This window comes from Pseudomonas sp. URIL14HWK12:I5 (assembly GCF_900176445.1).
Taxonomy (GTDB): domain Bacteria; phylum Pseudomonadota; class Gammaproteobacteria; order Pseudomonadales; family Pseudomonadaceae; genus Aquipseudomonas; species Aquipseudomonas monteilii.
Genome location: NZ_FWXQ01000007.1, coordinates 1 through 56,518 on the forward strand (window position 1 = coordinate 1; position 56,518 = coordinate 56,518).

At 63.6% G+C, this 56,518-nt stretch carries 51 protein-coding genes (1 of these 51 cut by a window edge); 18 read left to right on the forward strand and 33 right to left on the reverse strand.

The genetic code is table 11. The annotated features are described in order from the left end of the window. From B9A31_RS16720 to rpsB, 9 genes are all read right to left on the reverse strand, one after another. Window positions 1–404: POTRA domain-containing protein (locus B9A31_RS16720; protein WP_027615521.1), on the reverse strand; the 404-nt coding region annotated here is incomplete at its 3' end. Between the two features lie 73 nt (window positions 405–477). Further along, window positions 478–1,830, reverse strand: a complete 1,353-nt coding sequence (rseP, locus tag B9A31_RS16725; RefSeq protein WP_019097525.1) for an RIP metalloprotease RseP — start codon at window positions 1,828–1,830, stop codon at window positions 478–480. A 33-nt stretch (window positions 1,831–1,863) separates the two neighbouring features. Further along, complete coding sequence (gene ispC, locus B9A31_RS16730) at window positions 1,864–3,054, reverse strand: 1-deoxy-D-xylulose-5-phosphate reductoisomerase (RefSeq protein ID WP_019097526.1); 1,191 nt, start codon at window positions 3,052–3,054, stop codon at window positions 1,864–1,866. Then, window positions 3,051–3,866, reverse strand: a complete 816-nt coding sequence (locus B9A31_RS16735) for a phosphatidate cytidylyltransferase (protein ID WP_016712932.1) — start codon at window positions 3,864–3,866, stop codon at window positions 3,051–3,053. Before B9A31_RS16735 ends, ispC begins: the two co-directional genes overlap by 4 nt. Then, window positions 3,866–4,621, reverse strand: coding sequence for a polyprenyl diphosphate synthase (gene uppS, locus B9A31_RS16740; RefSeq protein ID WP_016712933.1), 756 nt, complete (start codon window positions 4,619–4,621; stop codon window positions 3,866–3,868). Before uppS ends, B9A31_RS16735 begins: the two co-directional genes overlap by 1 nt. Window positions 4,622–4,636: 15 nt before the next feature. Continuing rightward, on the reverse strand, window positions 4,637–5,194 hold the full coding sequence (frr, locus tag B9A31_RS16745; protein ID WP_016712934.1) for a ribosome recycling factor: 558 nt from the start codon (window positions 5,192–5,194) through the stop codon (window positions 4,637–4,639). Next, entirely contained in the window at window positions 5,191–5,934 is a 744-nt protein-coding gene (pyrH, locus tag B9A31_RS16750) for a UMP kinase (RefSeq protein ID WP_003252294.1), read from the reverse strand. The genes frr and pyrH overlap by 4 nt, the downstream gene beginning before the upstream one ends. Before the next feature lie 180 nt (window positions 5,935–6,114). Continuing rightward, window positions 6,115–6,978, reverse strand: a complete 864-nt coding sequence (gene tsf / locus B9A31_RS16755; RefSeq protein WP_016712935.1) for a translation elongation factor Ts — start codon at window positions 6,976–6,978, stop codon at window positions 6,115–6,117. A gap of 185 nt (window positions 6,979–7,163) precedes the next feature. Then, window positions 7,164–7,901, reverse strand: coding sequence for a 30S ribosomal protein S2 (rpsB, locus tag B9A31_RS16760; protein ID WP_003252287.1), 738 nt, complete (start codon window positions 7,899–7,901; stop codon window positions 7,164–7,166). A 347-nt stretch (window positions 7,902–8,248) separates the two neighbouring features. Here rpsB and map point away from each other — a divergent pair, with 347 nt between their 5' ends. The 4 genes from map (at window position 8,249) to B9A31_RS16780 (ending at window position 13,822) form a co-directional block, all read left to right on the forward strand. After that, the gene (gene map / locus B9A31_RS16765; RefSeq protein WP_016712936.1) at window positions 8,249–9,031 is read left to right on the forward strand and encodes a type I methionyl aminopeptidase; all 783 of its coding nucleotides are present in this window, start codon (window positions 8,249–8,251) and stop codon (window positions 9,029–9,031) included. A gap of 41 nt (window positions 9,032–9,072) precedes the next feature. Further along, a complete protein-coding gene (locus tag B9A31_RS16770; protein ID WP_084297159.1) occupies window positions 9,073–11,775 on the forward strand; it encodes a [protein-PII] uridylyltransferase in 2,703 nt (900 codons plus the stop codon). A gap of 30 nt (window positions 11,776–11,805) precedes the next feature. After that, a complete protein-coding gene (gene dapC, locus B9A31_RS16775; protein ID WP_019097528.1) occupies window positions 11,806–12,999 on the forward strand; it encodes a succinyldiaminopimelate transaminase in 1,194 nt (397 codons plus the stop codon). 76 nt (window positions 13,000–13,075) lie between these two features. Then, the gene (locus B9A31_RS16780) at window positions 13,076–13,822 is read left to right on the forward strand and encodes a M12 family metallopeptidase (RefSeq protein ID WP_019097529.1); all 747 of its coding nucleotides are present in this window, start codon (window positions 13,076–13,078) and stop codon (window positions 13,820–13,822) included. A gap of 54 nt (window positions 13,823–13,876) precedes the next feature. On the opposite strand, the gene B9A31_RS16785 is transcribed toward B9A31_RS16780, so the two are convergent. Further along, window positions 13,877–15,523 (reverse strand): Na+/H+ antiporter, encoded by a 1,647-nt coding sequence (locus tag B9A31_RS16785; protein WP_025753716.1) that lies wholly within the window; start codon window positions 15,521–15,523, stop codon window positions 13,877–13,879. 276 nt (window positions 15,524–15,799) lie between these two features. Between B9A31_RS16785 and B9A31_RS16790 the strand changes: the two genes are divergently transcribed. The 4 genes from B9A31_RS16790 to B9A31_RS16805 all read left to right on the forward strand — a co-directional run bounded on the left by B9A31_RS16790 (window position 15,800) and on the right by B9A31_RS16805 (window position 18,908). Then, window positions 15,800–16,147 carry an ArsC family reductase gene (locus B9A31_RS16790; protein WP_003252272.1) on the forward strand — a complete coding sequence of 116 codons (348 nt, stop codon included), beginning with the start codon at window positions 15,800–15,802 and terminating at the stop codon, window positions 16,145–16,147. Window positions 16,148–16,179: 32 nt separating this feature from the next. Further along, window positions 16,180–17,214 (forward strand): 2,3,4,5-tetrahydropyridine-2,6-dicarboxylate N-succinyltransferase, encoded by a 1,035-nt coding sequence (gene dapD / locus B9A31_RS16795; protein ID WP_019097531.1) that lies wholly within the window; start codon window positions 16,180–16,182, stop codon window positions 17,212–17,214. Between the two features lie 81 nt (window positions 17,215–17,295). Then, complete coding sequence (locus B9A31_RS16800; RefSeq protein WP_025753717.1) at window positions 17,296–18,501, forward strand: cysteine desulfurase; 1,206 nt, start codon at window positions 17,296–17,298, stop codon at window positions 18,499–18,501. Continuing rightward, the gene (locus B9A31_RS16805) at window positions 18,498–18,908 is read left to right on the forward strand and encodes a SufE family protein (RefSeq protein WP_019098052.1); all 411 of its coding nucleotides are present in this window, start codon (window positions 18,498–18,500) and stop codon (window positions 18,906–18,908) included. The genes B9A31_RS16800 and B9A31_RS16805 overlap by 4 nt, the downstream gene beginning before the upstream one ends. A 49-nt stretch (window positions 18,909–18,957) precedes the next feature. Here B9A31_RS16805 and tcdA read toward each other — a convergent pair whose 3' ends face one another. Next, a complete protein-coding gene (gene tcdA, locus B9A31_RS16810) occupies window positions 18,958–19,767 on the reverse strand; it encodes a tRNA cyclic N6-threonylcarbamoyladenosine(37) synthase TcdA (protein ID WP_161751460.1) in 810 nt (269 codons plus the stop codon). 119 nt (window positions 19,768–19,886) lie between these two features. Here tcdA and B9A31_RS16815 point away from each other — a divergent pair, with 119 nt between their 5' ends. The 4 genes from B9A31_RS16815 to B9A31_RS16830 all read left to right on the forward strand — a co-directional run bounded on the left by B9A31_RS16815 (window position 19,887) and on the right by B9A31_RS16830 (window position 24,932). Next, on the forward strand, window positions 19,887–22,478 hold the full coding sequence (locus B9A31_RS16815; protein WP_019098054.1) for a glycosyltransferase: 2,592 nt from the start codon (window positions 19,887–19,889) through the stop codon (window positions 22,476–22,478). Window positions 22,479–22,573: 95 nt separating this feature from the next. Beyond that, window positions 22,574–23,725, forward strand: a complete 1,152-nt coding sequence (gene dapE, locus B9A31_RS16820) for a succinyl-diaminopimelate desuccinylase (protein ID WP_019098055.1) — start codon at window positions 22,574–22,576, stop codon at window positions 23,723–23,725. Continuing rightward, window positions 23,725–24,537: a putative RNA methyltransferase gene (locus B9A31_RS16825; RefSeq protein WP_016712947.1), complete on the forward strand. Its 813-nt coding sequence runs from the start codon at window positions 23,725–23,727 to the stop codon at window positions 24,535–24,537. Before dapE ends, B9A31_RS16825 begins: the two co-directional genes overlap by 1 nt. Window positions 24,538–24,554: 17 nt before the next feature. Beyond that, window positions 24,555–24,932, forward strand: coding sequence for a hypothetical protein (locus B9A31_RS16830; RefSeq protein WP_016712948.1), 378 nt, complete (start codon window positions 24,555–24,557; stop codon window positions 24,930–24,932). Window positions 24,933–24,996: 64 nt separating this feature from the next. Here B9A31_RS16830 and B9A31_RS16835 read toward each other — a convergent pair whose 3' ends face one another. After that, window positions 24,997–25,206, reverse strand: coding sequence for a cold-shock protein (locus B9A31_RS16835; RefSeq protein ID WP_003252255.1), 210 nt, complete (start codon window positions 25,204–25,206; stop codon window positions 24,997–24,999). Between the two features lie 233 nt (window positions 25,207–25,439). On the opposite strand from B9A31_RS16835, the gene plsB reads away from it, so the two are divergent. The 3 genes from plsB to B9A31_RS16850 all read left to right on the forward strand — a co-directional run bounded on the left by plsB (window position 25,440) and on the right by B9A31_RS16850 (window position 29,124). Then, the gene (gene plsB, locus B9A31_RS16840) at window positions 25,440–27,926 is read left to right on the forward strand and encodes a glycerol-3-phosphate 1-O-acyltransferase PlsB (RefSeq protein ID WP_025753719.1); all 2,487 of its coding nucleotides are present in this window, start codon (window positions 25,440–25,442) and stop codon (window positions 27,924–27,926) included. A gap of 76 nt (window positions 27,927–28,002) precedes the next feature. Beyond that, the gene (locus tag B9A31_RS16845; RefSeq protein WP_019098057.1) at window positions 28,003–28,401 is read left to right on the forward strand and encodes a YbaY family lipoprotein; all 399 of its coding nucleotides are present in this window, start codon (window positions 28,003–28,005) and stop codon (window positions 28,399–28,401) included. Between the two features lie 33 nt (window positions 28,402–28,434). Next, on the forward strand, window positions 28,435–29,124 hold the full coding sequence (locus tag B9A31_RS16850; protein ID WP_019098058.1) for a DUF4197 domain-containing protein: 690 nt from the start codon (window positions 28,435–28,437) through the stop codon (window positions 29,122–29,124). Window positions 29,125–29,161: 37 nt separating this feature from the next. Here the strand turns inward: B9A31_RS16850 and B9A31_RS16855 are convergent, their stop codons facing one another. Together B9A31_RS16855 and B9A31_RS16860 are read right to left on the reverse strand one after the other, a co-directional pair. Then, window positions 29,162–32,227, reverse strand: coding sequence for an efflux RND transporter permease subunit (locus B9A31_RS16855; protein WP_084297160.1), 3,066 nt, complete (start codon window positions 32,225–32,227; stop codon window positions 29,162–29,164). Between the two features lie 6 nt (window positions 32,228–32,233). After that, entirely contained in the window at window positions 32,234–33,334 is a 1,101-nt protein-coding gene (locus B9A31_RS16860) for an efflux RND transporter periplasmic adaptor subunit (RefSeq protein ID WP_016712952.1), read from the reverse strand. A gap of 282 nt (window positions 33,335–33,616) precedes the next feature. On the opposite strand from B9A31_RS16860, the gene B9A31_RS16865 reads away from it, so the two are divergent. After that, on the forward strand, window positions 33,617–34,858 hold the full coding sequence (locus B9A31_RS16865) for an acyl-CoA dehydrogenase family protein (protein ID WP_025753721.1): 1,242 nt from the start codon (window positions 33,617–33,619) through the stop codon (window positions 34,856–34,858). A 143-nt stretch (window positions 34,859–35,001) separates the two neighbouring features. On the opposite strand, the gene B9A31_RS16870 is transcribed toward B9A31_RS16865, so the two are convergent. The 11 genes from B9A31_RS16870 to B9A31_RS16920 form a co-directional block, all read right to left on the reverse strand. Continuing rightward, a complete protein-coding gene (locus B9A31_RS16870; RefSeq protein WP_019098061.1) occupies window positions 35,002–35,379 on the reverse strand; it encodes a hypothetical protein in 378 nt (125 codons plus the stop codon). Window positions 35,380–35,389: 10 nt separating this feature from the next. Next, complete coding sequence (locus B9A31_RS16875; RefSeq protein WP_025753723.1) at window positions 35,390–36,625, reverse strand: SfnB family sulfur acquisition oxidoreductase; 1,236 nt, start codon at window positions 36,623–36,625, stop codon at window positions 35,390–35,392. Between the two features lie 168 nt (window positions 36,626–36,793). After that, complete coding sequence (locus tag B9A31_RS16880) at window positions 36,794–38,137, reverse strand: OprD family porin (protein ID WP_084297161.1); 1,344 nt, start codon at window positions 38,135–38,137, stop codon at window positions 36,794–36,796. Between the two features lie 265 nt (window positions 38,138–38,402). Continuing rightward, window positions 38,403–39,179 (reverse strand): ABC transporter ATP-binding protein, encoded by a 777-nt coding sequence (locus B9A31_RS16885; protein ID WP_084297162.1) that lies wholly within the window; start codon window positions 39,177–39,179, stop codon window positions 38,403–38,405. After that, window positions 39,176–40,525, reverse strand: a complete 1,350-nt coding sequence (locus tag B9A31_RS16890) for an ABC transporter substrate-binding protein (protein WP_084297163.1) — start codon at window positions 40,523–40,525, stop codon at window positions 39,176–39,178. Before B9A31_RS16890 ends, B9A31_RS16885 begins: the two co-directional genes overlap by 4 nt. A 29-nt stretch (window positions 40,526–40,554) precedes the next feature. After that, entirely contained in the window at window positions 40,555–41,895 is a 1,341-nt protein-coding gene (locus tag B9A31_RS16895) for an ABC transporter substrate-binding protein (protein WP_084297164.1), read from the reverse strand. Between the two features lie 79 nt (window positions 41,896–41,974). Further along, a complete protein-coding gene (locus tag B9A31_RS16900; RefSeq protein ID WP_019098067.1) occupies window positions 41,975–43,039 on the reverse strand; it encodes a branched-chain amino acid ABC transporter permease in 1,065 nt (354 codons plus the stop codon). A gap of 4 nt (window positions 43,040–43,043) precedes the next feature. Then, window positions 43,044–43,925, reverse strand: a complete 882-nt coding sequence (locus tag B9A31_RS16905) for a branched-chain amino acid ABC transporter permease (protein ID WP_025753728.1) — start codon at window positions 43,923–43,925, stop codon at window positions 43,044–43,046. Further along, window positions 43,925–44,692, reverse strand: a complete 768-nt coding sequence (locus tag B9A31_RS16910; protein ID WP_019098069.1) for an ABC transporter ATP-binding protein — start codon at window positions 44,690–44,692, stop codon at window positions 43,925–43,927. Before B9A31_RS16910 ends, B9A31_RS16905 begins: the two co-directional genes overlap by 1 nt. After that, a complete protein-coding gene (locus B9A31_RS16915) occupies window positions 44,689–45,651 on the reverse strand; it encodes an AMP-binding protein (RefSeq protein WP_027609573.1) in 963 nt (320 codons plus the stop codon). The genes B9A31_RS16910 and B9A31_RS16915 overlap by 4 nt, the downstream gene beginning before the upstream one ends. 19 nt (window positions 45,652–45,670) lie before the next feature. Continuing rightward, a complete protein-coding gene (locus tag B9A31_RS16920; RefSeq protein ID WP_019098925.1) occupies window positions 45,671–47,074 on the reverse strand; it encodes an LLM class flavin-dependent oxidoreductase in 1,404 nt (467 codons plus the stop codon). 238 nt (window positions 47,075–47,312) lie between these two features. Here B9A31_RS16920 and B9A31_RS16925 point away from each other — a divergent pair, with 238 nt between their 5' ends. Further along, a complete protein-coding gene (locus tag B9A31_RS16925) occupies window positions 47,313–47,954 on the forward strand; it encodes a TetR/AcrR family transcriptional regulator (RefSeq protein ID WP_025753730.1) in 642 nt (213 codons plus the stop codon). 68 nt (window positions 47,955–48,022) lie between these two features. Here B9A31_RS16925 and B9A31_RS16930 read toward each other — a convergent pair whose 3' ends face one another. Further along, window positions 48,023–48,799 (reverse strand): class I SAM-dependent methyltransferase, encoded by a 777-nt coding sequence (locus B9A31_RS16930; protein WP_084297165.1) that lies wholly within the window; start codon window positions 48,797–48,799, stop codon window positions 48,023–48,025. A gap of 103 nt (window positions 48,800–48,902) precedes the next feature. Here B9A31_RS16930 and B9A31_RS16935 point away from each other — a divergent pair, with 103 nt between their 5' ends. Beyond that, entirely contained in the window at window positions 48,903–49,523 is a 621-nt protein-coding gene (locus B9A31_RS16935) for a hypothetical protein (protein ID WP_027615515.1), read from the forward strand. 2 nt (window positions 49,524–49,525) lie between these two features. Here the strand turns inward: B9A31_RS16935 and B9A31_RS16940 are convergent, their stop codons facing one another. The 7 genes from B9A31_RS16940 to ppc form a co-directional block, all read right to left on the reverse strand. Beyond that, window positions 49,526–50,215, reverse strand: coding sequence for an extensin-like domain-containing protein (locus tag B9A31_RS16940; protein ID WP_084297166.1), 690 nt, complete (start codon window positions 50,213–50,215; stop codon window positions 49,526–49,528). Next, window positions 50,215–51,045, reverse strand: coding sequence for an isocitrate lyase/PEP mutase family protein (locus B9A31_RS16945; RefSeq protein WP_025753732.1), 831 nt, complete (start codon window positions 51,043–51,045; stop codon window positions 50,215–50,217). The genes B9A31_RS16940 and B9A31_RS16945 overlap by 1 nt, the downstream gene beginning before the upstream one ends. Window positions 51,046–51,073: 28 nt before the next feature. Next, window positions 51,074–51,943: a DUF72 domain-containing protein gene (locus tag B9A31_RS16950; protein WP_025753733.1), complete on the reverse strand. Its 870-nt coding sequence runs from the start codon at window positions 51,941–51,943 to the stop codon at window positions 51,074–51,076. Between the two features lie 3 nt (window positions 51,944–51,946). Beyond that, on the reverse strand, window positions 51,947–52,237 hold the full coding sequence (locus B9A31_RS16955; protein WP_019097633.1) for a hypothetical protein: 291 nt from the start codon (window positions 52,235–52,237) through the stop codon (window positions 51,947–51,949). A gap of 131 nt (window positions 52,238–52,368) precedes the next feature. Further along, window positions 52,369–53,043, reverse strand: a complete 675-nt coding sequence (gene tsaB / locus B9A31_RS16960) for a tRNA (adenosine(37)-N6)-threonylcarbamoyltransferase complex dimerization subunit type 1 TsaB (protein ID WP_016712962.1) — start codon at window positions 53,041–53,043, stop codon at window positions 52,369–52,371. 91 nt (window positions 53,044–53,134) lie between these two features. Beyond that, on the reverse strand, window positions 53,135–53,785 hold the full coding sequence (gene adk, locus B9A31_RS16965) for an adenylate kinase (RefSeq protein ID WP_016712963.1): 651 nt from the start codon (window positions 53,783–53,785) through the stop codon (window positions 53,135–53,137). A gap of 257 nt (window positions 53,786–54,042) precedes the next feature. Continuing rightward, window positions 54,043–56,518, reverse strand: partial view of a phosphoenolpyruvate carboxylase gene (ppc, locus tag B9A31_RS16970; protein WP_025753734.1) — the 3' portion only. The gene runs 152 nt beyond the window's last position; only the last 2,476 of its 2,628 coding nucleotides appear in the window; the start codon falls outside the window, past its right edge; its stop codon occupies window positions 54,043–54,045.

Here is a 56,518-nt window from a genome sequence, read left to right on the forward strand (position 1 = left end):
TCGTTACGCACGCCTTCGAGGGTGGCACGCTGGAAGATCTCGCCCTCGGCCAGGCCCGATTGCTTCAGGCCCTTCATCAGGTCTTCGGTGCTGATTGCCTTGTTGCCTTCGATCTCGATGCTCGACACCGACGGGCGCTCGACCACGTTGATGATCAGCACATTGCCATCGCGGTTCAGCTGAATGTCCTGGAAGAACCCAGTCTTGAACAGGGAACGGGTCGAGTCCACCAGGCGGCGGTCATCCGCCTGGTCGCCGACGTTCAGCGGCAGGGCACCGAACACACTGCCGGCGGAAACCCGCTGCAGGCCGTTGACGCGAATATCGGAGATGGTGAAGGACTCGGCGTGAACTTCAGCGATCATCAGTGCGGACATGACCGCAGTTAGCAGCAGACGTTTCATGAAGTCCTTTTATTCCAACTGGCAATAAACAACCCGCCGCGACAACACGGCAGGTTCGCAATTGAGCGAAGCTTTATAGTCGACCCAGATCGTTGATCAGGGCGAGCAACATCACCCCTATGACCAAACTGATACCGATCTGGACCCCCCAACCTTGCACCCGATCCGACAGCGGACGACCGCGCGCCCACTCGACCAGGTAAAACAGCAAATGCCCCCCATCCAGTACCGGGATGGGCAGCAGGTTAAGAACCCCCAGGCTTATGCTCAGGTAGGCCAGGAAATTCAGGAAATCCCCCACGCCGGACTGGGCCGAAGCGCCCGCCACTTTAGCAATGGTTATCGGTCCACTCAAGTTTTTTACCGAGAGCTCTCCGAACAGCATTTTCTTCAGCGACTCAAGGGTCAGGACGCTCATGCTCCAGGTGCGCGACAAGCCCTCACCCACCGCGTCCAGCGGGCCGTAGCTGACTTCGCGGAGCATGCTGGCAGGCCACTCGCCACCTTTTACCCCGGCACCCAGATAGCCACCAACTGCTTTGCCCTCGCCTTTGCGAGCCAGGGTCACCGGAACGTCCAGGGCCGCGCCATCACGCTCCACGCGCACCACGACTTTGGCATCCGGGCGCGCACGCACGCTGTCGACAACCTGTTGCCATTCGGTCACGGCCACGCCATCGACCGCCAGCAGTTTGTCACCGGTTTTCAGGCCAGCAGCGGCAGCTGGCCCCTTCGGATCGATCTCGGCCAGTACGGGCACGATCGCCGGGCGCCAAGGGTGCAGACCAAGCGACTGGATCGGGTCCGGCTCGTCGGCGCCCTTGAGCCAGCTGTCCAGTTTGACCTGCAATTGGCGCTCGGCAGTGGCGCCTTCGTCGAGCACGCCAACCTGCAAAGTGCCGCTCTCGCCCAGGCGGCGAACCAGCTGGAGATTGACCGCTGACCAACCGTTGGTCGGCTTGCCGTCAATGGAGACGATTTCCTGACCTGCGGTCAGGCCAGCCGACGCAGCCAGGCTGCCACTGTCGACCGCACCGATCACCGGACGGACCTGCTGGGTACCCAGCATTGCCAACACCCAGAAGAACAGGATGGCCAGCAGGAAGTTGGCAATCGGGCCTGCCGCGACAATCGCGATACGCTGGCGAACCGACTTGCGGTTGAACGACTGCCCGGCCAACGCAGGCGGCACATCACCCTCGCGCTCGTCGAGCATCTTGACGTAGCCACCCAGCGGAATCGCCGCGACCACGAACTCGGTACCGTGGCGGTCATGCCAGCGCAGCAGCGGCGTGCCGAAGCCCACCGAGAAGCGCAGCACCTTGACACCGCAGCGGCGCGCCACCCAGAAGTGGCCGAATTCGTGGAAGGTGACCAACACACCCAAGGCCACGAGGGTGCCGATAATCATGTAGAGCGCTGTCATGTCCATCTCCGAATGATGTTCAGCAGGCCGGCTTCAGCGACCGTGACGCCTCAGCCACTCACGGGAAAGCTCCCGGGCACGCTGGTCGGCGGCAAACACCGCATCCAGCGATGGCAGCGGCACGACGGGCTCTTGGTCGAGCACCTGTTCGATCATACCCGCGATCTCCGGGAAGCGGATACGCCGCCCAAGAAATGCCTCGACCGCCACCTCGTTGGCTGCGTTGAGCACAGCGGGTGCACTGTTGCCGGCCTCGGCAGCCTGCCGCGCCAGGCGCAGACAAGGGAAGCGCTGTTCGTCGGGCGCCTGAAAATCCAGACGGGCGATGGCGAACAGGTCCAGCGGTGCCACCCCAGAGTCAATCCGCTCTGGCCACGCCAGGGCATTGGCGATCGGCGTGCGCATGTCAGGGTTGCCCAGCTGTGCCAGCACCGAACCGTCCACATAGTCGACCAGGGAGTGGATCACGCTCTGCGGGTGCACCACCACCTCGACCTTGGCCGGCGCGGCATCGAACAGCCAGCAGGCTTCGATCAGCTCAAGCCCCTTGTTCATCATGCTGGCCGAGTCGACGGAAATCTTGCGCCCCATCGACCAGTTAGGGTGCGCGCAGGCTTGTTCAGGGGTCACGTCCAGCAGTGCCTCGACCGGCGTTTCACGGAACGGGCCGCCGGAAGCCGTGAGCAGGATCCGGCGTACGCCGACCGCGCTCAGGCCACGCGCATAATCGCCGGGCATGCACTGGAAAATCGCGTTGTGCTCGCTGTCGATTGGCAACAGCACGGCACCACTGCGCCGTACCGCCTCCATGAACAGCGCGCCAGACATCACCAGGGCTTCCTTGTTAGCCAGCAACACCTTCTTGCCCGCCTCGACTGCCGCCAAGGTAGGACGCAGGCCGGCCGCACCGACAATGGCTGCCATCACGGCGTCCACTTCCGCTGCCGAGGCCACCTGGCAAAGCCCGGCCTCACCCTCCAGCACTTCGGTAGCGCAACCGACCGCAGCCAGGCTTTCGCGCAGCCGCTGGGCCGCCTCGGCGCTTGGCACCACGGCAAACGCCGGACGATGGCGCACGCACAGGGCCAGCAATTCATCGATACGCGAATAGCCGCTGAGGGCAAACACCTGGTAGCGGTCGGGGTGCCGCGCAATCACATCCAGCGTGCTCAGGCCGATGGAGCCAGTGGCCCCGAGCACGGTAATACGCTGCGGGCGACTCACATCACACCCCATTCGGCAGCCCACAGCAGCACGGCGAAGATCGGGATCGCTGCGGTCAGGCTGTCGATGCGGTCCAGCACACCACCATGGCCAGGCAGCAGGTTGCTGCTGTCCTTGATGCCGGAACGGCGCTTGAACATGCTCTCGGTCAGGTCACCGACCACCGAGGACATCACCAGCAACGCGGCGCCCAGAAGGCCCAGCAAGAGCTGGCCAAAGCCCCAGTCGCGGCTGATGCCGACACCCAGGGTAATCAACAGGCTGACGGCAAGGCCGCCATACACACCTTCCCAGCTCTTGCCAGGGCTGACCTGCGGGGCGAGCTTGCGCTTGCCAAACGCCCGGCCAGAGAAGTACGCGCCGATGTCGGCAGCCCAGACCAGCACCATGACCGAAAGGATCAGCCAGTTGCCAAGCGGCCAGTGCTTGAGCAGTACCAACCCCTGCCAGGCTGGCAGCAACACCAGCAGGCCAATCAGCAACCGGCAGGCGGCACTGGCCCACAGCTCACTGCTGCGCGGATAGGTAAGCACCAGCCAGGTTGCCAGCCCCCACCATATCACCGCAGCGCCCAACACCCAGGGTGCCAGCTCCGGGAGGATGTACAGCAGCATCAGCGCCCCGGCGACCACCAAGGCATAGGCAATGCGCAGCGGCTGAGCCATGAGCCCGGCCAGGCGCGCCCACTCCCAGGCGCCAAGGGTCACCACGAAGCCGATGAACAGGGCAAAGTCCCCACCGTTGAGCAGGAAGAAACCGCCCAGCGCGATCGGCAGCAGGATCAGCGCGGTAATGATGCGTTGTTTAAGCATTAAGCACGAGCTCCAGCCTCGACCTGCTCGCTGGTCTTACCGAAGCGGCGCTGGCGCGAAGCGAAATCGGCCAGGGCATTGCGCATGGCCTCGTGTTTGAAGTCCGGCCAGTACAGGTCGGAGAAGTACAACTCGGCGTAGGCCAGTTGCCACAACAGGAAATTGCTGATGCGGTGCTCGCCACCGGTGCGGATGCACAGGTCCGGCAGCGGCAGCTCGCCGGTTGCCAGGCACGTCTGCAGCAGACCCGGGGTGATATCTTCCGGGCGCAGGTGACCGGCTTGCACTTCCCGCGCCAGCCGCTGGGCGGCCTGGGCGATATCCCACTGGCCACCGTAGTTGGCTGCGATCTGCAGGATGAAGCGATTGTTGCCGGCGGTCAGCGCCTCGGCTTCGCGCATGGCGGCCTGCAATTCAGGGTGGAAACGCGAACGGTCACCGATGATGCGCAGGCTGATGTTGTTCTCGTTGAGGCGCTTGGCCTCCCGGCGCAGGGCCGAGAAGAACAGCTCCATCAACGCACCAACCTCTTCGGCCGGGCGCTGCCAGTTTTCACTGGAGAAGGCGAACAGGGTCAGTACCTCGACCCCGGACTTGGCACAGACTTCGATGACCGCGCGAACGGCGTCGACACCCGCCTTGTGCCCGGCAACGCCGGGCAGCAGGCGCTTTTTCGCCCAGCGGTTGTTGCCATCCATGATGATCGCGACATGACGCGGCACCGAGGACGGTGCCGCCAACTTGGACTTTTCCATTAAAAAACCCCGGCCTTAGACGGCCATCAGGTCCTTTTCCTTGGCTTTGTACGCAGCATCGACTTCAGCAATGAACTTGTCGGTCAGCTTCTGGATCTCGTCCGCCGCGCGACGTTCTTCGTCTTCGCTGATTTCCTTGTCCTTGGTCAGCTTCTTCAGGTCGCCCAGGGCATCGCGGCGCACATTGCGCACAGCGACCTTGGCATCCTCGGCCACACCGCTGGCCTGCTTGGTGTAACCCTTGCGGGTTTCCTCGGTCAGCGCCGGCATCGGCACGCGAATGGTGGTACCGGCGCTGGACGGGTTCAGGCCCAGGTCGGAGGTGAGGATGGCCTTTTCGATGGCAGCACTGAGGTTCTTGTCGTGCGCGACAATCTTCAGGGTGCGGGCGTCTTCGACGGTGATCGCGGCCACCTGGTTCAGCGGCATCTCGCTACCCCAGGCAGTGACCTTGACGCTGTCCAGGATGCTTGGGTGCGCGCGACCGGTGCGGATTGCCGCGAGGTTGCGAGCCAGGGCTTCGATGGACTTGCCCATGCGCTCCTGCGCGTCTTTCTTGATGTCGTTGATCATGCTTGGCCTTCCTCGATCAGAGTACCTTCAGCGCCACCCACCACGATGTTCAGCAGGGCGCCAGGCTTGTTCATGTTGAATACCCGCAATGGCATCTTGTGGTCACGGCACAGGCAGATTGCGGTCAGGTCCATCACACCCAGCTTGCGATCCAGGACCTCATCGTAGGTCAGGTGATCGAACTTTTCGGCGTGTGGGTCCTTGAATGGATCGGCAGTGTACACACCATCGACCTTGGTCGCCTTCAGCACCACGTCGGCATCGATTTCGATGGCGCGCAGGCAGGCCGCGGAGTCGGTGGTGAAGAACGGGTTGCCGGTACCGGCGGAGAAAATTACCACATCCCCGGAGTTGAGGTGGCGAATAGCTTTGCGACGATCGTAATGATCGGTGACACCGACCATGGAAATGGCCGACATGACCAGAGCCGGGATGTTCGAGCGCTCCAGCGCATCGCGCATGGCCAGGCCGTTCATCACGGTGGCCAGCATGCCCATGTGGTCACCGGTGACGCGGTCCATGCCGGCTGCGCTGAGCGCGGCGCCGCGGAACAGGTTGCCACCACCGATCACCAGACCGACCTGGACACCGATCCCTACCAGCTGGCCAACTTCAAGGGCCATGCGATCCAGCACTTTCGGGTCGATCCCGAAGTCTTCCGAGCCCATCAGGGCCTCGCCGCTAAGTTTGAGCAAAATGCGTTTATAGCGAGGTTGGCGACCACTCACCTGCTGAGCCATTGCGAGTCTCTCCTGCGGCGTACTTTTAGAAAATTCGTGCGGGCTGTTTGCAGCCTGCTAACTGTAGCGTGGCACCGTTTTGGTGCCAGCGGCGGCGAGTTTTATAAACCCTTCGCCGTTTTGACAAAGAGGCTGCGCGCGTGAGCGGGCAGCCTCTTTTGGGCGACAGACGGGGCTGTCTTACTGCTTGGCAGCAGCTACCTGAGCGGCAACTTCAGCAGCGAAGTCGTCGACTGGCTTCTCGATGCCTTCGCCTACTTTGAAGTAGGTGAAGGAAACGATTTCAGCGCCGGCTTTCTTGGCCAGTTCGCCAACTTTGACTTCCGGGTTCATAACGAAAGCTTGCTCTTTCAGCGAGGCTTCGGCTTTGAACTTGGTGATACGGCCGTTGATCATGTTCTCAACGATGTTTTCCGGCTTGCCGGCGATCTTGTCGGCGTTCAGTTGCAGGAAGACACCCTTCTCGCGCTCGATGGCCTCGGCGGAGATTTCCGACGAATCCAGGAACTCTGGGTTCGAAGCTGCAACGTGCATGGCGATGTTCTTGGCCAGCTCGACGTCACCGCCTTTCAGGACAACGGCAGCGCCGATCTTGTTGCCGTGCAGGTAGGCACCGACAACGTCACCCTCAACGCGCACCAGGCGACGGATGTTGACGTTCTCGCCGCACTTGGCAACCAGGGCTTCACGAGCCGCTTCACGCGAAGCGATCAGCGGAGCAGCGTCGGTAAGCTTCTCGGCGAAGGCTTGCTCGAGGCTTTCGGCTACGAAGTTCTTGAAGTCGTCTTGCAGGGCCAGGAAGTCGGTCTGCGAGTTCACTTCCAGCAGGACGGCGGATTTACCGTCGGTCTTGACGGCGATAGCGCCTTCAGCAGCGACGTTGCCAGCCTTTTTGGCGGCCTTGATGGCGCCCGAGGCACGCATGTCGTCAATGGCTTTCTCGATGTCGCCGCCGGCCTTTTCCAGGGCCTTTTTGCAATCCATCATGCCTTCGCCGGTACGCTCGCGCAGTTCTTTTACCAGCGCTGCAGTAATTGCTGCCATTTCAAAATCCTCTTGGAAAGTTTTTCAACCATTCCACCCGTTCGTCACGGGCGTTCAATTCTGCTAATCCGCTGTTTTCATTTCAGCGAGCCCATGATGCGGGGCCGATGCTGACAGCAGGATTTCAAGGTGGCAAAAAGGGGGCAGAGCCCCCTTTTTGCGTGCCAAGTAGACGCTAGCGCCTATTACTCAGCAGCAGGTGCAGCCGCTTCTTCAGCGTAAACTTCGGTGCCGCCGGCAACGTTGTTGCGGCCGCGGATGACTGCGTCAGCCATCGAAGTCATGTACAGCTCGATAGCGCGGATGGCGTCATCGTTACCCGGGATGATGTAGTCAACACCTTCAGGGCTGCTGTTGGTATCGACAACGCCGATAACCGGGATGCCCAGCTTGTTGGCTTCGGTGATCGCGATGCGCTCGTGATCAACGTCGATAACGAACAGAGCGTCTGGCAGACCGCCCATATCCTTGATGCCGCCCAGGCTGCGATCCAGTTTTTCCAGGTCGCGGGAGCGCATCAGGGCTTCTTTCTTGGTCAGCTTGGCGAAAGTGCCGTCTTCGGCCTGGGTTTCCAGGTCGCGCAGACGCTTGATCGAAGCGCGGATGGTCTTGTAGTTGGTCAGCATGCCGCCCAACCAACGGTGGTCAACGTACGGCGAACCGCAACGAGCAGCTTGCTCGGCGACGATCTTGCCGGCGGAACGCTTGGTGCCGACGAACAGGATCTTGTTCTTGCCCTGGGCCAGGCGCTCAACGAACGACAGAGCGTCGTTGAACATTGGCAGGGTTTTTTCCAGGTTGACGATGTGGATCTTGTTGCGCGCGCCGAAAATGTACTTGCCCATTTTCGGGTTCCAGTAACGGGTCTGGTGGCCGAAGTGCACACCGGCCTTCAGCATATCGCGCATGTTGACTTGGGACATGATAGTTCCTTGATAAGTCGGGTTGGGCCTCCACGTATCCCAATGACCAACCCGCGAATTTCGCAACTCGGGGCACCCAGGTCATCGTGTCGACACGTGTGTGGGTTTAAGTGCTGACGGGGTCGTCCCCGAAAGCGGCGCATTTTATACCACACACCGCGGCCGAACGGAACCCGGATACTGTTGCGTCCGTCAGCGGCTTTTGCAGCACCTGCGCTTTCGCGCCAGAATGCCAGCTATAGACAGCAGCCTGGCCGCCTTTATCCCGACCGATCGGCGCCTTGCTCTGCTAGAATCCGGCCTTTCCCGTTTGTTCGCGCCGTATACGGCGCCGTAGAGAGCCTGTAATGACCGTCACCATCAAGACCGCAGAAGACATCGAAAAGATGCGCATCGCTGGCCGCCTGGCCGCCGAGGTGCTGGAAATGATCGAAGAACACGTCAAGCCTGGTGTCACCACCGAAGCGCTCGACCGCCTGTGCCACGACTATATCGTCAACGTCCAGCAGGCCATCCCGGCACCGCTCAACTACAAGGGCTACCCGAAGTCGATCTGCACCTCGATCAACCATGTGGTCTGCCACGGCATCCCCAACGACAAGCCGCTCAAGGACGGTGACACGCTCAACATCGACGTCACCGTGATCAAGGACGGCTACCACGGCGACACCAGCCGCATGTTCCACGTCGGTACCGTGCCGGTATGGGCCGAACGCCTGTCCAAGGTGACCCAGGAGTGCATGTACAAGGCCATCGAGCTGGTCAAGCCAGGCTGCCGCCTGGGCGACATCGGTGAAGTGATCCAGAAGCACGCGGAAAAGAACGGCTTCTCGGTGGTGCGCGAGTTTTGCGGCCACGGCATCGGCAAGGTGTTCCACGAAGAGCCGCAGATCCTGCACTACGGCCGTGCCGGCACCGGCATGGAACTGAAAGAAGGCATGACCTTCACCATCGAGCCGATGATCAACCAGGGCAAGGCCGACACCAAGGTACTGGGCGATGGCTGGACCGCCATCACCAAGGACCGCAAGCTCTCGGCCCAATGGGAACACACACTGGTGGTGACCGCGACGGGCTACGAGATCTTCACCCTGCGCAAGGACGACACCATCCCGCGCACCTCGGCCTGACCGTACTCCGACAGGCCACCCCACGACAGGAACGTGACGCGATGCCCCAGGTGGATCCCGAGCTGTTCGACCGCGGTCAGTTCCAGGCGGAACTGGCCCTCAAGGCGAGCCCTATCGCCGCCTTCAAGAAAGCCATCCGCCTGGCCGGCGAGGTGCTCGACAAGCGTTTTCGCGCGGGCGGCGAAATCCGCCCACTGATCGAAGCCCGCGCCTGGCTCGTGGACAATATCCTGCAACAGGCGTGGAACCAGTTCGACTGGGGCGACCACAGCGGCATCGCCCTGGTTGCGGTGGGCGGCTACGGGCGCGGTGAACTGCACCCGCATTCGGACATCGACCTGCTGATCTTGCTGGGCGCCGCCGAGCACGAGCAGTACCGCGATGCCATCGAACGTTTTCTCACCTTGCTGTGGGACATCGGCCTGGAAGTGGGCCAGAGCGTGCGCACCGTCGACGAGTGTGCCGAGCAGGCCCGCGCCGACCTGACGGTCATCACCAACCTGATGGAAAGCCGCACCATTGCCGGCCCCGAGGCCCTGCGCCAACGCATGCTGGACGTAACCAGCACCGCACACATGTGGCCGAGCAAGGAATTTTTCCTGGCCAAGCGCGCCGAACTCAAGGCCCGCCACCACAAGTACAACGACACCGAGTACAACCTCGAACCCAACGTCAAGGGCTCACCAGGCGGCCTGCGCGATATCCAGACGGTACTGTGGGTGGCGCGCCGCCAGTACGGCACCCTGAACCTGCATGCACTGGCTGGCGAAGGCTTTTTGCTGGAAAGCGAGAACGAGCTGCTGGCCTCCTCCCAGGACTTTCTGTGGAAGGTGCGCTACGCCCTGCACATGCTGGCCGGGCGCGCCGAGGACCGGCTGCTGTTCGATCATCAGCGCAGCCTGGCCGCACTGCTGGGATACAGCGACGAAAACCCCAAGCGGGCAATCGAGCAGTTCATGCAGCAGTACTACCGGGTGGTGATGAGCATCAGCCAGCTGTGCGACCTGATCATCCAGCATTTCGAGGAAGTGATCCTCGCCGACGAGGACAGCGGCACCACCCAGCCGCTGAATGCGCGTTTCCGCCTGCATGATGGCTATATCGAGGCCACCAACGCGAACGTGTTCAAGCGCACGCCGTTCGCCATGCTGGAAATCTTCGTGCTGATGGCCCAGCACCCGGAAATCAAAGGCGTGCGTGCCGATACCGTGCGCCTGCTGCGCGAGCACCGGCACCTGATCGATGACACGTTCCGCACCGACATCCGCAACACCAGCCTGTTCATCGAGCTGTTCAAGTGCGAAATCGGCATCCACCGCAACCTGCGGCGGATGAACCGCTACGGCATCCTTGGCCGCTACCTGCCGGAGTTCGGGCTGATTGTCGGGCAGATGCAGCATGACCTGTTCCATATCTATACGGTCGATGCGCACACCCTCAACCTCATCAAGCACCTGCGCAAGCTGCAATACACGCCGGTGTCCGAGAAATTCCCGCTGGCCAGCAAGCTCATGGGCCGCCTGCCCAAACCCGAGCTGATCTACCTGGCTGGCCTGTACCACGACATCGGCAAAGGCCGCCAGGGCGACCACTCCGACCTCGGCGCAGTGGATGCGAAGAAGTTCTGCGAGCGCCACCAGTTGCCGGCCTGGGACAGCCGCCTGATCGTCTGGCTGGTGCAGAACCACCTGGTGATGTCGACCACCGCCCAGCGCAAGGACCTGTCCGACCCGCAGGTGATCAACGACTTTGCCCTGCACGTGGGTGACGAGACACGCCTTGACTACCTCTACGTGCTGACCGTGGCCGACATCAACGCCACCAACCCCAGCCTGTGGAACTCCTGGCGAGCCAGCCTGCTGCGTCAGCTGTATACCGAGACCAAGCGTGCCCTGCGCCGGGGCCTGGAAAACCCGCTGGACCGCGAAGAGCAAATTCGCCAGACACAATCCGCAGCGCTGGATATCCTGGTGCGCGAAGGCACCGACCCGGACGACGTCGAGCAGCTGTGGTCGCAACTGGGCGATGACTACTTCCTCAAGCACAACGCCGCCGACGTGGCCTGGCACAGTGACGCGATTCTGCAGCAACCCGCCGATGGCGGGCCGCTGGTGCTGATCAAGGAAACCACCCAGCGCGAGTTCGAAGGCGGCACGCAGATCTTCATCTATGCCCCCGACCAGCATGATTTCTTCGCCGTGACGGTGGCCGCCATGTCGCAGCTGAACCTGAACATTCATGACGCGCGGATCATCACGTCGAGCAGCCAGTTCACCCTCGACACCTACATCGTGCTGGATAACGACGGCGGCTCGATCGGCGACAACCCGCAGCGGGTCAAACAGATTCGCGACGGCCTGACCGAAGCGCTGCGCAACCCCGAGGACTACCCGACCATCATCCAGCGCCGGGTACCGCGCCAGCTCAAGCACTTCGACTTCCCGCCACAGGTAACCATCCTCAACGATGCCCAGCGCCCGGTGACCATCCTCGAAATCACTGCGCCCGATCGCCCAGGGCTACTGGCCCGGCTTGGGCGGATTTTCCTGGAGTTCGACCTGTCGCTGCAAAACGCCAAGATCGCCACCCTCGGCGAACGGGTGGAAGACGTGTTCTTCATCACCGATGCCGACAACCAGCCGCTGTCCGACCCGCAGCTGTGCAGCCGCCTGCAGGAAGCCATCGTGCAGCAACTGCAGGCCGGCCAAGGTAGCGACGCCAGCCCGACCCGCGTGACCTTTTAACGATAAGACGATTGACGAGACCTTGCGCCGATGAACCATGCCTTGACCCAGCTTCAGCCCTACCCCTTCGAAAAGCTCCGCGCCCTGCTGGGTAGCGTGAAGCCTGCGGCGGACAAACGCGCCATCGCCCTGTCGATCGGTGAGCCGAAGCACGAATCGCCGGCGTTCGTCGCCCAGGCCATGGCCGACAACCTCGACAAGCTGGCGGTATACCCCAGCACCATCGGCCTGCCGGCACTGCGCCAGGCGATTGGTCAATGGTGCGAACGGCGCTTTGGCGTGCCCGCCGGCTGGCTGGACGCCGACCGCCACATCCTGCCGGTCAACGGTACCCGCGAAGCGCTGTTCGCCTTCACCCAGGCCGTGGTCAACCGCGCCGATGATGGCCTGGTGGTCAGCCCCAACCCGTTCTACCAGATCTACGAAGGCGCAGCGCTGTTGGCCGGGGCCACCCCGCACTACCTGCCGTGCCTGGAAAGCAATGGTTTCAACCCCGACTTTGACGCGGTGCCGGCCGAAGTGTGGAAACGTTGCCAGATCCTGTTCCTGTGCTCGCCAGGCAACCCCACTGGCGCGCTGGTGCCGATGGATACCCTGAAGAAGCTGATCGCCCTGGCTGACGAGCACGACTTCGTGATCGCTGCCGACGAATGCTACAGCGAGCTGTACTTCGACGAAGACGCGCCGCCTCCAGGCCTGCTGACCGCCTGTGCCGAACTGGGCCGCAGCGACTTCAAACGTTGCGTGGTGTTCCACAGCCTGTCCAAGCGTTCCAACCTTCCGGGCCTGCGTTCGGGCTTCGTCGCGGGCGATGCCGAGATCATCAAGCCGTTCCTGCTGTACCGCACCTACCACGGCTGCGCCATGCCGGTGCAAACCCAGCTGGCCAGCATTGCCGCCTGGCAGGACGAGGCGCATGTGCGCGAGAACCGCGACCAGTACCGCGCCAAGTACGATGCCGTGCTGGACATCCTGCAACCGGTGCTGGACGTGCAGCGCCCGGACGGCAGCTTCTACCTGTGGGCCAAGGTGCCGGGTGGCGATGCCGAGTTCACCCGCGACCTGTTCGAAGCCCAGCATGTGACCGTGGTGCCGGGGTCGTACCTGTCGCGTGAGGTGGACGGCGTGAACCCGGGTGCCGGGCGTGTGCGAATGGCGCTGGTTGCACCGCTGGCCGAGTGCATCGAGGCGGCAGAGCGGATTCGGGACTTTCTTCGCGCCTGACATTGCAGCAAATAATTAAGGCACGCGCGAGTCGCTGCCAGTTGAGACTGAAGCACCTCAACCAGGAGACTCGCGCATGCACTCACTTCCTTTCTGCCGCTGCCGGAGCGACAAAGACCCGCAGTTGTCATACGAAAACGCCATTGCGGTCAACCCGCTCAATGCGCCCAACAGTGCCTCGTCAGGCTCACGCAAGAAACGCTCGGTAGCTCAACATGGCAAGCTGTGGCCAACCGGCAGCACGCTGAAGGTATCGTTCCTGGGCAGCCCGAGCGCCGACTTGAAAGAAGCCATCACCGACGTCGCCGCCAAATGGCTTGCCTACGGCAACATCCGCTTCCGCTTCATGAAAAACAACACGACGGATGCCGATATCACCATCTTGACCAGCAACGAAAGAGGGCCGATCAATGAATGTGCAATCGGCACTGACTGCCTGCTGGACCGCCCATGGGAGTCGATGGTGCTCACGGTAAGGCCGGAGCAAGGCGATTACTTTACCCATACAGTCCTGCACGAATTCGGCCACGCACTAGGCGCACAACATGAGCACCAGCATCCTGATGCAGAGATCCCCTGGAACAAGGCGCTCATACACTCGCTACACATAGGTATCCCTGGTTGGAGTGCACAAGATGTCGAACAACAGTACTTCACCCCACTCCCAGCTTCAGGGTTGCTGACCACCCCCTATGACCCTCTATCGGTCATGCACTATCAGGTCCAACCGGAGTTAACCGACGGTAGTTTCGAGATAAAACTCAACACTGAACTGAGTGAAAAAGACAAAACGTTCATGAGCCGCGCCTACCCCTACTATTAATTCAAACATCAGGGCCGCCGCGCCAAGGTTCAGGCGGCAAAGCGGCCCCCACACTTACCTGACCTGCCCCAGGTTCGCCTCACTCATGTCCAACTCCCCCAGCACCTGCCGCACCACTTCATCACCCACCAGGTGCTGGCGGTGCAGGTTGTAAAGTTCCAGCCGCTGCGCCCGCAGGGCACGCAGGCGCAAGCGGCGCTCCAGCAAGTCCATCTGCTCGGCCAGGGCCTTGGCTTCGGCACTGTCGTTGTAGCTGTCCAGTTCATCCCGGTATTCAGCCATCAGGCGTGCCTTGAGTTCGGTCGCCAGGGTTGCTTGCGCGGCGTCCTGCGGCGCGTTGCTGTCAATCACTTCCTCTGCCTCCAGCGCATGGATCGCAGCCTCGGCCGTGCGCCGCCAGGCATCCTGCACTTCTTGGTGCAGCCGCTCGTCCGGGCTCTTGGTCACCCCCCGCAGCAACAGCGGCAGCGCAATACAGGCACTGATCAACGACAACAGGATCACCCCGGCGGCGATGAAGATCAGCAGGTCACGCTCCGGGAACGCCTTGCCTGCCCCCATCAGCAGCGGCACCGACATCACACCGGCCAGGGTGACCGCACCGCGTACACCGCCCAGGGTCAGCAGCCAGCAGGAGCGCGCCGTGGGCATCAGCACCAGCGCCGGCTTGCCGCGCCAGCGACGCACCACACCGATCGAGCGCCAGATGCTCTGCACCCAGATGAACCGCAGTAAAATCAGCGCTGCAAAGATCGCCACCACGTCCAGGCAGCGCCAGGCCAGGGTTGGCCACAACGTGGTTTCATGGCTTACCACGGCCTTGATGATGTCTGGCAGTTGCAGGCCCAGCAGCAGGAAGATCAGGCCATTGAAGGCGAACTCCAGCAGCGACCAGACACTGCGGTTGAGCAGGCGGGTGCTGGTTTGCCGTGGCAGCAGGTCGAGCCAGCTCTGCATCATGCCCGCCGCGACTGCCGAAAGGATGCCCGACACGCCCAGGCGCTCGGCCAGCACGTAGGCGGCGAACGGCAGCAGCAACATGAACACCACATGGGTGGCCGGGTCGTCCCAGCCACGGGCGATCATCCAGGCGCGCAGGCGGCCCACCAGCCAGCTCAGGCCCACACCCACCGCGAGGCCGCCAAGCGCCACCAGGACGAAACTGAAGCTTGCATCCGTCAGCGAGAACACCCCGGTGATCGCCGCCGCCAGGGCGAACTTGAAGGTCACCAGGCCTGATGCGTCGTTCATCAGGGCCTCTCCCTGCAGCATGTGCATCAGGGGCGTGGGCAAGCGGTCCTGGGCGATGGCCGAAACCGCCACGGCGTCAGTCGGCGACAGCACCGCCGCCAGGGCAAAGGCCACTGGCAGCGGGATGCTCGGCAGCAACCAGTGAATGAAGTAGCCAGCTCCGACCACGGTGAACAGCACCAGACCAACGGCCAGCGCCACCACTGGCCCGCGGATGCGCCACAGCTCACGCTTGGGGATGCGCCAGCCGTCGGCAAACAGCAGCGGCGGCAAGAACAGGAACAGGAACAATTCGGGGTCCAGGGCTACATGCAGGCCCAGTGTCGGCAAGGCCAGCAAGGCACCGGCAGCGATCTGCACCAGCGGCAGGGGCAGCGGAATCATGCGGCCGACCAGCTTCGACAGGCTGACCAGCGTCAGCAGGATGAGGACGGTGTAGGCGGACTGCATCCGGGAAAGCTTCCTTTATGAACCAGAAACGATAGCAGGGCGAAACATCGCCATTGAAACAATATGTTAGCGGCGAGCAGCGGTTTGGGGCCGCTGCACGATAGTCGCAGGTGGCCAGGGAATATGTAACATGATGATACCTCGCTCGATCTCCGACACACTGCACGGTTCAAGACAAGCACACCCGTGGCGCTCACAGGATCGTTCCCGCATAATCCCGCGACTGACATTTGGAAAACGGAGAGATTGGGGCAACCTGTGACCCCAATGCACACAATGACCTACACGCTCTACGGCATCAAAGCTTGTGACACCATGAAAAAGGCGCGTACCTGGCTCGAAGACAAGGCCATCGCCTACGAATTCCACGACTACAAGACCCAAGGCATCGACCGTGACAGCCTGAACCGCTGGTGCGACGAACACGGCTGGGAAGTCATCCTCAACCGTGCCGGCACCACTTTCCGCAAGCTGGACGACGCCAGCAAGGCCGACCTCGACCAGGCCAAGGCCGTCGAGCTGATGCTGGCCCAGCCGTCGATGATCAAACGCCCGGTGCTGGACCTTGGCGCGCGTACCCTGGTCGGCTTCAAGCCCGACCTGTACGCCGCTGCCCTGGCCTGAGCCCCCTCCCCTATTTCGCACGAGGTAATCACATGTCCAATACCCTGTTCAGCCTGGCCTTCGGTGTCGGCTCCCAGAACCGCCAGGGCGCCTGGCTTGAAGTGTTCTACGCACAACCCCTGCTCAACCCGAGCGCCGAACTGGTCGCTGCTGTAGCCCCAGTGCTGGGCTATGAAAGTGGCAACCAGGCCATCGCCTTCAGCAACGCCCAGGCCGCGCAACTGGCCGAAGCCCTGAAAGGCGTTGACGCGGCCCAGGCCGCCCTGCTGACCCGCCTGGCCGAGAGCCACAAGCCGCTGGTCGCCACCCTGCTGGCCGAAGACGCTGCCCTGACCTCCACCCCAGAGGCCTACCTGAAGCTGCACCTGCTGTCGCACCGCCTGGTCAAGCCGCACGGTGTTAGCCTGGCCGGTATCTTCCCGCTGCTGCCGAACGTGGCCTGGACCAACCAGGGCGCGGTCGATCTGGCCGAACTGGCCGAGCTGCAACTGGAAGCGCGCCTGAAGGGCGAGCTGCTGGAAGTGTTCTCGGTGGACAAGTTCCCGAAAATGACCGACTACGTGGTCCCTGCCGGCGTGCGTATCGCCGACACCGCCCGTGTGCGCCTGGGTGCCTACATCGGCGAAGGCACCACCATCATGCACGAAGGCTTCGTCAACTTTAACGCTGGCACCGAAGGCCCAGGCATGATCGAAGGCCGCGTGTCCGCTGGCGTATTCGTTGGCAAGGGCTCGGACCTGGGCGGCGGCTGCTCGACCATGGGTACCCTGTCCGGTGGCGGCAACATCGTCATCAAGGTGGGTGAAGGCTGCCTGATCGGCGCCAACGCCGGTATCGGCATTCCGCTGGGCGACCGCAACACCGTCGAAGCCGGCCTGTACATCACTGCGGGCACCAAGGTGAACCTGCTGGACGAGAACAACGAGCTGGTCAAAGTGGTCAAGGCCCGCGACCTGGCTGGCCAGACCGACCTGCTGTTCCGCCGCAACTCGCTGAACGGCGCCGTGGAGTGCAAGACCCACAAGTCGGCCATCGAGCTGAACGAAGCGCTGCACGCCCACAACTGAGAACCTTCCCCGGTTTGAGGTGTTAAGATCGGGTCTGGCGCCACCGCGCCAGACCCGATTTTCATTCCAGGCCCCGTGAACATGTTCCAGCCCTCCCCCTGGCGTGCCGACTTCCCCGCCATCGCCGCCCTGCAACGGCAGCACCAGACCTACCTGGACAGTGCCGCCACCACCCAGAAGCCGCAAGCCCTGCTTGACGCCCTGAGCCATTATTACGGCCATGGCGCGGCCAACGTGCACCGTGCCCAGCACTTGCCCGGCGCACTGGCAACCCAGGCGTTCGAGACCAGCCGCGACAAGGTTGCCGCCTGGCTGAATGCCGCAGACTCCCGGCAGATCGTGTTCACCCACGGCGCCACCTCGGCGCTGAACCTTCTGGCCTATGGCCTGGAACATCGCTTCGAAGCCGGTGACGAAATCGCCGTCAGCGCGCTGGAGCACCATGCCAACCTGCTGCCCTGGCAACAGCTGGCGCGCCGGCGCAACCTGCGCCTGGTGGTGCTGCCGCTGGATGCCCACGGCCGCATCGACCTGGACCAGGCGCTGCAACTGATCGGCCCCCGCACCCGGGTGCTGGCGGTCAGCCAGCTGTCCAACGTGCTGGGCACCTGGCAGCCGCTGCCGGCGCTACTGGCCCATGCCCGCGCCCAGGGCACACTGACCGTGGTCGACGGCGCCCAGGGCGTGGTGCATGGTCGCCATGATGTGCAGCACCTGGGTTGCGACTTCTATGTGTTCTCCAGCCACAAGCTGTATGGCCCGGACGGGGTTGGCGTGCTGTATGGCCGCCCTCAGGCGCTGGAACTGTTGCGCCACTGGCAGTTCGGGGGCGAGATGGTGCAACTGGCCGAGTACCAGAGCGCCAGCTTCCGTCCCGCACCGCTGGGGTTCGAGGCGGGAACGCCGCCAATCGCCGGGGTGATTGGTCTGGGCGCAACCCTGGACTACCTGGCCAGCCTCGACGCCCAGGCGCTCGAAGCCCATGAAACCAGCCTGCACCAGCACCTGCTCCGGGGGCTGGCCGACCGCGAAGGCGTGCGGGTGCTCGGTGCGCCACAGGCGGCCTTGGCCAGCTTTGTCATCGAGGGGGTGCACAATGCCGATATCGCCCACTTGCTTACCGAACAGGGTATTGCCGTGCGTGCCGGGCACCATTGCGCCATGCCGTTGCTGAAAGGCTTGGGCCTTGAAGGCGCAATTCGAGTGTCGTTGGGCTTGTACAACGACAGCGATGACCTTCAGCGCTTCTTCGCTGCGCTGGATCAGGGCCTGGAGCTGCTGCGATGAGCATGCCGGAGCAAGCACGTCAGGCGCTGGAGGCTTTTGCACAGGGCAAGGGTTGGGAACAGCGGGCGCGGCTGCTGATGCAGTGGGGAGAGCGGCTGGAACCGCTGGATGATACCGAGAAGACCGACGCCAACCGGGTGCATGGCTGCGAAAGCCTGGTTTGGCTGGTGGCCGAGCACGTTGATGGGCTTTGGCGGTTCAAGGCCACCAGCGATGCACGCTTGTTGCGTGGGCTACTGGCCTTGTTGCTGGTAAGGGTTCAAGGCTTGGCCAGTGAAGAATTGGTCGGGCTGGACCTGCGTGAGTGGTTCACACAGCTGGGGCTGGAGCGTCAGCTGTCGCCATCGCGCAGTAATGGGCTGCATGCGGTGTTGCAGCGGATGGCGGAGCTGGCGTCCAACCGCTAAATCGGTGCTGGCTTCTTCGCGGGTTTACCCACGAAGAAGCCCACGCAATTTAATCAGGTTTGACTCGTTCCGAGGGCCGCCGCGCACCTGCCACCAACTTTTCGATTGCCTTGCTCGCCGCCACCATGCCAAAGGTCGCGGTCACCATCATCACCGCGCCAAAGCCACCCGAGCAGTCCAGCCGCACCCCCTCGCCCACGAAACTCTTCTGCAGACAAACGCTACCATCGCCCTTGGGGTAGCGCAGCTGCTCGCTGGAGAACACGCATGGCACGCCATAGTTGCGGCTGACATTGCGCGAGAAGTTGTAATCGCGACGCAAGGTGGACCGCACCCGCGAAGCCAGCGGGTCGTTGAAGGTCTTGTTCAGGTCGGCAATCTGGATTTGCGTGGGGTCGATCTGCCCGCCGGCACCACCGGTGGTAACGATGGCGATCTTGCGCCGACGGCACCAGGCGATCAGCGCCGCCTTGGCCATGACGCTGTCGATGCAGTCGATCACGCAGTCGAGGTTTTCGGTAATGTACTCGACCATGGTCTCGCGGGTAACGAAGTCGGCCACCGCATGCACCGTGCACGCCGGGTTGATCGCCCGCAGGCGCTCGGCCATGACCTCGACCTTGGGCCGCCCCACCTGGCCTTCCAGGGCATGGGCCTGGCGGTTGGTGTTGCTGACGCACACATCGTCCAGGTCGAACAGGGTGATTTCCCCTACGCCGCTCCGGGCCAGCGCTTCAGCTACCCACGAGCCTACCCCGCCAATCCCGACCACAGCCACATGGGCCTGGCCCAGGCGCTGCAGCCCTTGGTCGCCGTATAACCGGGCAACGCCGGCGAAGCGTGGATCTTCTGTGCTCATCTTCATACCCCAAAAAACCGGCGCGCATTATATGCCAGCCGGCCCATGGCCTGCATCGTTAGGAAAGACACTGCCAACCCTGCTTTAATGTCCTATCACTTCGACACAAATGGACGACAATGTCTTCACGTAAATTCGGCCTGAACCTGGTCGTGGTCCTGGCCATCGCCGCGTTGTTCACCGGGTTCTGGGCCCTGATCAACCGCCCGGTTTCCGCCCCCGCCTGGCCAGAGCAGATCTCTGGCTTTTCGTATTCGCCGTTCCGCCTGGGTGAAAGCCCGCAAAAAGGCCAGTACCCCAGTGACGACGAGATGCGCCAGGACCTGGAGCAGTTGAGCAAACTGACCGACAGCATCCGCATCTACACCGTGGAGGGGACCCAGGCCGACATCCCGCGCCTGGCCGAGGAATTCGGCCTGCGGGTAACGCTGGGCATCTGGATCAGCCCGGACCTGGAGCGCAACGAGCGCGAAATCGCCACCGCCATCCAGTTGGCCAACACCTCGCGCAGCGTGGTGCGGGTCGTGGTCGGCAACGAGGCGCTGTTCCGTGAAGAGGTTACCCCGGAAAACCTGATCAAGTACCTGGACCGCGTGCGTGCAGCTGTGAAGGTGCCCGTGACCACCAGTGAGCAATGGCACATCTGGAAGGAAAACCCGGAGATTGCCAAGCACGTCGACCTGATTGCCGCGCACATCCTGCCCTACTGGGAGTTCGTGCCAATGAAGGATTCGGTCGAGTTCGTGCTCGACCGTGCCCGTGAACTGCGGCACCAGTTCCCGCGTAAACCCCTGCTGCTGTCAGAGGTCGGCTGGCCGAGCAACGGCCGCATGCGCGGGGGTGCCGATGCCACCCAGGCCGACCAGGCCATCTACCTGCGCACCCTGGTCAACACCCTCAACCGCCGTGGCTACAACTACTTCGTCATCGAAGCCTATGACCAGCCGTGGAAGGCCAGCGATGAAGGCTCGGTAGGCGCCTACTGGGGCGTGTATAACGCCGAGCGCCAGCAAAAGTTCAACTTCGACGGCCCGGTGGTGGCGATCCCGCAGTGGCGTGCGTTGGCCGTGGCATCGGTCGTGCTGGCCATGATCGCCTTGATGGTGCTGTTCATCGACGGCTCGGCCCTGCGCCAGCGCGGCCGCACCTTCCTTACCTTCATCACCTTCCTGTGCGGGTCGGTGCTGGTGTGGATCGCTTACGACTACAGCCAGCAATACAGCACCTGGTTCAGCCTGACCGTGGGCGTGCTGCTGGCCCTTGGCGCGCTGGGCGTGTTCATCGTGCTGCTGACCGAGGCCCATGAACTGGCCGAGGCGGTATGGATACACAAGCGCCGCCGCGAATTCTTGCCGGTGCAGGCCGACAGCGCTTACCGGCCCAAGGTGTCGGTGCATGTGCCGTGCTACAACGAGCCGCCCGAGATGGTGAAGCAGACCCTCGACGCCCTGGCCGCACTGGATTACCCCGACTACGAAGTGCTGGTGATCGATAACAACACCAAGGACCCGGCCGTGTGGGAGCCGCTGAAGGCCCACTGTGAAAAGCTCGGCGAGCGTTTCAAGTTCTTCCACGTCTCGCCCCTGGCCGGTTTCAAGGGTGGCGCGCTGAACTACCTGATCCCGCACACCGCCAAGGACGCCGAAGTGATCGCGGTGATCGACTCGGACTACTGCGTCGACCGCAACTGGCTCAAGCACATGGTGCCGCACTTCGCCGACCCGAAAATTGCCGTGGTGCAGTCGCCGCAAGACTACCGCGACCAGCACGAAAGCGCGTTCAAGAAGCTGTGCTATAGCGAGTACAAAGGCTTTTTCCACATTGGCATGGTCACCCGCAACGACCGTGACGCGATCATCCAGCACGGCACCATGACCATGACCCGGCGTACGGTGCTGGAAGAGCTGGGCTGGGCCGAATGGTGCATCTGCGAAGACGCCGAACTGGGCCTGCGCGTGTTCGAAAAAGGCCTGTCGGCAGCGTACGCCCACAACAGCTACGGCAAGGGCCTGATGCCCGACACCTTCATCGACTTCAAGAAGCAGCGCTTCCGCTGGGCCTATGGCGCCATCCAGATCATCAAGCACCACGCCAGCGCCCTGCTGCGCGGCAAGGACAGCGAGCTGACCCGCGGCCAGCGTTATCACTTCCTGGCCGGCTGGTTGCCATGGATTGCCGATGGCATGAACATCTTCTTCACCATCGGCGCGCTGCTGTGGTCGGCGGCGATGATCATCGTCCCGCACCGCGTAGACCCGCCGCTGATGATCTTCGCCATCCCGCCGCTGGCGCTGTTCTTCTTCAAGGTGGGCAAGATCATCTTCCTGTATCGCCGCGCGGTGGGGGTTAACCTGAAGGATGCCTTTGCCGCTGCGCTCGCCGGCCTTGCGCTGTCGCACACCATCGCCAAGGCGGTGCTGTACGGGTTCTTCACCAGCAGCATGCCGTTCTTCCGCACACCGAAGAATGCCGACAGCCATGGGTTGCTGGTGGCGCTGTCCGAAGCACGCGAAGAGCTGTTCATCATGTTGCTGCTGTGGGGCGCGGCGCTGGGCATCTACCTGGTGCAAGGGCTGCCGAGTTCGGACATGCGCTTCTGGGTGGCGATGTTGCTGGTGCAGTCGTTGCCGTATGTGGCGGCTCTGGTGATGGCACTGCTGTCTTCGCTGCCCAAGCCAGTGGAGAAGGCCGCCGAGCCGCAGCAGGCTTGAGATTGCCGGGGCTGCTTTGCAGCCCCACCGCCCCTCAGTTTGATATAAGATAACGCCCCTCAGATTTCCCGCCTTGCCTTGCCCCGGAGTCCCCCATGACGGCCCCTGCCGAGCTCTCGCCTACCCTTCAACTGGCCTGCGACCTGATCCGTCGCCCCTCGGTCACCCCCGTCGACGCCGATTGCCAGGCGCAGATGATGAACCGCCTGGGCGCCGTGGGTTTCCAGCTGGAGCCGATGCGCATTGAAGATGTCGACAACTTCTGGGCCACCCACGGCACCCAGGAAGGCCCGGTGCTGTGCTTTGCCGGCCACACCGACGTGGTGCCCACCGGCCCGGTGCAGCAATGGCAGCATGAACCGTTCGAAGCGCTGATCGACGCCGACGGCATGCTCTGCGGCCGTGGCGCTGCCGACATGAAGGGCAGCCTGGCCTCCATGGTGATCGCCAGCGAGCGCTTCGTGCACGACTACCCTAACCACCGTGGCAAGGTCGCCTTCCTGATCACCAGCGACGAGGAAGGCCCGGCTCACCACGGCACCAAGGCAGTGGTCGAACGCCTGAAAGCGCGCAACGAACGCCTGGACTGGTGCATCGTCGGCGAACCCTCCAGCACCACCCTGCTGGGTGACGTGGTCAAGAACGGCCGTCGCGGTTCGCTGGGTGCCAAATTGACCGTGCGCGGCAAGCAAGGCCACGTGGCCTACCCGCACCTGGCGCGCAACCCGATCCACCTGGCCGCCCCGGCCCTGGCGGAGCTGGCAGCCGAGCACTGGGACGAAGGCAACGCGTTCTTCCCGCCGACCAGCTTCCAGATCTCGAACCTCAATTCCGGCACCGGCGCCACCAACGTGGTCCCGGGCGAGCTGACTGCACTGTTCAACTTCCGCTTCTCTACCGAGTCCACCGTCGAAGGCCTGCAGGCGCGCGTCTCGGCGATTCTCGACAAGCATGAACTGGACTGGTCCATCGACTGGGCGCTGTCTGGCCTGCCATTCCTCACCGAACCGGGCGAACTGCTGGACGCTGTGGCGGCCAGCATCAAGGGCGTCACCGGCCGCGATACCCTGCCGTCCACCAGCGGCGGTACCTCCGATGGCCGCTTCATCGCCACCATGGGTACGCAAGTGGTCGAGCTGGGCCCGGTCAACGCCACCATTCACCAGGTGGACGAGCGGATTCTGGCCAGCGACCTCGACCTGCTGACCGAAATCTACTACCAGACCCTGGTCCGGTTGCTCGCCTGATGCTCGCCTGCCCCCTTTGCCAGGCGCCGCTGAGCCGGCTCGACAATGGTGTGGTGTGCCCAGCCGGCCACCGCTTCGACCGCGCCCGCCAGGGTTACCTGAACCTGCTGCCGGTACAGCACAAAAACAGCCGCGACCCGGGTGACAACCAGGCCATGGTCGAAGCCCGTCGTGATTTCCTCGATGCCGGGCACTATGCCCCGGTGGCCAGCCGCCTGGCCGAGCTTGCCGCCGAGCGCCAGCCCGGCGCCTGGCTGGACATCGGCTGCGGCGAGGGTTACTACACCGCACAGATCGCCCAGGCCCTGCCGGCCGCCGACGGTTACGCGCTGGACATTTCCCGCGAGGCGGTCAAGCGTGCCTGCCGTCGAGCACCGGAAGTCACCTGGATGGTTGCCAGCATGGCCCGCGTGCCCCTGGCCGACGCCAGTTGCCAGTTCATCGCCAGCGTATTCAGCCCGCTGGACTGGGCCGAGGCCAAGCGCCTGCTCAGCCCCGGTGGCGGCCTGATGCGGGTCGGCCCTACCAGCGGCCACCTGATGGAGCTGCGCGAAGTGCTCTACGATGAAGTCCGCCCTTACGCCGACGACAAACACCTGGCCCTGGTCCCCGAAGGCATGGCCCATGCCCACAGCGAAACCCTTGAGTTCCGCCTGAGCCTGGCCGAACCCAAGGCCCGCGCCGACCTGCTGGCCATGACCCCGCACGGCTGGCGCGCCAGCGCCGAAAAACGCGCGCTGGTCATCGACCAGGCCGAGCCGTTCGAGGTTACGGTTTCCATGCGTTATGACTATTTCGTGCGCCAAGACTGAGCACACCCGGAGCCCTTATGCGCCAACCTGATATCGAGATCTACCTGAAGGACGCCGACGTCGACCACAAGCAGATTGCCGAGTGGCTCGCCCAGGCAATCGGCCCGTGCAGCGAATGGAAGCAGAAAGGCCACACCTTCAAATGCCAGGCCGGTAACATTCCGGTCACCTGGTTACCCAAGGCTGTAGGGAAATGGAACAGCCTGTACCTGGAAAGCGACCAGACGCCATGGGCTGATGATGTCGCCTGCGCCCGCGCCGCCTTCGCCGCACTGGGTGTGGAAGTGCGTTGCGCGCCGGGTGGCTGGGTAGAGGAAGACGGGGAAGAAGATGCCGACCGCTGGGTCCGCATCAGCGCCGACGGTGAAGAGGAAATCACCTGGCGCACCAGCTGAAACAGGTTGCTTCAGGCTGCAAGTTACACGGTCAACTTGCAGCTTGAGGCTTACCGCAAAAGGCTCAGAGGCCCACTACGTCTTCGGCTTGCAGGCCTTTCTGGCCCTGCACGCAGGCGTATTCCACGCGCTGCCCTTCGACCAGGGTACGATGCCCCTCACCGCGGATCGCCCGATAGTGGACGAATACATCCGCACCACCTTCGCGCTGAATGAAGCCATAACCCTTGGCATCGTTGAACCACTTTACGTTCCCAGTCTCACGAGACGACATCTGAACTACTCCGGATTTTTATTGTGAAGATCGCCGTGCAGGCATAGGGTCACCTGCCCCGTGCCAACGCCGCTTGCCGAAATATCCTGCAAGTGGCAGGCCGAGTATATGACACAGAACAAAAAAAATTGATGACGGTCCCGCAGTTGGCCGATTTTTGCTGAACTTACGCCGATACGGCAGACTAATTAGCTGGATACTCACCTGAACATCACACCCAGGGCACACACCCCATGACCCGTTCCCCCCTGCACCGCCTGATCTTCGGCGGCCTGCGTCGCCTGTTGTACCTGTGGGTGCGCTCCGAGACCATCAACCAGTCGTCCATGTCCCTCAACCTCGACCGCAGCAGGCCGGTGTTCTATGCACTGCCGTCGCCCGCGCTCACCGACCTGGCCGTGCTCGACCACGAATGCACCAAAGCGGGGCTGCCGCGCCCGGTATTGCCGGTAGCCGTGGGCCCACTGCAGGAGCCGGCCGGGTTCTTCTACCTCACCCCCGACCCGGACTGGCTGGGCCGGCAGGACAAAAGCGGCGCGCCACCGACGCTTGAACGCCTGGTCGCTGCCGTCACCCAGCATGCCGAGGAAGATGCGCAGATCATTCCCGTCAGCGTGTTCTGGGGCCAGACCCCGGCCAGTGAATCCAGCCCGTGGAAGCTGCTGTTCGCCGACAGCTGGGCGGTTACCGGGCGCCTGCGCCGGCTGCTGACCGTACTGATTCTGGGGCGCAAGACCCGGGTGCAGTTCTCCGCGCCTATCCACCTGCGCGAACTGGTGCAGCACAACAAAGGGCACGAGCGCACCGTGCGCATGGCCCAACGCCTGATGCGCGTGCATTTTCGCAACCTCAAGACGGCGGTCATCGGCCCGGACATCTCGCACCGGCGCAACCTGGTCAAAGGCCTGGTGCACGCACCGCAAGTGCGCCAGGCCATCGTCGACGAGGCACAGCGCGAAAACCTGCCGCTGGCCAAGGCCGAAGCCCAGGCGCTGCGCTATGGCAACGAGATCGCCTCGGACTACACCTACACCGCCATCCGCTTCCTTGAAGTGGTGCTGAGCTGGTTCTGGAACAAGATCTACGACGGCATCAAGGTCAACCACATCGAGCAGGTGCAGGGCATCGCCCCCGGCCACGAAGTGATTTACGTGCCCTGCCACCGCAGCCACATCGACTACCTGCTGCTGTCGTACCTGCTGTTCCGCAACGGCCTCACCCCGCCGCACGTGGCGGCGGGCATCAACCTCAACATGCCGGTAGTGGGCAATCTGCTGCGCCGTGGCGGAGCGTTCTTCATGCGCCGCACGTTCAAGGGCAACCCGTTGTACACCGCCGTGTTCAACGAGTACCTGCACACCCTGTACACCAAGGGCTTCCCGGTCGAGTACTTCGTTGAAGGCGGCCGCTCGCGCACCGGACGCATGCTGCAACCACGTACCGGGATGCTGGCCATCACCCTGCGCAGTTTCCTGCGCTCGTCGCGCACGCCAATCGTGTTCGTGCCGGTGTACATCGGCTACGAGCGCGTACTCGAAGGCCGCACCTACCTGGGCGAACTGCGTGGTGCCAGCAAGAAGAAGGAGTCGGTGTTCGACATCTTCAAGGTATTTGGCGCGCTCAAGCAGCGCTTTGGCCAGGTCTACGTCAACTTCGGCGAGCCGATCCGCCTGGCCGGCTTCCTCGACGAACAACAGCCCGGCTGGCGTGAGCAAGACCATGGCCCGCAGTACCGTCCGGAATGGCTCAACGCTACCACCACCCGCCTGGGTGAAACCGTGGCCCGTCACCTGAACGAAGCGGCTGCCATCAACCCGGTCAACCTGGTGGCCCTGGCGCTGCTGTCCACCAGCCGCCTGGCCCTGGACGAACGCGCCCTGACCCGCGTGCTGGACCTGTACCTGGCGCTGCTGCGCCAAGTGCCCTACTCGCCCCATACCACCCTGCCCGACGGCGACGGCCAGGCGCTGATCGAACATGTGCGCAGCATGAACCTGGTGGCCGAACAGAAGGACGCCCTGGGCCGCATCCTGTACCTGGATGAAGGCAATGCGGTCCTGATGACCTACTACCGCAACAACGTGCTGCACATCTTCGCCCTGCCGGCGCTGCTGGCCAGCTTCTTCCTCAGCAGCTCGCGCATGAGCCGCGAATTGCTGGGCCAGTATGTACAGGCGCTGTACCCGTACCTGCAGGCCGAACTGTTCTTGCGCTGGACACCAGAGCAGCTGGAGGAAGTGATCGACCAATGGCTGGCCGCGCTGGTGGAGCAAGGCCTGCTGCGCATGGACGGCGAAGTGTATGTGCGCCCGGCGCCCAGCTCGCGGCAGTTCGTGTTGCTGACCCTGCTCGCCCGCACTATCACCCAGACCCTGCAGCGCTTCTACATGGCCACTTCACTGCTGCTCAACAACGGGCAGAACAGCCTCAGCGCCGAGGCGCTGGAAGACCTGTGCGTGATGATGGCCCAACGCCTGTCGATCCTGCATGGCCTGAATGCCCCGGAGTTCTTCGACAAAACGCTGTTCCGCCACTTCATCCAGACCCTGCTTGAGCAAGGCGTGCTGCATGCCGACGCTCAAGGCAAGCTGGGTTACCACGACAAGCTCGGCGAACTGGCCGAGGGCGTGGCCAAGCGTGTGTTGTCTGCGGAGCTACGCCTGTCGATCCGCCAAGTGGCCCTGCACCGTGACGATGGCCTGGAAACTTCGACCCTCTAACGCTTTATCTGCCGGGAAAATCCGCTAAAGTCCCTGGGGTTGGCCACAAGCCAACGCCAAGGACACCGGAGACTCCATGAAAAAACTCTTTATGCTGTGTTGCGCATCCCTGCTCGCAGCCTGTTCCAGCCAAACCCCATCCACCCAGGCCAGCCTGGACGGTGAAGTCTTCTACCTGCAGCGTATTGCCCTGCCGCCTGCCGCTACCTTAAGCGTGGAACTGCAGGATGTTTCGCTGATGGACGCCCCTGCCGTGACCCTGGCCCGCCAGGCCGGCCCTGTAAAAGGCAACGTGCCGCTGCCGTTCCACCTCACCTACGACCCTGCGCAGGTCAAGCCCGGCCACCGCTATTCGGTGAGTGCGCGCATCGAGCTGGATGGCAAACTGCTGTTCATCAGTACCGAGCACCATGGTGTGATGCTCGACGGCAGCGACCCGAAATCTGTACGCATCAAGGTCGACCCGGTTCGCTGATACCCGCCTCTATCTGTTTACAAGGAAAGCTTCATGATCCGCACCTCCCTGCGTTTCACCACCCTGTGCGCCGGCCTGCTGCTGTCGGCCAGTGCCCTGGCTCTGTCGCTGGGTGACCTGACCCAGAAAGACGCCACCGGCGGCCTGAAAGATGCCCTGACCCAAGGCGCGCAGCTGGCCGTCAAGCAACTGAGCACCCCGGGCGGCTTCAGCAACAACCCGGACGTGCGCATCGAATTGCCGGGCAACCTGGGCAAAGCCGCCAAGGCAATGAAAATGTTCGGCAAAGGTGAACAGGTCGAAGCCCTGGAAACCAGCATGAACAAGGCCGCCGAAGCTGCCGTGCCGCAGGCCCAGGCAATTCTGGTGGATGCCGTGAAGAACATGAGCGTGACCGATGCCAAAGGCATCCTAAGCGGCGGTGACGACTCGGCCACCCAGTACCTGAACAAGAGCAGCCGCGAGCAGATCCGCGCCAGGTTCCTGCCGATCGTCAAGCAGGCGACCGACAAGGTTGGCCTGGCCCAGCAGTACAACAACTTTGCCGGGCAGGCCGTGGCACTGGGCGTGGTGGATGCCAAGAGCGCCAGCATCGAGAACTACGTGACCGAAAAGGCGCTGGACGGTCTGTTCGAAATGATCGGCAAGCAGGAGCAAAGCATTCGCCAGAATCCGGCTGAAGCGGCTACCAGCCTGGCCAAAAAAGTCTTCGGCGCCCTCTGATGCCCCTAGGGGGCTGCTTTGCAGCCCCCTACGGTCTTCAGTCCTTCCTGACCCTGAACCACGCCGCATACAACGCCGGCAGGAACAACAGGGTCAACACCGTGGCCACGATCAACCCACCCATGATCGCCACCGCCATCGGCCCGTAGAACACGCTACGTGACAACGGAATCATCGCCAGCACCGCCGCCAGCGCGGTCAGCACAATCGGGCGGAAACGCCGCACCGTGGCTTCGATGATTGCCTGCCAGCGCTCCATGCCCGCCGCGATGTCCTGCTCGATCTGATCCACCAGAATCACCGAGTTGCGCATGATCATCCCCGCCAGGGCAATGGTGCCGAGCATGGCGACAAAGCCGAATGGCTGGCGGAACACCAGCAGGAACAGGGTGACGCCAATCAGCCCAAGCGGTGCGGTGAGGAACACCATCACCGTGCGCGAGAAGCTGCGCAGCTGGATCATCAGCAAGCTCAGCACCACCACCACGAACAGCGGCATGCCCGCGTTAACCGACTTCTGACCGCGCTCGGAGTCCTCGACCGTGCCGCCGACCTCCAGCAGGTAGCCATCCGGCAGCTTGGCGCGGATGTCACGCAGGGTAGGCTCGATCTGCTTCACCAGCGTGGCCGGTTGCTCCTTGTCGTAGATATCGGCGCGCACGGTCACGGTCGGCAAGCGGTTACGGTGCCAGATAATGCCCTCCTCGAAGCCGTATTCCAGGGTGGCTACCTGCGACAGCGCTACGCTCTGGCCGTTATCGGTGGGCAATGCCAGGCTGCCGAGGTTGCCCAGTTCGCCACGTTCCTGTTGGGTACCGCGCAGCAGAATCTCGATCAGCTCGTTGTCTTCGCGGTACTGGCTGACCGTAGTACCGGTTAGCGAGCTTTGCAGGAAGCTGGACAAGTGCGAGGTGCTCACGCCCAGGGCACGAGCGCGGTCCTGGTCAATCTCCAGGAACACCGCCTTGCTCGGTTCTTCCCAGTCCAGGTGCACGTTGACCACATGCGGGTTCTCCCGCACCTTGTCAGCCACTTCACGCGCCAGCGCGCGGGCCTTCTCGATGTGTTCGCCGGTCACCCGGAACTGCACCGGGTAGCCCACGGGCGGGCCGTTTTCCAGGCGCGTAACGCGGGCGCGCAGGTCGGGGAATTGCTGGTCCACGGTGCTGATCAGCCAGCTGCGCAGGCGCTCGCGGTCTTCCATCGACTTGGACAGCACCACGAACTGGGCAAAGCTGGCGGCCGGGAGCTGCTGGTCCAGCGGCAGGTAGAAGCGTGGCGAGCCAGTGCCCACATAGGCCACGTAGTTGTCGATACCGTCCTGCTGCTTGAGCAGCGCCTCCAACTGTTTGACCCGCTCGGCGGTATTGGCCAGAGAAGCACCTTCAGCCAGCTTCAGGTCAACCATCAGCTCCGGGCGCCCGGAGGCCGGGAAGAACTGCTGGGGCACGAAACGGAACAGCAGGATGCTGCCGACAAAGGCGGCGATGGTCAGCAGAATCACGGTTTTGCGCCGCCGCACGCACCACTCCACCACTCGCCGCACACGCTGGTAGAACGGCGTGGCGTAAGGGTCTGGCGCGTGGCCGTCCTTGCCGTGGCGTGCGGCATGCAACTTGGCCAGATCTGGCAGCAGGCGCTCGCCCAGGTAAGGCACGAACACCACCGCCGCCACCCATGAAGTCAGCAACGCAATGGTCACCACCTGGAAGATCGAGCGGGTATATTCGCCGGTGCTGGAGGCTGCCGTGGCGATGGGCAAGAAGCCCGCTGCGGTAATCAAGGTGCCGGTGAGCATCGGGAAGGCAGTGCTGCTCCAGGCATAGCTGGCCGCCTTGAGGCGGTCGTAGCCCTGCTCCATCTTGATCGCCATCATCTCTACCGCAATGATCGCGTCGTCCACCAGCAAGCCCAGCGCCAGCACCAAAGCGCCGAGGGAGATCTTGTGCAGGCCGATGCCGAAGTAATGCATGGCGGCGAAGGTCATGGCCAGCACCAGCGGAATGGCCAGCGCTACCACCAGGCCGGTGCGCAGGCCCAGCGAGAAGAAGCTCACCAGCAGCACGATGACCAGGGCCTCGACCAGCACCTGCACGAACTCACCCACGCCGGCCTTGACCGCCGCTGGCTGGTCCGACACCTTGCGCAGCTCCATACCGGCCGGCAGGCTCCGCGCCAGGCGCTCGAATTCGCCTTCCAAGGCCTTGCCCAGCACCAGAATGTCGCCACCGTCCTTCATCGACACGGCCAGGCCAATGGCATCCTCACCCATGAAGCGCATGCGCGGCGCGGGCGGGTCGTTGAAGCCGCGGTGCACCTCGGCGACATCGCCGATGCGGAAGGTGCGGTCACCCACGCGGATGGGGAACTGGCGAATCTGCTCGACGCTGTCGAAGCGCCCGCTCACCCGCAGTTGCAGGCGCTCGCTGGGTGTTTCGAAGAAGCCGGCGGTGCTCACCGCGTTCTGCTCCTGCAGGGCCTGTTGCACCGCCTGCAGTGGCACGCCAAGGGTGGCCAGCTTGAGGTTGGACAGCTCGATCCAGATTTTCTCGTCCTGCAGGCCGACCAGCTCGACCTTGCCCACATCCTTGACCCGCTGCAGCTGGATCTGGATGCGATCGGCGTAATCCTTGAGCACCGCGTAGTCGAAGCCTTCACCGGTCAGCGCGTAGATATTACCGAAGGTGGTGCCGAACTCGTCGTTGAAGAACGGGCCCTGGATTTCCGGTGGCAAGGTGTGACGGATGTCCGCGACCTTCTTGCGGATCTGGTACCACAGCTCGGGAATGTCCTTGGAATGCAGCGAGTCGCGGGCCATGAAGGTGACCTGCGATTCGCCGGGGCGTGAGAACGAGACGATCCTCTCGTACTCGCCGGTTTCCATCAGCTTCTTCTCGATGCGCTCGGTAACCTGGCGCGACACTTCCTCGGCGCTGGCGCCGGGCCACAGGGTACGGATGACCATGGCCTTGAAGGTGAACGGCGGGTCTTCGCTCTGGCCCAGCTTGGTGTAGGACATGGCGCCAATGGCCGCCAGCAGGATCATCAGGAACAGGACAATCTGGCGGTTGCGCAGCGCCCAGGCAGAAAGGTTGAAACCCATCGGGACTTACTCCTTGGCCGTCAGGTTCACTACACGGTTGCTGCGGTCCACAGGGCGAACCTCCTGGCCCTCGCGCAGCACATGACCGCCAGCGGCGACCACCCAGTCGCCCGGGGCAAGGCCTTCGAGCACTGGCACACTGTCGCTGCCATACGCCCCCAGACGCACCACTGCCCGCTCCAGATGGCTGTCCTTGTTGACCCGCCATACATACGCCTGACCGTTTTCTGCGGTAACCGCCGACAGCGGTACCGACAGCGGGATCAGCCCCTCATGGGCAATGAACACCCGGGCGCTCTGACCCAGCTCGGCCGGTGCTGCGGCCGAAGTAAAGGCGATGCGCGCCGCGAAGGTGCGCGAACGCGGGTCGGCGGCCGGCGACAACTCGCGGATACGGCCCTGGAAGCGCTCCCGTGGGTACGACCACAGCTCCACGCTCACCGGCTCGCCCACGGCGAAGCGGGCGAACTGCTGCTCTGGCAGGCCGATAGCCACTTCCCGTTCACCATCGGCGGCCAGGGTGAACACGGTCTGCCCGGCGGCGACCACCTGGCCCACTTCAACCTGGCGCTTGGCGATCACCCCGGCCTGTGGAGCACGCAGCACGGCATATTCGGCCTGGTTGCCGGCCACATCGAATTCGGCCTTGGCCTGCTTCAAGCGGGCGAGGCCGGCACGGTAGAGGTTTTCAGCGTTATCGAACTGGGAATGGCTGACCATCTGCCGGTCCAGCAGTTTCCGGTAACGGTCGCGCTCGGCGCGCACCAGTGCCAGGTTGGCCTCGGCGGCTGCCAGTTGGGCGCGGTTGGCTTCCAGTTGCAGGCGCACGTCCTGTGGGTCCAGTTCAGCCAGCGGCTGGTCGGCCTTGACCCGCTGCCCCTCCTCGACCAGGCGTTTGCTGACCTTGCCGCCAATGCGGAAAGCCAGCTCCGGCTCGAAGCGCGCACGCACTTCACCGGGGTAACTGTCGGCAGCGGCTTCAGCCGGCTGCGGCTGCACCACCAGCGCCGGGCGCGGCGCTGCAGGTGGTGTGGCTTCCTGACCGCACGCCGCCAGTAACAGCACGGCAGCGGCGGGCAGAGCGATGGACAAGGCATGGCGCAACATGATGAATCCTTTCGCAGAGATGCACATCGAATATTTATACTGGCAAGTATATTAAATCAGGCAATCGGTGCCGGGAAGCTGGCGTTACAAAGAAATCCAGACGGTTTTTCAACGGCCGTCAGCTGTTGCACAGCCCACAGCCAATCAACAAGTTGCCCCACCCCGCCACAGCCAGAAATCCCTCATATACGCCACAAACCCCGTATCACGGGCGTTCCACCAACCGGCACGACCTGTGCAATCAACGGTACACCCCCTCTTTCATGTACCTGGAGTATTCCGATGACTGCCCTCGAACAACACCTGACCGTCCCCGCCAACGGCGCCGACTACGCCACGCTGGCCGCCCGCTTCAGGCCCATCTTCACGCGCATTGCCGAAAGCAGCGTGGAACGCGAACGCAACCGCGCCCTGCCCCACGAACCGATCCGCTGGCTGAAGGAGGCCGGCTTTGGTGCCGTGCGCGTACCGGTCGAGCACGGCGGTGGCGGCGCTTCGTTGCCGCAGCTGTTCCAGTTGTTGATCGAACTGGCCGAAGCCGACTCCAACGTGCCTCAGGCCCTGCGCGGCCATTTCGCCTTCGTCGAAGACCGCCTCAACGCCCATGCCAGCGCGCCACAAAATGTGTGGTTCAAGCGCTTCGTTGCAGGTGACCTGGTGGGCTGCGCCTGGACCGAGATCGGCGCGGTGAAAATTGGCGATGTCATCACCCGCGTCTCACGTCAGGGTGAACAGTGGGTGGTCAACGGCACCAAGTACTACAGCACCGGCAGCCTGTTCTCCGACTGGATCGACCTGTTCGCCCGCCGCGACGACACCGGGGCCGACGTGATCGCAGCCATCCGCACCCAACAACCCGGCATCCGCCAGAGCGACGATTGGGATGGCTTCGGCCAGCGCACCACCGGCAGCGGTACCTCGGTGTTCGAAAATGCCGTGGTCGAGGAAGAGAACATCATCGACTTCGCCACCCGCTTCAAATACCAGACCGCGTTCTACCAGCTGGTGCTGCTGGCGGTGATCACCGGTTCCGGGCGTGCCGCCGTGCGGGATTTCAGCCACGAGACCCGCAAGCGCACCCGGGTGTTCAGCCACGGCAACGGCGCGGCAGTCAGTGAGGACCCACAGGTATTGCAAGTGATCGGCAAGGCCTCGGGCCAGGTGTATGCCGCCGAAGCCGCGACCCTGCGCGCCGCCGAGGCCAGCCAACAGGCTTACCTGGCACGTTTTGCCCATGACCCGGCCGCAGAACAGCAGGCCAATGTGCTTGCCGAACTGGAGTCGGCCCAGGCCCAGGTGGCAGCCATCGACCTGGTACTGCGCGCCACCAGCGACCTGTTCAATGCCTTGGGTGCCTCCACCACCAGCACCAGCCGCCAGCTCGACCGCCACTGGCGCAACGCCCGCACCGCGGCGTCGCACAACCCGGTGATCTACAAGGAGCGGATCGTCGGCGACTGGCATGTGAACGGTACTGAACCGCCGTATGTGTGGCAGATTGGTGGGGGGGCCAAGCAGTCCTGAGTAACCGCATTGGGGCTGCTGCGCAGCCCATCGCCGGCAAGCCAGCTCCCACAGGGGCTGCGCGATACTGAAGAGCTGCACATCCCCTGTGGGAGCTGGCTTGCCGGCGATGGGCCGCAAAGCGGCCCCGGCACTATCAGCAGCTAACCCAAGCCGTCGGCCAACGCCGCACCATTGAGGTAGTGATCCCCCAACAACCGCCGTTGGGTGGCCAGCACAGGCTCACCACCGCTCACCTCTGGCCGCGCCACGCTGCGACCGGCCAACTCGAAATACGCCTCGCCAGCAAGCCGAGCGCCCTCGGCAGCCGCCAGGCGAAACGCAATTGCCGACGCCTGCGAATCATCGGCCCGCTCCAGCAATGCATCGGCCGCATCAATTGCAATGCGCACCTTACCCACCGTGGCAATCACCAGGGTTTCGTGGCGGGCATTGCGGTCACGCAAGAACTCAAGCAGGGCCGCTTCCACCTGACGGGCATAGGCCAGATCGTTCCGGCCGTGGGAATGGGTATTGGACATGTGCGCCTCTTCAGTTCCAGGCGTGACGTTGCGGCTTGATGCCGTTAAGCAATTGGTTTCCGACCAGGTGGTACTTCCAGCGCACCGGGTCATGCAGGGTGTGCGTGCGGGCATTGCGCCAGAAACGGTCCAGCCCCCGGCTGGCCGAAACACTGCGCGTACCGCCCAGTTCCAGCAGGCGGCTGGAAGCCTCCAGCGAAATGGCCGTGGACAGCACCTTGGCCTGGCCGACTATCACCGAGGCTTGCGCCACGTGCTCTTCGTCAGGCTGGGCAACCGCCAGGTCCACGGCCTGCCCCGCACGACGCAAGATGGCTTCGGCTGCCTGCAGGCGCCAGGCCAGTTCGCCGATCAGCGCCTGGCTCAACGGGTCCTGCCAGCCATGCTGCAGGCCACTGTCGGCCCACGGCCTTGCCTGGCGGGCCACCTGCAAGGTCGCGGCGAAAGCGCCACGGGCGATACCGGTGTCCACAGCGGCCTGGATGATCTGCGAGATCGGGCCATCGGCGGTGGGCTGGTCGTAGGCCTTCCAGGCCGGTATCACATCGCCCACCGGAACCCGCACGCCGTCGAGGCGCACCTGGCCACTGGCGGTGATGCGCTGGCCAAAGCCGTCCCAGCTGTCGATCACGGCGAGGCCTTCGGCATCACGCGGGACAAAGGCGATATGCGGTCGCCCGTCTTCATCAACGCCAGCAACAGGAACGATATGGGCAAACAAGGCACCGGTGCAGTACGCCTTCTCGCCGTCGATCACCGCGCTGTCACCGTTGAAGCGGATTTGCGTCTGGAAGGTGGTCACGTACTGGCCACGCGACTCGGAAAACGCATTACCGAAGCGGTAGCCCTGCAGCACCTTGGCGAAGTAGTCGCGCTTCTGCGTTTCGCTGCCGGTCAGGCGCAGGTTGCTGAGTACACCAAAGTGGTTTTGCGGCAGTTGGCCGAGGGACGAATCGGCCGCCGAGATGGTTGCAATCACTTCGCTGAGCGTGGTGTAAGACACGCCCGCGCCACCGTACTCCTTGGGCACGGTGATTGCCCAAAGGCCGCTGTCGGAAAAGCGGTCAAGCTCATCCCACGGCAAACGCCGCTCACGGTCGCGAAGGGCGGCCTCCTGGGCAAATTCCTCGGCCAGGCGCTGCGCGACTTCGATGGCTTCGGCATCGCTGCGGATGACATGGGCGGCGCGTCGTGGCGCCGAACGGGCCTGCGCAGGCAGGCTGGATGCGGATGAAAGGGTCGTCATGTGCTGCTCCATGCGTAACAGGTTCCACAGCTGTTGAGCAGAACCTGTGCCAACCTTACAAAGCCTTTAAATTCATATGGTTAGGTGAGTTATCCAGGCGTTCGAAAAGCCCCGAGGCCGACAAACTGCAGATTGTCTGTTGCCCCGCAAACAGTTCGCCGTGGCCACTCAAAGGCTGATGTCCAGCGGGTACTCGACGATCACCCGCAACTCGTCGACGTTGGCCTCGGCGGTATGGCCGCCGCCAACCCGGTGGGTGGCTTGCATCACGTTGAACGACAGGTTCCTGGCCGGCCCGCCCTGCACCACGTAGCGCACCCACAGGTTGCGCTCCCAGTGGCGGCCATCCTCGATGCCGTTGTAGTAGCTGTAGGCGCCGCCCGCGCGGGTGCCATCGATATCGCTGCCGCGCACATAGCGGGCAGTAAGCGACAGGCCTGGCAGGCCGAGCACAGCGAAGTTGTAGTCGTAGCGCGCTTCCCAGGCCCGTTCGTTGGGGTTGTTGAAGTCAGATACCTGCGATGCCGCGTCCAGCTGGATGTCGTAGGTGTTCCACACATAGTCGAACGGCGTGTCGCCGTCGATGCGCGTATACGACAGCTTGAAGCCATGCCCGCCTGCGTTGACCCCGGCATGCACGCTCCATGAATCGTTGTCGATCTTGCCGGCCAGCGCCTGGCCGCTGTCGCGGGTGCGGTAGTAATCCAGGCCTGTTTTCAGGGTCAGGCTGTCGCCCAGCGGCTGTACATAGTCGACGTTGAAGAACTGCTGGTTCCACACATCGTCCAGCCGGCTGGCGTGCAGGCGCAGGTTCAGCTGGTCATTGAAGCGGTAGTCGCCACCCAGGTACACCACGTCATTGGCGCCCTTCAGCCGCCCGGCGTACACGGCGCCAAGGTCGCCACGGTGGTTGCTGGCGTTGCGGTCGCTGCTGGACTCCAGCTTGCCGCCCTGCAGGCTCAGGCCTTGCAGTGAGTGGTCGTTGAACATGAAACCGCGCAGGGTCTGCGGCAGCAGGCGGATGTCACTGGCATGCAGCACCGGGCTGGTCGGGCTGACATCGCCGTAGCGCAGTTCGGTGTCCCGCACGCGCGCCTTCAGCGCTACGCCGACCTTGCCGTAGGCATCCTTGGGCTCGCCATCGAAGTTGCTGCCCGAGCGCGAGACGATGCCCGGCACCCCAACACCATTGCCCACCGTGCCATTGCCACCGTCCAGCTTCAGCCCGACCAGGCCTTGCACGTCCAGGCCAAGGCCGACCGTGCCCTGGGTGAACCCCGACTGCAGGTTGGCGATGATGCCGTGGCCCCATTCGCGGTGCTGGCTCTGGCGTTCGCCGGTGTTGGGGTTACGGGTGAAATCGCCGTTGCGGTAGTCCTGGCTGAAGTAATAGTTGCGGTTGATGATTTGCAGTTGAGTGCCGTCGAGAAAACCTTCGTCCTCGGCGAATGCCGGCGTGGTCAGGCCGATGACCAGGGCGAGGGTGACGGGTGGGTAGTTGCGCGAGCGCATGGCAGAACGTCCTTATGAGTTGGATAACCCCGCCGGGGCGGTGGGGTGTTCTGCGACTCCAATAACTGTGCCATACGTAAAATTCATATTTTTCAGATAGTTATGAATATTTTACAGCTCGGAAAAATGTGTTTTGCAGGCAAATTGTTCAGTTGCTGTTGCACTTCATACAGAAGGTTGCAGAAGACGCGTGTAGGAGCGGCCTTGCGGCCCTTTCGCGACACAAGGCCGCTCCTACAAAAGATCGTGCTCAGCAGCAGAGTGTTTAGCCAGCCTTCCCCCCCAGGTAGAAATGCCGCAGGTCTTCGCGCACAGCCAACTCCGCAGCAGCCCCCTCACCCGCCACTCGCCCGTTCTCCAGGATGTAGGCATAGTCGGCATGGCGCAGGGCAACGTTGATGTTCTGCTCGGCCACCAGAAAACTCATGCCTTCCTTGACATTGAGCTGGGCGACAATGTCGAAAATTTCTTCGACGATGATCGGCGCCAGCCCCATCGAGGGCTCGTCCAGCAGCACCAGCCGTGGCTGGGTCATCAGCGCACGGCCGATGGCCAGCATCTGCTGCTCGCCACCCGAGGTCAGCCCGGCCTGGGTCTTGCGCTTGGTTTTCAAACGCGGGAACCAGGCATAGATGCGCTCCAGCGCCTGTTCCAGTTCGCGCCGTGCCGGCTTGCGCAGAAAGCCCCCGGTACGCAGGTTTTCCTCTATCGTGAGGTGAGCAAACACGTGCCGCCCCTCCAGCACATGCACAATGCCTTGGGCCGCCAGGCGGTTGGCAGCGATGCCGGCGGTGTCCTGGCCCTGGAAGTGGATGTGGCCACGGCTGACCAGCGCACGGTCGGCTTGCAGCAACCCGGAAATGGCTTTGAGCGTGGTGCTCTTGCCTGCGCCATTGGCACCCAGCAAGGCGACGATGTCGCCCTGCCCGACCCGCAGGGAAACCCCGGCCACGGCCAGGATCGCGCCGTCGTAGATCACTTCGATATCCTGCACGCCCAATAGCGCGTGGGCCGGCTCGGCAGCAAGCGGGCTGTGGGTCATGGGGTGGCCTCGTCTTTGGCGCATTCGCGGGGGGTAACACCTTTTTCACGGGCAAACTCGCCTGCCTTGGCATCGATCAGCGGGCGCAGGGTGGCGCGGTCGGCCTGTACCCAGTCGGTCACCAGCGTCCACTTCTGGCCATCCCATTGCTGCACCTTGGCCGCGCCACCCCCTTCATGGTCGCTGCACGACAGCTTCAGCGGCTGCATCAGGCCAAGGAAGCCGATTTCCTTCAGACGGGCATCGCCCAGGTCCAGGTGCTCCAGGCCCCAGCGCCCTTCCTCACCAGTCAGTGGGCGGTTGCCGAACTTCTTCTGCCCGGCGCGGATGGCCTCGACAGCGATGGCCGCGTTCACCAGGCCAGAGTTGTAGTACACGCTGCCAAAGCTTTTCGGGTCTTTGAGGTCGCTCTTACCGGTGTCGACGATGTACTTGCGGATGCGCTGGTGAATGTCGAAATCGGCGCCGCCGGGATAGGGCGTCAATGCCAGATAACCCTTGCCGGCCTCGCCCGCCGGCAGCACGTCTTCGTTGGAGCTGGCCCAGATGTCGCCGACGATGCGGTCTACCGGGAAGCCGAAACGCGCCGCCGTCTTGATCGCTACCGGCGTGGACACACCCCAGGTACGCAGGAATACCCAGTCCGGCTTCTGCTGGCGCACCTGGCGCCATTGCCCGGCCTGTTCGTTGCCCGGGTCGGCCACCGGAATCTGGATGTTCTCGAAGCCGTATTTCTGCGCCAGCAGCGCCATTGGCCCTTGGGTTTCGCGGCCATAGGCGGAGTCGTGATAGACAGTGGCAATCTTTTTGCCCTTGAGCTTGTCCAGCCCGCCTTCGCGCTCGACCACGTAGTTGAGGAACGCCGAGGCCTCGCTGTAGAAAGTCAGCATCACCGGGAAGTTGTAGGGGAACACCCGGCCGTCGGTGGCTTCGGTGCGGCCATAGCCCAGGGTAATCAGCGGGATCTTGTCGGCCTCGGCCTTTTCCGCCAGGGCGTAGGCAGCCGGTGCGCCGTTAGGCTGATACAACGCCACCGGCGCACCGTTCAGGCCATTCTTGAAGCGCTCATAGCATTCGATGCCCTTCTCGGCCGTCCATTCGGTTTCGCATTCCTGCCAGACCAGCTTTACGCCGTTGATACCGCCTTCGACCTCGTTGATGTAGCGCAGGTAGTCGATCATCCCGGCCCATACCGGAATGCCACTGGAGGCGTAAGCGCCAACCCGGTAGGTGGCCAACGGGAAGAACTGTTCGTTGCTGGCGGCCTGGGCCACCGGCTGCCAGGCCGAGGCAAGGCCCAGTGCCAGGCCGAGGGCGGCGCCGTAGCGTTTGAAAGGTACGTACATGGTGATTTCCCTGATCTGTTATTGAGTGTTCACTGCTCGCTGGAGCAATCGCGCGGCGTGATGCCTTTTTCCTTGGCGTAGGCGGCCGACTTGGCCTCGATCAACGGGCGCAAGGTGGCACGGTCGGCCTGCACCCAGTCGGTCACCAGTACCCATTTCTCACCGTCCCACTGCTGCACGCGTGCCGCGCCGCCGCCTTCGTGGTCCGAGCAGGAAAGCTGCAGTGGCGGCAGCAAGCCTTCAAAGCCAATGGCCTTGAGCCGTGCCGCGTCGATGTTCAGGTGCTCGAAGCCCCAGCGCGCCTCTTCGCCGCTGAGCGGGCGGTTGCCGAACTTGGCCTGAGCCGTGCGTAGCGCCTCGACGGCAATGGCGGCGTTGATCAGGCCGATGTTGTAGTACACCTTGCCGAAGTAGCTCGGGTCCTTGAGGTCGCTCTTGCCGGTGTCGAGGATGTGCTGGCGCAGGCGCTGGTGGATGGCAAAGTCGCTGCCGCCCGGGAATGGTGCCAGCGCCTGGTAGCCCTTGGCCGCAGTGCCGGCCGGGATTACATCGGCCTCGGAGCCGGCCCAGACGTCACCGATGATGTGGTCGACCGGAATACCGAAACGCGCCGCCGTCTTGATGCCGACCGGGGTCGACACACCCCAGGTGCGCAGGAACACCCAGTCCGGTTTCAGCTGGCGTACCTGGCGCCACTGCGCCGACTGTTCATTGCCTGGGTCGGCCACCGGGATCTGGATGTTTTCGAAGCCATACTTCTGCGCCAGCAATTGCATCGGCGCCTGGGTTTCGCGGCCATACGCCGAATCGTGGTAAACGGTGACTATCTTCTTGCCCTTGAGCTTGTCGAAACCACCTTCGCGTTCAGCGATGTAGTTGATGCCCACCGAAGCCTGGCCGTAGTAGTTCAGCAACAGCGGGAAGGCATAGGGGAACACGCTGCCATCGGTGGACTCGGTACGCCCACCGGCACCGTCGATCAACGGAATTCGGTCGGCTGCGCCCTTCTCCATCAAGGCATACGAGCCCGGCGTGCTGTGGGTGAAGAAGAACGCCGTGGGCGCCCCGTCCTGGCCGTTCTTGTAGCGCTCGTAGCATTCGACGATGCGGTCGACGTTCCACTCGGTCTCGCATTCCTGCCAGGTGAGTTTGACGCCGTTGATGCCGCCTTCGACCTCGTTGATGTAGCGGAAATAGTCGATTTCGCCGGCCCACCACGGGATCCCGCTGGAGGCATAGGCGCCGACCCGGTAGGTGGCCATGGGCACGAATTGCTGGTTGTCGGCAGCTGCGGCAACAGCCGGCAGCAAGGTAGGCGCGCCCAGCAGGAACAGGCTGGCGAGCAGGTGGCGACGCAAGGTTTTACGCATATTCGGTTCTTTTGAGTAAAGGGTTTGAAACCTCCTTTCCCGTGGCCGGGTCAAGGCGCCTGAAGGTGTTGGTTTGGAGTCAGAAGCGCAGCGGCCAGACGCGAATGCGTTCACGCAGGTTACCCAGCAGGCGCACCAGGCCCTCGGGCTCCTTGATCAGGAACCAGATGATCAGGCTGCCGAACAGGATCTTCTGCAGATTCTGCAATTGCCCGGCATCGACATGGCCGTTGAACAGCCACTGCCCGGCATGGCTGAGCAAAATCGGCGTAAGGCTGATGAAGGCTGCGCCAATGAAGTTGCCGGCAATGCTGCCCATGCCGCCGATAATGATGATGAACAGGATCTGGAATGAGCGGTTGATGTCAAAGCTGCTGGCGCTGGCCGTGCCCAGGTAGGCAAAGGCCCACAGCGCCCCGGCAATGCCCAGGTAGAACGCGCTGACGGCAAAGGCCAGGCGCTTGTAACGCTCCACCTGGATGCCGATGACGGCGGCGGCGGTGTCCATGTCGCGGATCGCCATCCAGTTACGGCCCACCTGGCTACGCACCAGGTTGACCGCCACCCAGGTCAGTACCACCACGCAACTGAGGGTCAGCAGGTAACGCCCTACTGGCGTGGCCAGGTTATGCCCGAACAGTTCCAGGCGCGGTGCGCTGATGGTGCCGGACGAGGCGTAGTTGTAGAACCACGGGAACTTGGCGAACACCCACTCCAGGAAGAACTGCGCGGCCAGGGTGGTGACCATCAGGTAGAAACCCTTGATGCGCGAACTGGGCAGGCCGAACACCAGCCCTACCACCCCGGCGATCAGGCCACCGCCCAGCAGCGCCAGCGGCAATGGCAGCCCCGGCACACGCAGCAGCAAGCCGTAGGTGGCAAAGGCCCCCACCGCCATGAAGCCCGCCGCCCCCACCGAGGTCTGCCCGGTGTAGCCGGTCAGCAGGTTCAGGCCAAGGCCGGCCAGCGACAGCACCAGGAACGGGATGAGGATCGCATTCAGCCAGTAGTCGCTGCCCAACCAGGGCAACACGACAAAGGCCACCAGCAGCAACAGGGCCAGGCCCAACGGGCGGTGGCGTGCCACCAGGGTCAGCGGTGCGTCGTCGAAGCGCGCTGTCAGGCGCGCGGCAGTCGTGGTCATGCGGTCATACCCGTTCAATGGCTCGGTCGCCGAACAGGCCGGCCGGGCGGATGTAAAGGAAGATCAGCGCCAGGAAGTAGGCGAACCAAGGGGTGATGCCACCGCCGATCAACGGCCCGATGTAGGCTTCGGCCAGGTTCTCTGCGGCACCCACGATCAGGCCGCCGACAATCGCCCCGCCAATCGAGGTGAACCCACCGATGATCAGTACCGGCAGCGCCTTGAGCACCACCAGCGACAACGAGAACTGCACGCCTTGGCGTGCGCCCCACAGCAGCCCGGCCACCAGCCCGACCACGCCCGCCACGGCCCACACCACCTGCCAGATGCGGTTGAGGTTGATGCCCAGCGATAACGCCGCGCGGGTATCGTCGGCCACCGCGCGCAAGGCCAGGCCGATGCGGGTGCAGTTGAACAGCACGGCCAGCAGCGTTACCAGTGCGGCGGAAACACCAGCGGCCACCAGGTCGAACTGGCTCATCATGATGTCGCCGACGAACAGCGGCACGTCTTCGATGCCCAGGTCCAGCGCGCGCACCTGAGCCCCCATCAGCCCTTGGGCCAGCCCTTCGATGATGAACGACAGGCCCAGCGTAGCCATGAACAAGGTGATCTGTGAGCGGTTGACCAGTGGCCGCAGCACCAGCCGTTCGATCAGCAGTGCGCCGATGATCATCACCACCACGGTAATGGCCAGCGCCACGGCAAACGGCAGGCCTTGCTGGTGCAGGCTGACGAAGGTCAATGCAGCAAACAGCAGCATGGCGCCCTGGGCAAAGTTGAACACGCCGCTGGCCTTGTAGATCAGCACGAAGCCGATCGCCACCAGCGAATACATGGTGCCGGCGAGCAGGCCGCCGATCAGGGTTTCGAGGAAGAAGTTCATCAGTGTGCTGCCCCCAGGTACGCGGCGATTACATCGGGGTTGGCCTGCACGTCGGCGGGCGAGCCATCCCCCACCTTGCGCCCGTAATCCAGCACCACCACATGGTTGGACAGGCCCATCACCACTTGAATGTCGTGCTCGATCAGGATCACCGTGGTGCCAAGGTCACGATTGATATCGGCGATGAAGCGGCTCATTTCCTGCTTCTCTTCGGTGTTCATGCCGGCCATCGGTTCGTCGAGCAGCAACAGCGTCGGATGGGCGATCAGCGCACGGCCCAGCTCCACGCGTTTCTGCAGGCCATAGGGCAGGCTGCCAACGGCCACCTCGCGCCAGGCCTGCAATTCCAGAAACTCCAGCACCTGCTCGGCGCGTTCGGCAAACGCCCGCGCCTCGCGGCGGGCACGTGGCAAACCCAGCGCCTGCTCCAGGAAGAAACTGCGCTGAAAGCGCGACAGCCCGGTCAGCAGGTTGTCGAGCACGCTCATCTTCTTGAACAACGCGTTGTTCTGGAACGTGCGGCCAATGCCCAGCCGTGCGGCGGTCAGCGGGTGCGGGCGGCGCAGCGGCTGTTCGGCGAAAAACAGCTGGCCGGCATCAGCGCGATAGACGCCGTTGAGGATGTTCAGCAGTGAGCTTTTACCGGCGCCATTGGGCCCGATCAGGGCGCAGATCTCCCCGCGTCTTACGCTGAATGACAAGTCTGATATCGCCTTGACGCCCTTGAACGACAGCGACACGTTGCGCACCTCCAGCAAGGCGCTCATGCCGCACGCTCCAGGTAATCACGCAGCCAGGCCGGCCGCGCCGTGCCCGAGGCAACAGGGGCACTGGGCACATCGATGCGTTGCAGGCGCTGGAAGCCGAGCAATTGCCGCACGCGGGTTTTCAGCCAGCGCCGCAGGCCGCGTTGCGGATCTTGCTGCACCCAGTCGCACAGCCGCCGTTGCCAACTGCCGGCAGGCGGCAGCCGTGCCTCTATCTCATCGGCCAGTGCCTGCACCCGCTCAGCAGACAGCAGCAACGCCGTCGGGGCGATTTCGCGGCGATCGCGGCTGGCCGACTCGGCCGTTTCCGGAAACGCCAGGCCTTCACCCCGCTCCAGCCAGCGGTCGAGCAGGTGTGTCAGGCCTTCGCGCCATTCACTGCCTTCATCGACCCAGAGCACCTCGTCCCGGGTGACCTGTGCCCACCCCAAACGCTGCGCTGCAGGTGCAGCACCGACAAACAGCGCCGACAGCGGCTGAACCTGCCATTGGCCTGTGAGCACGGCGTCGGCTTGCGGCGTAAACAACCGCAGCGGCCATTGGCCGTGCAACCCCGTTTGCAGCCATTGCGCCACCTGTTCGCGGCGCTGGACAAAGGCGAACCCCGGGTGGGCCAGGCGCAGCTGGCGTTGCAAGTCTTCGCCCCGGCTGTTGGCGGGGATCAGCAGGGTATGGCCATTCAGGCGCCGTGCGGCCAACGCAAGCAACACCAGGCTGGGCTCATAGGCGCCGCTCAAGGCAAGCCGCGCGCCTGCCACGAAGCCCTGCTGGCTCAAGCCATCGGCCAGGCGTTCGACTTCTCGCTGTACGTCGATCCAGCGCCAGGCCTTCCACACGCCCAGGCGCCGATGGCGCAGGGCGACCCGGGTTGGGCGCTCCCGGGCCCAGCGCTGCAGGGCCTGCAAGTGGCTGTCGGCCACGGCATCAGCCTGCGGCGGGGTAAATTCATGCACATTCATCGCGTGGCTCCCTGTCGGCTCAGGCCGGCTCGGTAATGCTGGCCGGGGTGGGTTGGCGGCTCAGGTCGCGGTAACCGGCAGCGGGGTGCGTGGCCGGCAGCCGTGGGCCGTCACCGAACAGCTTCTCGCGCAGGGTGCCGGGGCGGTATTCGGTCTTGTAGGCCCCCCGTTGCTGCAGTTCGGGCACCAGCAGCTCGACCACATCGCGGAAGGTTTCGTGGGCCAGGGCATAGGTTAGGTTGAAGCCGTCAACATCGGTTTCTTCAACCCAGGCCTGTAACTCGTCCGCTACGGTCTGCGCACTGCCGACGATCAGCGGGCCAAAGCCGCCGATGCCGACCCAGTCGGCCAGCTCCTGCACGGTCCAGCGCTTGTTCGGGTCGGCGGTGGAAAACGCCTCGACAGCCGACTGGATGGCATTGGTGTGGATATGCTCCAGCACCTGGTCGGGCTGGTACTTGCTGAAGTCGATGCCGGTCCAGCCGGAAATCAGCGCCAGGGCGCCTTCGTAGCTGGCGTAGCTTTTCAGCTCCTGCCATTTGGCCTGGGCCTTGGCATCGGTATCGTCGACGATCACTGTCTGCATGTTGAAGATCAGCACCTTGCGCGGGTCGCGCCCGGCCTCGGCGGCACGGCGGCGAATGTCGGCCACGGTCTTTTTCAAAATGACCTTGGACGGCGCGGCGACGAACACGCATTCGGCGTGGCCGGCAGCGAAATTTTTGCCGCGGCTGGACGCACCGGCCTGGTACAGCACCGGTGTACGTTGCGGCGACGGCTCGCACAGGTGGATGCCCGGGACCTGGAAGTGTTTGCCGTGGTGGCGGATCTCGTGGACTTTGCGCGGGTCGGTGAACAGGCCTGTTTCGCGGTCGCGCACCACCGCACCGTCTTCCCAACTGCCTTCGAACAGCTTGTACAGCACCTCCAGGTACTCGTCGGCGTAATCGTAGCGGGCGTCATGGTCGCTCAGCGCCTTCTGCCCAAGGTTGCGCGCACCGCTGTCGAGGTAAGAGGTGACGATGTTCCAGCCGATGCGGCCCTTGGTCAGGTGGTCGAGGGTCGATAGCCGACGGGCGAATGGGTACGGGTGCTCGAAGGTGAGCGAGGCCGTCAGGCCGAAACCGAGGTGCTCGGTGACCAGCGCCATGGGCGTGATCAGTGCCAGCGGATCGTTCACCGGCACCTGGGCCGCCTGGCGGATGGCCGCGTCGCCATTGCCGCCCAGCACATCGTAGATGCCGATCACGTCGGCGATGAAGATGCCGTCGAACTTGCCGCGCTCCAGCAGCTTGGCCAGGTCGGTCCAGTAGTCCAGGTCCTTGTACTGCCAGGCGCGGTCCTTGGGGTGGCGCCACAGGCCGGGCGACTGGTGGCCGACACAGTTCATTTCGAAGGCGTTCAAACGAATTTCACGTGGCATGGGGACTCCTGTTCGATAGGCTCGGCACCCTTGCAAGGTGCCCTTCCTGCTCTATCAACACGATTCATGCCAAAAAATTAATCTTTATAAATCAGCATCTTATAAAAAAATCAACGCGTCCTTTGCCTGCGTGACGACACCAGTGTCGATCAAGTGTCTACTGGCGAACAGCAGGTTTTGCGGGTTGGTTTTAGCCGGATGGCGCCTGACCCGTTAAGATGAACGACTCTTCAACCAGATGCAGACCACAATGCCCAACGACGCACCCATCGGCCCAGGTCGGCCAAAGGACCTGGCCAAGCGCGAAGCGATTCTCGAAGCGGCCAAGGCGCTGTTCCTTAGCCTTGGCTATGCCAACACCAGCATGGATGCGGTCGCTGCGGCGGCAGGTGTTTCAAAGCTCACCGTGTACAGCCACTTCACCGACAAGCAGACCTTGTTCTGCTCGGCGGTCATGGCCACCTGCCAGATCCAGCTGCCTGACTTGCTGTTCGAGTACCCCGAAGGTGTACCAATAGAAGAGGTACTGCTGACCATTGCCCGTGGTTTCCAGTCTCTGATCAGCAGTGACGAAGCGGTCAAGCTCAGCCGCCTGATCATGGCCCAGGGCAGCCTGGACGCGAGCTTTGGCGAGTATTTCTACGAGGCCGGGCCCAAGCGCGTGCTGGCGGGGATGGAAGCGCTGCTGCGCGGGGCGGATGAACGTGGGCTGCTGCGCATCGACGACCCGCTGCGGGCGGCGGAGCACTTCTTCTGCCTGGTGAAAGGCGCGCCGGATTATCGCTTGCTGCTGGGCTGTGCGGGGCCGCTGGAAGGCGAAGAGGCCGAGGCGCATGTGCGGGAGGTGGTGGGGGTGTTTGTGCGGGCGTTCAAGCCCTGAAATTCGGGTGCCTGTACCGGCCTCTTCACGGCTCTAGCCGCGAAGAGGCCGGTACAGGCACAACAGAATCAGGCCTTCAGTGCCTTCTTCGGGTAGATGTCATACCGGCTCGACTTACCCTCCAGGCTATGGCTCGGCTTGGGCCCATCAATGATCGGCGCCTTGCGCGGCCGCTTCACCACCACCCGGTGGCTGGCCAGCGCCAGAGCGGCTTCGAGCAGGGCCGGGGCGTCCAGGTCGTCACCCACCAAGGGCCGGAACACGCGCATTTCCTTTTTCACTAGGGCGCTCTTGTCGCGGTGCGGGAACATCGGGTCGAGGTAGATCACCTGCGGGGCCTCGCCTTCCCAGGCGCGCATGCGCTCGATGGCGTTGCCGGTCAGCAAGCGCATGCGCCCGACGATCGGGCCCACCTCGTCATCCGACCGCGCCCGCGCCAGGCCATCCTCCAGCAACGCGGCAATCAGCGGCTGGCGCTCGATCAGGGTCACCTGGCAGCCCAGGCTGGCCAGAACGAACGCATCCTTGCCAAGACCTGCCGTGGCATCCAGCACCTGCGGCCGCACGCCTTGGGCAATGCCCACGGCCTTGGCGATCATCTGCCCGTTGCCACCGCCAAACTGGCGCCGGTGCGCCGCCTGGCCTTCGACAAAGTCCACCCGCACCGGCCCCGGTGCCTGCGGGCCCAGTTGCTGAATCTGCAAACCCTCGGCGCCCACCTGCACGGCGAAGCCGGCGCTATCGTCCTGTAGCGGCAGGCTTAGACGCTCGGCCCACGCCTTGGCCTGTTCCGCATACTCAGTCGACATCGCTTCGACCCTGATACCCGTGCCTTGCTCTACCATCGTCCACACCTAAAAAGTCAAACCAAGCCTTAATGAATCGGCAGCCACGGCCGATACAGGCAATATCCCGCTATTCTGCCAGAGCACAACGCGCGCGACTGCCATGTCAGATACTCTTCCCATCGGCTTGACCTATTTGTCGCCCGTCGGCAACTACAGTCAGCACAATACCCAGGCACTCGGGGGCGTGAGCCACCTGTGGCAGGACTTTTTTGCCCGGGCCATGGCCGAGCAGCAGGAAGAGCCCGTAGACAGCGTCAGCCAGTCGTTCGTGCAGTATGACCAGGACAGCGGCGAACCCATCGGCGGCGCCCGCGCACTGGCGCTGATCGACGCCCAGCGCGCGTGCCCGGTGCAAGACATCGAGGTAGCACCACCCGAGCCGCTGTTCCTGCCCAAGGCAGAGCTTGAAGCCAAGCTGCTGCCCCCTGCCCCCGAGCCATTCAGTGCCCTGGAACTGATCGAGCAGCAGCGTCAGCTCGATATCAGCAACAGCTGGATGCGCCCGGTGGTGATGAGCCAGGGCCAGCCGATTACCGAGCCCGGCCCAGGCCCTACCCCGCGCTCATTGTTCCTGCCCATCGCCGAATTCGAAACCGACCTGCTGGACCCGGCGCCCGAACCGTTTGATGACGCAACCTTGGCCAAGCAGCAGAACGACCTGGAGTTCGACATCCACTGGGCGCGTCCAGTGGTGCTGAACAACTTGCGCGTTCACGCCTGAGGCTAACGGCAGACCTGCCAGCGCCCCATGTCCAGATGAAAGTGGTTATGGTGCGCGGCGTTGTAGCCCGGCCCCAGTACCGTGCTGAAGCTCTCGCAGGCCGCCTGCTGCACTTGGCGCAAGAATTCCGCCTTCTGCCCACCTGCCTGCCAGTCACGCGCCAACACGATGCGCTGGCCGTCCTGCAGGCGAAAACCGCTGATATCCAGTGCATTGGCCGTGGCGTGCTGGCTCAGGCGGCCCTGTTTGCGGTGGTAGACATTGCGGCAGGCGAAACTGCCCAGGTGGTCGACCTGCGTCACCGGTTGCCCCAGCACCCGCTGCGCCACCGGCTGCAAGCCATGTGCTTCGAACAGCGCGTAGGCCACTGCCAGCGGGCAACTGGCCAGGAAGCTGCTGCTGAGCCGCGCCTGGCCGCCTTCGATTCGCCAGGCATTCTGCAACGGGCAGTTGGCCGAATTCGGGCTGTCGGCTTGCGCCCGGTAACGCAACTGGCTGGTTCCCAGCGCCTGGCGGCACAGCGCCGGGTCATCGCGCAGGCGTGCCAGCTTGTAAGGGGTCAACAGGTTGGGCGGCTGACGCACATCCAGCGGCGCCCAGGGGTTCCATGCGCCAGGCAGGCGCCAGCTGTAATGCCAGGCCAGGCCAGCCAACAACAGCAGGCCGGCCAGCAGCGCCAGCACAGGCTTCATCAGCGTCGGAACAGGTCGTTCAGCTGAGCGAACGGCAGTGCCTGCTCTCCATAGCCGAATGTACCCTCATCGCGAATTTCCAGCGCAGCACGGTGGAACGCCCCCAAGGCGGCGCGAGCCAGCGACGAGCCGACACTGATGCGGCGCACACCCAGGTCCTGCAACTGTTTCACGCTCAGTGACACACCCGCCATGCCCATCAACACGTTCACCGGGCGCGGCGCCACAGCCTGCACCACAGCACGAATTTCCTCGACGGTACGCAGGCCCGGGGCGTAAAGCACATCGGCGCCGGCTTCGGCGTAAGCCTGCAAGCGCTTGATGGTGTCGTCCAGGTCCATGCGCCCGTGCAGCAGGTTTTCTGCCCGGGCGCACAGGGTGAACGGGAACGGCAGGCTACGGGCAGCCTGCACGGCGGCGCGAACGCGCTCCACCGCAAGCCCCACGTCATAGATGGGCAATTCGCTGCGGCCACTGGCATCCTCGATGGAGCCGCCCACCAAACCCGCTTCAGCGGCACGCAAGATGGTATTGGCGCAATCCTCGGGCAGGTCGCCAAAGCCGTTTTCCAGGTCGGCAGCCACTGGCAAGGGGGTCGCATCGACAATCTCCCCGGCATTGTCCAGTGTGTCCTCCAGGTTCAAGGCACCTTCGGCATCCGGGCGGCCCAGGCTGAAGGCCAGGCCGGCACTGGTCGTGGCCAGTGCCTCGAAACCCAGGCTGGCCAACAACTTGGCGGAGCCGGCATCCCACGGATTGGGGATGACGAACGCGCCATTACGTTCATGCAGTGCCTTGAAGGCTTCGGCTCGCAGGGTTTGCACATCCATGAATCAACCTCCGGCAGTCAGGGAAAGGTCAGAGTAGCCCCAGTTGTTCGACCTCGGGTGCGCGCGGCAATTCAGGCAAAGAATCGAGGCCCGGCAGGCGTGCCATCAGGCGTTGATGGAACCGTTGGGCCAGGGCTGCGGCCAGACGATTGTCCGAGGTGTGCAGGAAGATGTAGGGGCTGCGGCCCTCTTCGATCCAGGCGGCGACCTTTTCTACCCAGGGGGTAAGGAAGGCCTCATTAGCCTCCAGCTCAGGGTGGCCAATGAAGCGCACCTGCGGGTGCTGGCTGAAGGCTGCAGGGCGTGGTGGCACCTTGGGTTTCTTGGACTGCGCGTGCAGCACGGCAGCATCGCGTGAAGTGCAACTGAACAACGCACGCGGGTCGAGGCAGATACGCTCCACCCCGCGCTCGTGCAGCAGGCGGTTGAGCAGGCGCTCTTCGTCACCCTTGGCAAAAAAGGCCTGGTTGCGCACCTCCACCGCCACCGGCACGCCGATTTCATCAAGGAAGTGGCAAAGCTCGCCCAGCCGTGCCGGGCCGAACAGCGCCGGCAACTGCAACCAGTACGGCGATACGCGCTGCCCCAGCGGGGCCATCAGGCGTGTGAAATCGAAAGCAGGCTCAAGCTGATCACGCAGGTCACCCTCGTGGCTGATGTCACGGGGAAACTTGGCAGTGAAACGAAAGTGCTCAGGCATCACCTGCGCCCAGCGGGCAAGGGTGCCGGGGGCGGGGCGTGCGTAGAAGGTGGTGTTGCCCTCGACAGCGTTGAACACCTGGCTGTAGAGGCCAAGCATCTGATTGCTGTTGGCGTCGGCGGGGTACAGGTAGTCACGCCAGGCGTTTTCACTCCACGACGGGCAACCGAGAAAATAAGGCAGTGGTGATGGACTCATCCATCAAATGTACAGGTCGAGCCCCAGTACTTCCATGTCCCAATCGGTGAAACCGGCAGTATTCAGGTAACTGGCCAATGCGGTGGCTGTGCGCCGGTCACGGGCGCGGGGGAAGATCATGTCCTGCGGGCGGGCAGGCAAGCCACCGCTGCGGCGGCGGGCGGTGGTTTCCTGAGGCGCCGTGGCGTTCTCTTCGATCACCTCGGCGTCATCGATGGCCTCGTCACGCACCGCTGCCTTGCGCGGCGCGCGCTTGATCGGGTAGGACTGCGATGAGAAACCGTCGATACGCATGGCATGAATACTCAGGACCAATGATGGCAATTTAGCAGCATCAGTGTTCCGTCGCTAATGCTTAAGTGATAACTGGACCACAGATCGCGCAGAAGGTTTGGGGGTTACCGTCGATAACCGACGAACAGCATTCAGTGCTTCTTTGGCGTAGCGACATTATCGCGCAGGTAAACCGGTTGCGCCTGCTCGGCGCCGATCGCTTCGCCACGGGCCCAGGCGAAGCTGGCCAGGCTGAGCACGTCCAGAGCGTTAGGCAAGGCACTGGCATTGCTGGCAGCCACCTGCACCGCCAGGCGCTCGGCATAGCCCCAACCGGTGCCGGCCCCGAACCACTCGCCTTCGCTGTCTGCCGGCAGCGCTACCTGCTCGGGCGGCAACACCGCTTCGCGGCCAACCAGGCGCATTTCGCCCGCCGTGGCCTGATAGCAGCCCCAGTACACTTCATCCATGCGCGCATCGATGGCAGCCGCCACCTGTTGCACGCCCTGCTCGCGCAATGCACCCTGGGCCAGCGCAGCCAGGTTGGACACCGGCAGCACCGGGCGCTCCAGCGCGAAGGCCAGGCCCTGGACCACACCAATGGCAATGCGCACGCCGGTGAAGGCGCCCGGGCCGCGGCCAAAGGCGATGGCATCCAGTTGATTCAGCGCAACGCCCGACTCGGCCAGCAACTGCTTGATCATCGGCAGCAGCTTCTGCGCGTGCTGACGTGGGATCACCTCGTAATGGCTGGTTACCTTGCCGTCATGCAGCAGCGCAACGGAACAGGCTTCGGTGGCGGTATCCAGGGCCAGCAGGGTGGTCATCGAACGGGTATCCAGATGCAGGGAAAAGAGCGGCAGTATAAACGACAACGGCCCGCTAGCGGGCCGTTGTCGATGGGTGTCAGGCGCTGGATCAGCTCAGGGCTGCCAGAACCTTGGCGGTGATGGCTTCAACCGAGCCGACACCTTCGATGTGGCTGTACTTCGGCTTGCCGGCGTTGGCGGCCGACAGCTTCTGGTAGAAGTCCACCAGCGGCTTGGTCTGGCTGTGGTAGACCGACAGGCGATGGCGAACGGTTTCTTCCTTGTCGTCGTCGCGCTGGATCAGGTCTTCGCCAGTCTCGTCGTCCTTGCCTTCCACTTTCGGCGGGTTGTACTGAATGTGGTAGGTGCGGCCCGAGGCCAGGTGCACGCGGCGGCCCGCCATGCGACCAACGATTTCTTCGTCGTCCACGGCAATTTCGACCACGGCGTCGATGTCGACACCGGCAGCGACCATGGCTTCGGCTTGCGGGATGGTGCGTGGGAAGCCGTCGAACAGGCAGCCGTTGGCGCAATCAGGCTGAGCGATGCGCTCCTTGACCAGGCTGATGATCAGCTCGTCGGAGACCAGCTGGCCGGCATCCATGACTTTCTTCAGCTCCAGGCCCAGCGGGGTGCCGGCCTTGACAGCGGCACGCAGCATGTCACCGGTGGAGATCTGTGGAATACCGAACTTTTCGGTGATGAACTTTGCCTGAGTACCTTTACCGGCCCCGGGAGCTCCCAGCAGAATTACGCGCATCTTGTGCTCCTCAAATTTTTTTATGAAATTCAATGGATTCGGCAACCAGGGCCAAGTCCGGAAAATCGGGTATGACCCAAAATCGGTCAGAAGGCTGCTCAAGATACACAGCGCCCGGCAGCCAGACAAGCGTCCCAAAGTTGCAGGAATGCGCCACTTGCGGCTGACCTGGCAGGTGGTTGCGCCCGGCGCAACCACCCTCCCCTTACCCATGCAGGGTCTGCACGGCACACATTCAGGGCAGCCCGCACGCGCCCTCAGCCGGTGTTGCGCAGCCCGGCGGCAATACCCGCCACGGTCACCAGCAAGGCCTGCTCCAACGGGCTGTCCAGAGCGGCTTCGCGGCTGCGCGAGCGAGCCAGCAACTCGGCCTGCAGGCGGTGCAGCGGGTCCAGGTAGGTGTTGCGCAGGCTGATGAATTCCAGCGTTTCGGGGCTGTGCGCCAGTAGCACCGGCTGCCCGGTCAGGCCCAGTACCACCTGGCAGGACTGCGACAATAGGTCGCGCAGGTGTGCACCTAAAGGAAGCAAGTGCGGTTGCACCAGACGTTCGTCGTAGGCCTCGGCAATTTGCGCATCGGCCTTGGCCAGCACCATCTCCAGCATGTCGATACGGGTGCGGAAGAACGGCCACTGTTCGCGCATCTGCGCCAGCAGCTCGCCCTGGCCACGGGCCAATGCGTTGCTCAGGGCCGTTTCCCAGCCCAGCCAGGCCGGCAGCATCAGGCGCGTCTGGGTCCAGCCGAAAATCCACGGGATGGCCCGCAGGCTTTCGATGCCTCCAGCGCGACGCTTGGCCGGGCGGCTGCCCAGTGGCAGGCGCCCCAACTCCTGTTCCGGTGTCGACTGACGGAAGTATTCGACAAAATCGGGGTTGTCCCGCACCACGCTGCGGTAGGCCTTGACGCCATCGGCAGCCAGCTGGTCCATCACCTCACGCCAGGCCGGCTGCGGGGGCGGTGGTGGCAACAGCGTGGCTTCGAGCACGGCAGCCAGGTACAGGTTGAGGTTTTGCTCGGCAATGCCCGGCAAACCGAACTTGAAGCGGATCATCTCGCCCTGTTCGGTGGTGCGGAAACGTCCCGCCACCGATCCCGGCGGTTGCGACAGGATCGCCGCGTGGGCGGGGCCACCGCCGCGCCCTACCGTGCCGCCACGGCCGTGGAACAGCAGCAGTTCGACCTGATGTTCGGCACAAATGCGCACCAGGTTTTCCTGGGCCCGGTACTGCGCCCAGGCCGCCGCCGTAGTGCCAGCGTCCTTGGCTGAGTCGGAGTAGCCAATCATCACTTCCTGCGGGCCGCGCAGCCCGGCGCGGTAACCTGGCAGGCCGAGCAGTCGCTGCATCACGGGGCCAGCGTTGTCCAGGTCGGCCAGGGTTTCGAAAAGCGGTACCACGCGCATGGGGCGGGTAAGGCCGGCTTCCTTGAGCAGCAGTTGCACCGCCAGCACATCCGAAGCGGCACCGGCCATGGAAATGACGTAGGAGCCCAGGGAGGCAGCCGGCGCGGCGGCCACTTCGCGACAGGTGGCCAGCACTTCGGCGGTATCCGCTTGCGGCTTGAAATGCGCAGGCAGCAGGGGCCGACGGTTCTTCAGCTCGGCCTGGAGGAATTCGATGCGCTGCTCTTCATCCCAGTCGGCATAGCGCCCCAGGCCCAGGTAGTCGGTAATCTCGGTCAGTGCGTCACGGTGGCGGGCAGCGTCCTGGCGCACATCCAGGCGGCCCAGGAACAGGCCAAAGGTGACAGCGCGGCGCAGGCAGTCCAGCAGCGGGCCTTCGGCGATCACGCCCATGCCGCATTCGTGCAGCGACTGGTAGCACAGCTCCAGCGGTGCGATCAGGTCGCGGTTATCCACCAGCACGTCGGCGCTGGCCGGTTGGCTGCTGGTCAATGCCGAATGCGCCCAGGCACGCGTCGCCCGTAGCCGGTCGCGCAACTGCTTGAGCACGGCCCGGTAGGGCTCGACAGTGTCGCCAACCTGTTCGCGCAGGGCCTCGTTGGCCTGCTGCATGGACAGCTCCGCAGCCAATGCATCGATGTCACGCAGGAACAGGTCGGCGGCCATCCAGCGGGCCAGCAGCAACACTTCGCGGGTGACGGCGGCAGTCACGTTGGGGTTGCCGTCACGGTCACCGCCCATCCACGAGGCAAAGCGGATTGGCGCGGCTTCAAGCGGCAGACGCAGGCCGGTGGCCTCCAGCAGCGCCTTGTCGACCTTGCGCAGGTGGCTGGGGATGGCGTGCCAGAGCGAATGCTCAATCACTGCAAAGCCCCACTTGGCTTCGTCTACCGGCGTGGGGCGGGTGCGGCGGATTTCTTCGGTGTGCCAGGCCTCGGCAATCAGCCGGCGCAGGCGTTCGCGTACCTGCTGGCGTTCGGCCGGGGTCAGGTCGCGGTGGTCCTGGGCAGCCAGCTGGCCGGCGATGGCGTCGTACTTCTGAATCAGGGTGCGGCGGGCCACTTCGGTGGGGTGTGCGGTCAGTACCAGCTGGATGTCGAGCTTGGCCAGTTGCCGAGCCAGGGCATCGTTACCAAGCCCGGCCTGCTTCAGGCGGGCCAGCAACTCGGGCAGCACACGGGCCTCGAAGGGTTCGGGCTGGTCAGCGTCGCGACGGCGGATCAACTGGTACTGCTCGGCCATGTTGGCCAGGTTGAGGAACTGGTTGAAGGCCCTGGCCACGGGCAGCAGGTCTTCTTCGGCCAGGTCTGCCAGGGTCGAGCTCAGTTGC

Excerpts from the sequence above, each read along its gene's own strand:
- B9A31_RS16735 (WP_016712932.1), bottom strand. The coding sequence starts at position 3,866 with ATGCTTAAACAACGCATCATTACCGCGCTGATCCTGCTGCCGATCGCG.
- B9A31_RS16785 (WP_025753716.1), bottom strand. The coding sequence starts at position 15,523 with ATGCAGTCCGCCTACACCGTCCTCATCCTGCTGACGCTGGTCAGCCTG.
- dapC (WP_019097528.1), top strand. The coding sequence starts at position 11,806 with ATGAACCATGCCTTGACCCAGCTTCAGCCCTACCCCTTCGAAAAGCTC.
- map (WP_016712936.1), top strand. The coding sequence starts at position 8,249 with ATGACCGTCACCATCAAGACCGCAGAAGACATCGAAAAGATGCGCATC.
- B9A31_RS16875 (WP_025753723.1), bottom strand. The coding sequence starts at position 36,625 with ATGACGACCCTTTCATCCGCATCCAGCCTGCCTGCGCAGGCCCGTTCG.
- B9A31_RS16920 (WP_019098925.1), bottom strand. The coding sequence starts at position 47,074 with ATGCCACGTGAAATTCGTTTGAACGCCTTCGAAATGAACTGTGTCGGC.
- tsaB (WP_016712962.1), bottom strand. The coding sequence starts at position 53,043 with ATGACCACCCTGCTGGCCCTGGATACCGCCACCGAAGCCTGTTCCGTT.
- rpsB (WP_003252287.1), bottom strand. The coding sequence starts at position 7,901 with ATGTCCCAAGTCAACATGCGCGATATGCTGAAGGCCGGTGTGCACTTC.
- B9A31_RS16900 (WP_019098067.1), bottom strand. The coding sequence starts at position 43,039 with ATGACCACGACTGCCGCGCGCCTGACAGCGCGCTTCGACGACGCACCG.
- uppS (WP_016712933.1), bottom strand. The coding sequence starts at position 4,621 with ATGGAAAAGTCCAAGTTGGCGGCACCGTCCTCGGTGCCGCGTCATGTC.
- tcdA (WP_161751460.1), bottom strand. The coding sequence starts at position 19,767 with ATGAGCACAGAAGATCCACGCTTCGCCGGCGTTGCCCGGTTATACGGC.
- B9A31_RS16935 (WP_027615515.1), top strand. The coding sequence starts at position 48,903 with ATGTCAGATACTCTTCCCATCGGCTTGACCTATTTGTCGCCCGTCGGC.
- B9A31_RS16895 (WP_084297164.1), bottom strand. The coding sequence starts at position 41,895 with ATGCGTAAAACCTTGCGTCGCCACCTGCTCGCCAGCCTGTTCCTGCTG.
- B9A31_RS16890 (WP_084297163.1), bottom strand. The coding sequence starts at position 40,525 with ATGTACGTACCTTTCAAACGCTACGGCGCCGCCCTCGGCCTGGCACTG.
- B9A31_RS16860 (WP_016712952.1), bottom strand. The coding sequence starts at position 33,334 with ATGTTGCGCCATGCCTTGTCCATCGCTCTGCCCGCCGCTGCCGTGCTG.
- B9A31_RS16780 (WP_019097529.1), top strand. The coding sequence starts at position 13,076 with ATGCACTCACTTCCTTTCTGCCGCTGCCGGAGCGACAAAGACCCGCAG.
- B9A31_RS16815 (WP_019098054.1), top strand. The coding sequence starts at position 19,887 with ATGTCTTCACGTAAATTCGGCCTGAACCTGGTCGTGGTCCTGGCCATC.
- B9A31_RS16930 (WP_084297165.1), bottom strand. The coding sequence starts at position 48,799 with ATGGTAGAGCAAGGCACGGGTATCAGGGTCGAAGCGATGTCGACTGAG.
- B9A31_RS16865 (WP_025753721.1), top strand. The coding sequence starts at position 33,617 with ATGACTGCCCTCGAACAACACCTGACCGTCCCCGCCAACGGCGCCGAC.
- B9A31_RS16880 (WP_084297161.1), bottom strand. The coding sequence starts at position 38,137 with ATGCGCTCGCGCAACTACCCACCCGTCACCCTCGCCCTGGTCATCGGC.
- B9A31_RS16805 (WP_019098052.1), top strand. The coding sequence starts at position 18,498 with ATGAGCATGCCGGAGCAAGCACGTCAGGCGCTGGAGGCTTTTGCACAG.
- B9A31_RS16790 (WP_003252272.1), top strand. The coding sequence starts at position 15,800 with ATGACCTACACGCTCTACGGCATCAAAGCTTGTGACACCATGAAAAAG.
- adk (WP_016712963.1), bottom strand. The coding sequence starts at position 53,785 with ATGCGCGTAATTCTGCTGGGAGCTCCCGGGGCCGGTAAAGGTACTCAG.
- B9A31_RS16825 (WP_016712947.1), top strand. The coding sequence starts at position 23,725 with ATGCTCGCCTGCCCCCTTTGCCAGGCGCCGCTGAGCCGGCTCGACAAT.
- B9A31_RS16940 (WP_084297166.1), bottom strand. The coding sequence starts at position 50,215 with ATGAAGCCTGTGCTGGCGCTGCTGGCCGGCCTGCTGTTGTTGGCTGGC.
- B9A31_RS16845 (WP_019098057.1), top strand. The coding sequence starts at position 28,003 with ATGAAAAAACTCTTTATGCTGTGTTGCGCATCCCTGCTCGCAGCCTGT.
- B9A31_RS16870 (WP_019098061.1), bottom strand. The coding sequence starts at position 35,379 with ATGTCCAATACCCATTCCCACGGCCGGAACGATCTGGCCTATGCCCGT.
- B9A31_RS16910 (WP_019098069.1), bottom strand. The coding sequence starts at position 44,692 with ATGAGCGCCTTGCTGGAGGTGCGCAACGTGTCGCTGTCGTTCAAGGGC.
- B9A31_RS16770 (WP_084297159.1), top strand. The coding sequence starts at position 9,073 with ATGCCCCAGGTGGATCCCGAGCTGTTCGACCGCGGTCAGTTCCAGGCG.
- B9A31_RS16950 (WP_025753733.1), bottom strand. The coding sequence starts at position 51,943 with ATGAGTCCATCACCACTGCCTTATTTTCTCGGTTGCCCGTCGTGGAGT.
- dapD (WP_019097531.1), top strand. The coding sequence starts at position 16,180 with ATGTCCAATACCCTGTTCAGCCTGGCCTTCGGTGTCGGCTCCCAGAAC.
- tsf (WP_016712935.1), bottom strand. The coding sequence starts at position 6,978 with ATGGCAGCAATTACTGCAGCGCTGGTAAAAGAACTGCGCGAGCGTACC.
- B9A31_RS16905 (WP_025753728.1), bottom strand. The coding sequence starts at position 43,925 with ATGAACTTCTTCCTCGAAACCCTGATCGGCGGCCTGCTCGCCGGCACC.
- B9A31_RS16850 (WP_019098058.1), top strand. The coding sequence starts at position 28,435 with ATGATCCGCACCTCCCTGCGTTTCACCACCCTGTGCGCCGGCCTGCTG.
- B9A31_RS16885 (WP_084297162.1), bottom strand. The coding sequence starts at position 39,179 with ATGACCCACAGCCCGCTTGCTGCCGAGCCGGCCCACGCGCTATTGGGC.
- plsB (WP_025753719.1), top strand. The coding sequence starts at position 25,440 with ATGACCCGTTCCCCCCTGCACCGCCTGATCTTCGGCGGCCTGCGTCGC.
- B9A31_RS16955 (WP_019097633.1), bottom strand. The coding sequence starts at position 52,237 with ATGCGTATCGACGGTTTCTCATCGCAGTCCTACCCGATCAAGCGCGCG.
- B9A31_RS16945 (WP_025753732.1), bottom strand. The coding sequence starts at position 51,045 with ATGGATGTGCAAACCCTGCGAGCCGAAGCCTTCAAGGCACTGCATGAA.
- frr (WP_016712934.1), bottom strand. The coding sequence starts at position 5,194 with ATGATCAACGACATCAAGAAAGACGCGCAGGAGCGCATGGGCAAGTCC.
- dapE (WP_019098055.1), top strand. The coding sequence starts at position 22,574 with ATGACGGCCCCTGCCGAGCTCTCGCCTACCCTTCAACTGGCCTGCGAC.
- rseP (WP_019097525.1), bottom strand. The coding sequence starts at position 1,830 with ATGACAGCGCTCTACATGATTATCGGCACCCTCGTGGCCTTGGGTGTG.
- B9A31_RS16925 (WP_025753730.1), top strand. The coding sequence starts at position 47,313 with ATGCAGACCACAATGCCCAACGACGCACCCATCGGCCCAGGTCGGCCA.
- pyrH (WP_003252294.1), bottom strand. The coding sequence starts at position 5,934 with ATGGCTCAGCAGGTGAGTGGTCGCCAACCTCGCTATAAACGCATTTTG.
- B9A31_RS16830 (WP_016712948.1), top strand. The coding sequence starts at position 24,555 with ATGCGCCAACCTGATATCGAGATCTACCTGAAGGACGCCGACGTCGAC.
- B9A31_RS16835 (WP_003252255.1), bottom strand. The coding sequence starts at position 25,206 with ATGTCGTCTCGTGAGACTGGGAACGTAAAGTGGTTCAACGATGCCAAG.
- B9A31_RS16800 (WP_025753717.1), top strand. The coding sequence starts at position 17,296 with ATGTTCCAGCCCTCCCCCTGGCGTGCCGACTTCCCCGCCATCGCCGCC.
- B9A31_RS16855 (WP_084297160.1), bottom strand. The coding sequence starts at position 32,227 with ATGGGTTTCAACCTTTCTGCCTGGGCGCTGCGCAACCGCCAGATTGTC.
- B9A31_RS16915 (WP_027609573.1), bottom strand. The coding sequence starts at position 45,651 with ATGAATGTGCATGAATTTACCCCGCCGCAGGCTGATGCCGTGGCCGAC.